This window comes from Castellaniella caeni NBRC 101664 (assembly GCF_001592225.1).
In the GTDB taxonomy this organism is placed as follows: Bacteria; Pseudomonadota; Gammaproteobacteria; order Burkholderiales; family Burkholderiaceae_B; genus Castellaniella; species Castellaniella caeni.
Map to the genome: position 1 here is coordinate 1 of NZ_BCWN01000008.1, position 57671 is coordinate 57671.

General features: G+C 66.6%; 45 protein-coding genes and 1 pseudogene. 24 read left to right on the top strand and 22 right to left on the bottom strand.

The window, feature by feature from the left end; all coding sequences use genetic code 11:
• The 4 genes from CCA01S_RS06730 to CCA01S_RS06745 all read left to right on the top strand — a co-directional run.
• The coding region (locus CCA01S_RS06730; protein WP_198149917.1) for a phospholipase effector Tle1 domain-containing protein at positions 1 to 2973 on the top strand (2973 nt) is incomplete at its 5' end.
• A 77-nt stretch (positions 2974 to 3050) separates the two neighbouring features.
• Complete coding sequence (argS, locus tag CCA01S_RS06735) at positions 3051 to 4733, top strand: arginine--tRNA ligase (RefSeq protein WP_066455941.1); 1683 nt, start codon at positions 3051 to 3053, stop codon at positions 4731 to 4733.
• Between the two features lie 3 nt (positions 4734 to 4736).
• Positions 4737 to 5450, top strand: coding sequence for an SPOR domain-containing protein (locus tag CCA01S_RS06740; protein WP_066455944.1), 714 nt, complete (start codon positions 4737 to 4739; stop codon positions 5448 to 5450).
• A gap of 63 nt (positions 5451 to 5513) precedes the next feature.
• The gene (locus CCA01S_RS06745; RefSeq protein ID WP_066455947.1) at positions 5514 to 6143 is read left to right on the top strand and encodes a thiol:disulfide interchange protein DsbA/DsbL; all 630 of its coding nucleotides are present in this window, start codon (positions 5514 to 5516) and stop codon (positions 6141 to 6143) included.
• Positions 6144 to 6173: 30 nt separating this feature from the next.
• Here CCA01S_RS06745 and CCA01S_RS06750 read toward each other — a convergent pair whose 3' ends face one another.
• Together CCA01S_RS06750 and CCA01S_RS06755 are read right to left on the bottom strand one after the other, a co-directional pair.
• A complete protein-coding gene (locus tag CCA01S_RS06750) occupies positions 6174 to 7391 on the bottom strand; it encodes a trans-sulfuration enzyme family protein (protein WP_066455950.1) in 1218 nt (405 codons plus the stop codon).
• Between the two features lie 12 nt (positions 7392 to 7403).
• Positions 7404 to 8480, bottom strand: coding sequence for an MBL fold metallo-hydrolase (locus CCA01S_RS06755; protein WP_066455952.1), 1077 nt, complete (start codon positions 8478 to 8480; stop codon positions 7404 to 7406).
• A gap of 108 nt (positions 8481 to 8588) precedes the next feature.
• Between CCA01S_RS06755 and CCA01S_RS06760 the strand changes: the two are divergent.
• From CCA01S_RS06760 to CCA01S_RS15995, 10 genes and pseudogenes are all read left to right on the top strand, one after another.
• Positions 8589 to 8957, top strand: a pseudogene (locus CCA01S_RS06760) (MerR family transcriptional regulator); the annotation flags it as partial.
• A 170-nt stretch (positions 8958 to 9127) separates the two neighbouring features.
• The gene (locus tag CCA01S_RS06765; RefSeq protein WP_066455954.1) at positions 9128 to 10306 is read left to right on the top strand and encodes an isovaleryl-CoA dehydrogenase; all 1179 of its coding nucleotides are present in this window, start codon (positions 9128 to 9130) and stop codon (positions 10304 to 10306) included.
• Positions 10307 to 10310: 4 nt separating this feature from the next.
• Positions 10311 to 12167: a bifunctional isocitrate dehydrogenase kinase/phosphatase gene (gene aceK / locus CCA01S_RS06770; RefSeq protein WP_066455960.1), complete on the top strand. Its 1857-nt coding sequence runs from the start codon at positions 10311 to 10313 to the stop codon at positions 12165 to 12167.
• Between the two features lie 15 nt (positions 12168 to 12182).
• Positions 12183 to 13364, top strand: a complete 1182-nt coding sequence (locus CCA01S_RS06775; protein WP_066455963.1) for an acetyl-CoA C-acyltransferase — start codon at positions 12183 to 12185, stop codon at positions 13362 to 13364.
• 133 nt (positions 13365 to 13497) lie between these two features.
• Positions 13498 to 15099 carry a carboxyl transferase domain-containing protein gene (locus tag CCA01S_RS06780; protein WP_066455965.1) on the top strand — a complete coding sequence of 534 codons (1602 nt, stop codon included), beginning with the start codon at positions 13498 to 13500 and terminating at the stop codon, positions 15097 to 15099.
• Between the two features lie 15 nt (positions 15100 to 15114).
• Entirely contained in the window at positions 15115 to 17208 is a 2094-nt protein-coding gene (locus tag CCA01S_RS06785; RefSeq protein WP_066455967.1) for an acetyl/propionyl/methylcrotonyl-CoA carboxylase subunit alpha, read from the top strand.
• A gap of 75 nt (positions 17209 to 17283) precedes the next feature.
• Positions 17284 to 17733, top strand: a complete 450-nt coding sequence (locus CCA01S_RS06790; RefSeq protein WP_066455968.1) for an Xre family toxin-antitoxin system antitoxin — start codon at positions 17284 to 17286, stop codon at positions 17731 to 17733.
• Positions 17730 to 18179 carry an RES family NAD+ phosphorylase gene (locus CCA01S_RS06795; RefSeq protein WP_066455969.1) on the top strand — a complete coding sequence of 150 codons (450 nt, stop codon included), beginning with the start codon at positions 17730 to 17732 and terminating at the stop codon, positions 18177 to 18179. Before CCA01S_RS06790 ends, CCA01S_RS06795 begins: the two co-directional genes overlap by 4 nt.
• 189 nt (positions 18180 to 18368) lie before the next feature.
• Positions 18369 to 18836: a Smg family protein gene (locus tag CCA01S_RS06800; RefSeq protein WP_066455972.1), complete on the top strand. Its 468-nt coding sequence runs from the start codon at positions 18369 to 18371 to the stop codon at positions 18834 to 18836.
• Positions 18837 to 18879: 43 nt separating this feature from the next.
• Positions 18880 to 19887 carry a glutamyl-Q tRNA(Asp) synthetase gene (locus CCA01S_RS15995; protein WP_232304995.1) on the top strand — a complete coding sequence of 336 codons (1008 nt, stop codon included), beginning with the start codon at positions 18880 to 18882 and terminating at the stop codon, positions 19885 to 19887.
• A gap of 5 nt (positions 19888 to 19892) precedes the next feature.
• On the opposite strand, the gene CCA01S_RS15625 is transcribed toward CCA01S_RS15995, so the two are convergent.
• On the bottom strand, positions 19893 to 22361 hold the full coding sequence (locus tag CCA01S_RS15625) for a GDYXXLXY domain-containing protein (RefSeq protein ID WP_066455974.1): 2469 nt from the start codon (positions 22359 to 22361) through the stop codon (positions 19893 to 19895).
• 64 nt (positions 22362 to 22425) lie between these two features.
• Between CCA01S_RS15625 and CCA01S_RS06815 the strand changes: the two genes are divergently transcribed.
• A complete protein-coding gene (locus CCA01S_RS06815) occupies positions 22426 to 25122 on the top strand; it encodes a DNA topoisomerase III (RefSeq protein WP_066455977.1) in 2697 nt (898 codons plus the stop codon).
• Positions 25123 to 25158: 36 nt separating this feature from the next.
• On the opposite strand, the gene CCA01S_RS06820 is transcribed toward CCA01S_RS06815, so the two are convergent.
• The 4 genes from CCA01S_RS06820 to ilvB form a co-directional block, all read right to left on the bottom strand.
• The gene (locus CCA01S_RS06820; protein ID WP_066455979.1) at positions 25159 to 26436 is read right to left on the bottom strand and encodes a TRAP transporter large permease; all 1278 of its coding nucleotides are present in this window, start codon (positions 26434 to 26436) and stop codon (positions 25159 to 25161) included.
• 15 nt (positions 26437 to 26451) lie between these two features.
• Positions 26452 to 26940: a TRAP transporter small permease gene (locus CCA01S_RS06825; protein WP_066455980.1), complete on the bottom strand. Its 489-nt coding sequence runs from the start codon at positions 26938 to 26940 to the stop codon at positions 26452 to 26454.
• Positions 26941 to 26944: 4 nt separating this feature from the next.
• Positions 26945 to 27925, bottom strand: a complete 981-nt coding sequence (locus CCA01S_RS06830) for a TRAP transporter substrate-binding protein (RefSeq protein WP_066455983.1) — start codon at positions 27923 to 27925, stop codon at positions 26945 to 26947.
• Positions 27926 to 27991: 66 nt separating this feature from the next.
• Complete coding sequence (gene ilvB, locus CCA01S_RS06835; RefSeq protein ID WP_084386570.1) at positions 27992 to 29803, bottom strand: biosynthetic-type acetolactate synthase large subunit; 1812 nt, start codon at positions 29801 to 29803, stop codon at positions 27992 to 27994.
• 323 nt (positions 29804 to 30126) lie between these two features.
• On the opposite strand from ilvB, the gene CCA01S_RS06840 reads away from it, so the two are divergent.
• The 6 genes from CCA01S_RS06840 (at position 30127) to CCA01S_RS06865 (ending at position 35862) form a co-directional block, all read left to right on the top strand.
• Positions 30127 to 30648 (top strand): TRAP transporter small permease, encoded by a 522-nt coding sequence (locus CCA01S_RS06840; protein ID WP_066455986.1) that lies wholly within the window; start codon positions 30127 to 30129, stop codon positions 30646 to 30648.
• Positions 30645 to 31943 (top strand): TRAP transporter large permease, encoded by a 1299-nt coding sequence (locus tag CCA01S_RS06845; protein ID WP_066455989.1) that lies wholly within the window; start codon positions 30645 to 30647, stop codon positions 31941 to 31943. Before CCA01S_RS06840 ends, CCA01S_RS06845 begins: the two co-directional genes overlap by 4 nt.
• Before the next feature lie 326 nt (positions 31944 to 32269).
• Positions 32270 to 33295, top strand: coding sequence for a DctP family TRAP transporter solute-binding subunit (locus tag CCA01S_RS06850; RefSeq protein WP_066455993.1), 1026 nt, complete (start codon positions 32270 to 32272; stop codon positions 33293 to 33295).
• Between the two features lie 225 nt (positions 33296 to 33520).
• Positions 33521 to 34273, top strand: a complete 753-nt coding sequence (locus CCA01S_RS06855; RefSeq protein WP_066455994.1) for a TSUP family transporter — start codon at positions 33521 to 33523, stop codon at positions 34271 to 34273.
• Positions 34274 to 34354: 81 nt separating this feature from the next.
• A complete protein-coding gene (locus CCA01S_RS06860) occupies positions 34355 to 35218 on the top strand; it encodes an aldo/keto reductase (RefSeq protein ID WP_066455996.1) in 864 nt (287 codons plus the stop codon).
• An 89-nt stretch (positions 35219 to 35307) separates the two neighbouring features.
• Positions 35308 to 35862 carry a YaeQ family protein gene (locus CCA01S_RS06865; RefSeq protein ID WP_066456001.1) on the top strand — a complete coding sequence of 185 codons (555 nt, stop codon included), beginning with the start codon at positions 35308 to 35310 and terminating at the stop codon, positions 35860 to 35862.
• Position 35863: 1 nt separating this feature from the next.
• Here the strand turns inward: CCA01S_RS06865 and CCA01S_RS06870 are convergent, their stop codons facing one another.
• From CCA01S_RS06870 to CCA01S_RS06915, 10 genes are all read right to left on the bottom strand, one after another.
• Positions 35864 to 37045 (bottom strand): porin, encoded by a 1182-nt coding sequence (locus tag CCA01S_RS06870; RefSeq protein ID WP_180984156.1) that lies wholly within the window; start codon positions 37043 to 37045, stop codon positions 35864 to 35866.
• A gap of 265 nt (positions 37046 to 37310) precedes the next feature.
• Positions 37311 to 38918, bottom strand: a complete 1608-nt coding sequence (locus tag CCA01S_RS06875) for a CocE/NonD family hydrolase (protein ID WP_084386572.1) — start codon at positions 38916 to 38918, stop codon at positions 37311 to 37313.
• Positions 38911 to 39822: an EamA family transporter gene (locus CCA01S_RS06880; RefSeq protein WP_084386573.1), complete on the bottom strand. Its 912-nt coding sequence runs from the start codon at positions 39820 to 39822 to the stop codon at positions 38911 to 38913. Before CCA01S_RS06880 ends, CCA01S_RS06875 begins: the two co-directional genes overlap by 8 nt.
• Before the next feature lie 77 nt (positions 39823 to 39899).
• Positions 39900 to 41675, bottom strand: a complete 1776-nt coding sequence (locus tag CCA01S_RS06885; RefSeq protein WP_198149918.1) for an ABC transporter ATP-binding protein — start codon at positions 41673 to 41675, stop codon at positions 39900 to 39902.
• A complete protein-coding gene (locus tag CCA01S_RS06890) occupies positions 41672 to 42544 on the bottom strand; it encodes an ABC transporter permease (RefSeq protein WP_066456013.1) in 873 nt (290 codons plus the stop codon). Before CCA01S_RS06890 ends, CCA01S_RS06885 begins: the two co-directional genes overlap by 4 nt.
• Positions 42541 to 43488 (bottom strand): ABC transporter permease, encoded by a 948-nt coding sequence (locus CCA01S_RS06895; protein WP_066456016.1) that lies wholly within the window; start codon positions 43486 to 43488, stop codon positions 42541 to 42543. The genes CCA01S_RS06890 and CCA01S_RS06895 overlap by 4 nt, the downstream gene beginning before the upstream one ends.
• Before the next feature lie 10 nt (positions 43489 to 43498).
• The gene (locus CCA01S_RS06900; RefSeq protein ID WP_084386574.1) at positions 43499 to 45085 is read right to left on the bottom strand and encodes an ABC transporter substrate-binding protein; all 1587 of its coding nucleotides are present in this window, start codon (positions 45083 to 45085) and stop codon (positions 43499 to 43501) included.
• Positions 45086 to 45217: 132 nt separating this feature from the next.
• The gene (locus CCA01S_RS16205; RefSeq protein ID WP_258005626.1) at positions 45218 to 45352 is read right to left on the bottom strand and encodes a hypothetical protein; all 135 of its coding nucleotides are present in this window, start codon (positions 45350 to 45352) and stop codon (positions 45218 to 45220) included.
• Between the two features lie 132 nt (positions 45353 to 45484).
• Positions 45485 to 47575, bottom strand: coding sequence for an acetate--CoA ligase family protein (locus CCA01S_RS06910; protein ID WP_066456024.1), 2091 nt, complete (start codon positions 47573 to 47575; stop codon positions 45485 to 45487).
• 16 nt (positions 47576 to 47591) lie between these two features.
• Positions 47592 to 48830: an acyl-CoA dehydrogenase family protein gene (locus tag CCA01S_RS06915; RefSeq protein WP_084386575.1), complete on the bottom strand. Its 1239-nt coding sequence runs from the start codon at positions 48828 to 48830 to the stop codon at positions 47592 to 47594.
• Positions 48831 to 49119: 289 nt separating this feature from the next.
• Here CCA01S_RS06915 and CCA01S_RS06920 point away from each other — a divergent pair, with 289 nt between their 5' ends.
• The 3 genes from CCA01S_RS06920 (at position 49120) to caiE (ending at position 51417) form a co-directional block, all read left to right on the top strand.
• Positions 49120 to 49905: an enoyl-CoA hydratase-related protein gene (locus CCA01S_RS06920; RefSeq protein ID WP_066456030.1), complete on the top strand. Its 786-nt coding sequence runs from the start codon at positions 49120 to 49122 to the stop codon at positions 49903 to 49905.
• Positions 49906 to 50000: 95 nt separating this feature from the next.
• Positions 50001 to 50783 (top strand): SDR family oxidoreductase, encoded by a 783-nt coding sequence (locus CCA01S_RS06925; protein ID WP_066456032.1) that lies wholly within the window; start codon positions 50001 to 50003, stop codon positions 50781 to 50783.
• 31 nt (positions 50784 to 50814) lie between these two features.
• Positions 50815 to 51417: a carnitine operon protein CaiE gene (caiE, locus tag CCA01S_RS06930; RefSeq protein ID WP_066456034.1), complete on the top strand. Its 603-nt coding sequence runs from the start codon at positions 50815 to 50817 to the stop codon at positions 51415 to 51417.
• Between the two features lie 3 nt (positions 51418 to 51420).
• Here caiE and CCA01S_RS06935 read toward each other — a convergent pair whose 3' ends face one another.
• The 5 genes from CCA01S_RS06935 to guaD all read right to left on the bottom strand — a co-directional run bounded on the left by CCA01S_RS06935 (position 51421) and on the right by guaD (position 57653).
• A complete protein-coding gene (locus CCA01S_RS06935; RefSeq protein ID WP_066456251.1) occupies positions 51421 to 52398 on the bottom strand; it encodes a GlxA family transcriptional regulator in 978 nt (325 codons plus the stop codon).
• 48 nt (positions 52399 to 52446) lie between these two features.
• Positions 52447 to 53931 carry an AMP nucleosidase gene (locus CCA01S_RS06940; protein WP_157076517.1) on the bottom strand — a complete coding sequence of 495 codons (1485 nt, stop codon included), beginning with the start codon at positions 53929 to 53931 and terminating at the stop codon, positions 52447 to 52449.
• Positions 53932 to 54307: 376 nt separating this feature from the next.
• Positions 54308 to 54970 carry an HNH endonuclease family protein gene (locus tag CCA01S_RS15240; RefSeq protein WP_084386576.1) on the bottom strand — a complete coding sequence of 221 codons (663 nt, stop codon included), beginning with the start codon at positions 54968 to 54970 and terminating at the stop codon, positions 54308 to 54310.
• Between the two features lie 9 nt (positions 54971 to 54979).
• Entirely contained in the window at positions 54980 to 56215 is a 1236-nt protein-coding gene (locus CCA01S_RS06950) for an AAA family ATPase (protein ID WP_066456048.1), read from the bottom strand.
• A 112-nt stretch (positions 56216 to 56327) separates the two neighbouring features.
• The gene (guaD, locus tag CCA01S_RS06955; protein ID WP_066456050.1) at positions 56328 to 57653 is read right to left on the bottom strand and encodes a guanine deaminase; all 1326 of its coding nucleotides are present in this window, start codon (positions 57651 to 57653) and stop codon (positions 56328 to 56330) included.
• Positions 57654 to 57671 lie beyond the last annotated feature (18 nt).

Sequence of the window (57671 nt, forward strand, 5' to 3'; positions counted from 1 at the left end):
TCGGGTTCGGGTTCGGGTTCGGGTTCGGGTTCGGGTTCGGGTTCGGGTTCGGGTTCGGGTTCGGGTTCGGGTTCGGGTTCGGGTTCGGGCACCGATGGTAGCCGGGTGCGCCGGGATGGCCGGGGCCGACTGACGGAGATCGAGGGCCTGCGCATCCGTCGGCACCCGGATGGCGGCATCGGACAGCTGGGCCAGGCGCGCGGCGGCTGGCCGGGGCTGCGGCTGGACTACGACCGCGCGGGGCGGCTGCGCACGCGCGGCAGCCAATTGACGGGCACGACTCTGGCGCGCCACGACCACGCGGGCAGGCCGCAGGCGCTGGACTACGCCAACGGCGACCGGCTGAGCATCCGCTACGACGCGCCGGGCCGACCTGTCGGGCTGCTGCATCAACGTCAGGGCCAGCCGGACGTGCCCATCACCCTGCAATGGCGGGGCCGCCAGGTCAGCCGCCTGACGCACCCGGCGCAGACCGAGTACCTGTTGCATGACGCCACGGGCCGCCTGCAATCCCACACGGTGCACCGGCCACACCCCGATGGCACCCTGCGCTACACGGAATCGTTCAGCTACGACGCGCACGATCGGCTGACGCGGCACCAGCTGCCCGAAGGCGGCTCGCTGCACTACCGCTGGTCGCCCGTGGGCCGTCTCACGGGTATCGTCTGGGAGACCGCAGCCGGGGCTCGCCAGACGGTCATCGACACGGTGCCCGGCCAGGCCGGCTACCGCTACGGCAACGGCTTGCACCTGCAAAGCGGCGCCGATGCGCTGGGACGCGCCGACCGGCTGGCGCTCTCCGCCGGGCAGCGCATCCTGTGGGGAGAACGGCGCCAGTACGACAGCCGACACCGCGCCACCCACCAGACGCTGCTCGACCCCGAAGGCGGAGTCCTGCTGCGGCGCATGGCCTACGATGCCCGGGATCGCCTGATCGGCGTACAGGAGACCCCAGCGCCGACCTTCGCCGCCACACAAGCGACCTGGCTGGCCTGGCACGACGACGGCAGCCTGATCGCCAGGCGCTCCGAACGTGCTGATGCGAAGCCAGTCAGCACCCAGGCCCCGGATGCCGGGCGATCCGGCGCGCAGCGGCCCGATGTCGGCCTGGCCCCGACGGACGCGGCGGAGGCCGGACTGCCCGCCATTCTCCGGGACACGGGCGGCCTGCCTGTCCGGGTGGGCGAGCGCACGCTGCGCTACAACGCCCAGCGGCGCCTGGCCGAGATACAAGAACAGGGACGGACGATCAGCCGCTACACCTACGACGCACGCGGCCAGCAAATCCGCCAATGGCATGCGGGACAGGAAATCGAGCGCTACTACCTGGACAATCGCCTGGTGGCGCGCTGGATCAGGCCGCCCGCAGCCTCACAGTCCGCGACATCACAGTCCGTGCCATCACAGTCCACGACCTTGCCGTCCGTGCCCTCGCTCTCGCAACAGCGTCCGACGCATCCACAGCCCTCGCATTCGCACTCGCACTCGCACTCGCGCCCAGGCTTCGGCGTCAGCCAGCGTTACATCTACGCGCAGGAGGTGCCGGTGGGCCTGCTGGAAACCGACACCCAGGGCCGCACGCAGCTGTACTTCATCCACGCCGACCTGCAAGGCGTCCCCGTACTGATGACCGACCAGGCCCAGCAGGTGCGCTGGCACGCCCTCCACGACATCCTGGGCCGCGCCACGGAGATCACCCTCACCTCCCCGCAGCCGCAGCCGACAATGCAGCCGACGACGACGCAGCCGCCGCCAGAGACACGGCCACGGGGGCCGCTGTCGCTGCCGCTGCGCTGGCCGGGTCAGGACGAAGACCCGACGACCGGCTGGCACGACAACGTTTTTCGTACTTATCTGCCCGCGCGCGGCCAGTACCTGGAACCCGATCCCCTGGGGCCCGTCCCCGGCCAGCAGGCGCTGGGCTATGCGCGCCAGCAGCCCTTGCGCCACATCGACCCGCTGGGTCTGATCCTGCTGGCCTTCGACGGCACCCGCTATGGCCGCGCCAACCAGAGCAACGTCTGGAAGCTGGCTCAGCGCTACGACGATGGCCCCAGCTTCTATCACGCCGGGCCGGGCAATAACCTGTATCTCGACTGGGACGCGGTGACGGCGGCCAGCAGCGGCCAGATCGTGCGCAACCAGTGGCAGTCGCTGCTCAATGCCCTGCAACGGGCGCAGGGTTCGGCCACGCCGGTGCCCATCGACATCCTGGGGTACTCGCGCGGCGCGGCCCTGGCGCGCGACTTCGCCAATCGCATCGCGCGCCAGACGCGCAATGGCTGGTTCTCGTACGACGACCCTCTGCGCGGCACCATCGGCCTGTGCGTCGATCTGCGTTTTCTGGGGCTGTTCGACACCGTGGCGCAATTCGGCCTGCTGGGCGCCGCCAACGCGGGCTACGACCTGTCGATTTCGGGCGCCTGGAGCTGGGTGGCGCACGCCGTCGCGCTGCACGAGTTTCGCAGCCTGTTTCCCCTGGTGTCGGCCACGCAAGGGGCGGGCGGCAACACGATCGAAGCCCCCTTCATCGGCGCCCACGCCGACATCGGCGGCGGCCTGCTGCTCGACGAGCACGGCCAACCCACGCCCGCTGGCGACCTGTCGGACGTGGCGCTGAACTGGATGCGCTGGCAGGCGCTGGCGGCCCTGGTTCCTATGCAGGCACTGGCACCAGAAGACCTGCAGGTGAGCCGTCCCTGGCTGCACGACGAGCGCATCCCGGCCCAGCGCCTGCTGGGCGGCGACCGCGAACTGCAAGACGCCGACACGCGGGCCCTGGGGCCCCAGGGCCAGGACGCCGCGCTGGGCGCTGCCCAGCGGGCGCTGTTCGAGACCTTCATCCAGCGCACCAGCGCCTGGCAAATACAGGCGGGCACGGTGGTGGGCGCGGTGAACATGACGGGCTACGACGCCTGGCTGGCGGCACAGCTGGGCATGCCCGGCCTTGCATCAACCCCACGATCGCCGTGAAATCGGGCTATCATTTCGGGATGTCTCATACCGGCCCGCCGATTCTTCCGCAGGGGGCCGTCACCCATCATTCAGTCATGCTACCAGAGCAACACACCCAGCTCATTACCCTTTTGCGCTCCGTCCTGGACACCCTGCTGCCGGGCAACACCCTGGACATCACGCTCGAACGCCCCAAAGTGGCCGCGCACGGCGACGTGGCCTGCAACATCGCCATGCAGGCCGCCCGCAGCGCCCGGCGCAACCCGCGCGAGCTGGCCCAGGCCATCGTCGAGGGCGTGCTGGCGCACCCGGATGCCGCCGCGCTCATCGCCAGCGCCGAAGTGGCCGGCCCCGGCTTCATCAATTTCCGCCTCTCGGCGGCGGCCCACCAGGCCGTGCTCGAGACCATCGCACGCCAGGGCGAACACTACGGCCACCGGCCCGCCAACGACGAACGCATTCTGGTCGAGTTCGTCTCGGCCAACCCCACGGGGCCGCTGCACGTGGGCCACGCCCGCCAGGCGGCGCTGGGCGACTCCATCTGCCGCCTGTTCGCCACGCAGGGCGCGCAGGTCACGCGCGAGTTCTACTACAACGACGCGGGCAACCAGATCAACAACCTGGCCATCAGCGTGCAGGCGCGCGCCCGGGGCATCGAACCCGACAGCGCCGATTTTCCCGCCGACGGCTACAAGGGCGACTACATCGTCGATATCGCCCGCGACTATCTGGCGCGCGCCACGGTGCAGGCCAGCGACGGCGAACCCATCCAGGCCAGCGGCGAGATCGACGATCTCGATGCCATCCGCCGCTTTGCCGTGGCCTACCTGCGCCGCGAGCAAGACCTCGACCTGCAAGCCTTCAACCTGCGCTTCGACAACTACTATCTCGAAAGCTCGCTCTACACCAGCGGGCGGGTCGAGCGCACGGTGCAGGCGCTCATCGATGCCGGGCACACCTATGAGCAGGACGGCGCCCTGTGGCTGCGCACCACCGAACTCGGCACGGGCGACGACAAAGACCGCGTGATGCGCAAGTCCGAAGGCGGCTACACCTACTTCGTGCCCGACGTGGCCTACCACGTCGCCAAGTGGGAACGCGGCTTTCATCACGCCATCAACATCCAGGGCACCGACCACCACGGCACGATCGCCCGGGTGCGCGCCGGCCTGCAAGGGCTGGGGCTGGGCATCCCCGCCGACTACCCGGCCTACGTGCTGCACAAGATGGTGCGCGTGATGCGCGACGGCGCCGAGGTCAAGATTTCCAAGCGCGCGGGCAGCTACGTCACGCTGCGCGACCTCATCGACTGGGTGGGGCGCGACGCGGTGCGCTTTTTCCTGGCCCAGCGCCGCGCCGATTCCGAATTCACCTTCGACATCGACCTCGCCCTGTCGCACAGCGAGGAAAACCCGGTGTACTACATCCAGTACGCCCACGCGCGCATCCACTCGCTGCTGCGCCAGCACGAAGGCACCGCCGCCACGCAGGCCGCCGACCCGGCGCTGCTCACGGCACCCAGCGAAATCACCCTGATGCAGCGCCTGGCCGAATACCCCAACGTGCTCACGCAGGCGGCCCGCGAACTCGCGCCGCACCAGCTGGCCTTCTGGCTGCGCGACTGCGCCGCCGACTTCCACGCCTGGTACAACGCCGAGCGCATCCTGGTGGACGACGCCGCGCTGATGGCGGCCCGCCTGCGCCTGGCCCGGGCCACGGCCCAGGTCATCGCCAACGGCCTGGGGCTGCTGGGCGTGCGCGCACCCGAGAAAATGTAAGACATGGCCACACGCAAGAAAAAGTCGTCCGGGGGCACCTGGTTTGGTCTGGCACTGGGCATGGTGCTGGGGGTGGCGGCCGCCGTGGCCGTGGCGCTTTTCGTCACCAAGGCGCCCATGCCCTTCAAGGACAAAGCCACCCGCACGCCGCCCGCCACCCTGCTGCCCGACCTGAAAAACGCACCCGACCCCAATATCGCGCTCTACGGCAAGGACGGCCCAGCGGGCACGCGCAACTTTGCGCAAGGGGGCAGCGCCAGCAATCCGCCCGCCCCGGCGCCCGAACCGGGGGCGGCCCCGGGCTCCGACTCGATCGGCCAGCTGATTGCCGGCTTGCAGCCCCCCGCGCCCCCGCCGCCGCTGGCGCCACTAAGCAAGGCGCCCAGCGTGGCTGCGCCCACGCCGACCAAGCCCGCGACGGCGGCTGGCAACACCAGGCCAACGACAGCCACGCCGACACCCGGCAGCAAGGCGGCGGCCAGCGCCAAGGCTACGTATTACCTGCAGACGGGGGCCTTCCGTTCCAAGGCCGAGGCGCAGACGATGCTCGCGCGCGTGGTGCTGCTGGGCCTGCCGGTGCGCATCGAAGCGGGTGAATCCAATGGCGGCCCGATCAACCGGGTGCGCGTGGGCCCCTTCAAGGGGCTGGATGAAATGAACCGCGCCCGTACGAAACTGGGCGACGAAAAGATCGACTCATCCATCGTGCGGCCCTGAAGCGATAGCGCAGGCCAGGCCCAATCTGGTTATAGTGTTTCGTGCACTTTTTGGAGCTTGATCATGATTGCTTTGATTTCCCGTTTCGCCTCGGGCCTGCTGCTGGGCCTGGCCGCGCTGGCCATGGCGCCCGCCCAGGCGGCTTCGTACACGACGCTCGACCCGGCGCAGCCCTCGGACACACCGGGCAAGGTCGAAGTGCTTGAATTCTTCTCTTACTCCTGCCCGCACTGCGCCAAGATCGAGCCGCTGGTCGAGAAATGGCTGAAGACGATTCCGTCCACGGTGGTGTTCAAGGGCGTGCCGGTGGCGTTCAACGCCAGCATGCGTGACCAGCAGAAGCTGTACTACACGCTTGAAGCGCTGGGCCGCCTCGACCTGCATGGGGCGGTGTTCAAGGCCATCCACGAAGAAGGCAAAGACCTGTTCAAGGCGGACGCCATCGCCGACTGGGTGGCGACGCAGGGGGTAGACCGCAAGGCCTTCATGGACGCATTCAATTCGTTTGGCGTGCAGACGAAGGTGGCGCGTGCCGACGAACTGACGCAAGCCTACAAGATCGACGGCACGCCGTCGTTTGCGGTCGGCGGCAAGTTCGTGACCTCACCGGCGCAGACGGGCACCTACCAAGGCGCCATCGACGAAACCGACACGCTGGTGAAGCAAATCTTGTCACAAGGGATCGCGCAGTAAGCGCCTGGGCCTGCGCCCAGGCCCACGCACTCAGGCGGCAAACGCCTGCCGCAGGTCGGCGATCAGATCCGCCGGGTCTTCCAGCCCGATATGCAGGCGCAACACCGTGCCGGTTTTCATGCGCTCGTCGGCCACCCGCGCCCAGTAGCTGTGCGACGCCAGGGCGGATGGCTCGACCTGCGTGACCAGGCTTTCGTAGCCGCCCCACGAATAACCAATACCGAACAGGCGCAGGCTGTCGATCACCTGGCGCACCTGCGGCTCGGTGAAATCCACCGCCACCGACAGCAGGCCGTTGGAGCCCGTGGCATCGCGCTGCCACAGCGCGTGGCCGTGATCGCCCGGCCAGGCGGGGAAAAACAGGTGCGACACCTGCGGCTGGCGCGCCAGCCACTGACACACCACCATCGCGTGCTCGGCGCAGGTGCGCATGCGCAGGCCCAGGGTGCGGGCGCCGCGAATGGCCAACCAGGCGTCGTCGGCGCTGACCGTGCTGCCCAGCGCGTAGTGGGTTTCGTGCAGCTTGTGCACCAGGGCGGCGTCTTGGGTGATGGCCGCGCCCAGCATCAGGTCGGAGTGACCACCGATGTACTTGGTGCCCGCCACCACGGAAATGTCGGCCCCCAGCGCCAGGGGCTGGTAGATGTAGCCCGAGCCCCAGGTGTTGTCGACGATGACCGTCAGGTTGTGCTGATGCGCCCACTGCGACAGCGCGGGCAGATCGAGCATTTCGAGCAGCAGTGAACCCGGGGATTCGAGATACAGCACGCGGGTTTCGGGGCGCAGGGCGGCTTGCAGGCGGTCGAGCGAAGGCGCCACGAAATCCATGCTGATGCCCATGCGCGAGAGGATCGTCTGGTGCAGATAGCGCACCGGGCCGTAGACGCAATCGACCACCAGCGCGTGTTCGCCCTGGCTCAGGCAGGCCATGAGGGCCATGCTGATGGCGGCCATGCCCGACGGCGCGAGAAACGCGCGCTGGCCGCCTTCGAGCTGACACAGCAGGTCTTCGAGCGCCGCGTGGGTCTGCAGGCCCACCCGGCCATAGGTGGGCGCGCGCTCGCCGCGCTGCTTGGCGGCCTGCGTGCGATCGAGCACATCCATCGAGGCGAAGCGCACCGTGCTGGTGCGCATCGAAGGCAGGGCCACCGGCCCGGCGCCGGTAATGGGATCGAGCGGCGCCTGGCCGATGTGCTGCAGCCGGGTGTCGATGCGGTCGGTGGCGTGTTCGGAAGAAGAAGAGGTCATGGCGATTGTGGTTCAGGATTGCTGGAAGCGGTACACCCCGTCGGCATCCACCGAACGGGTCAGGGCCCCCTGGAAGTATAGGGCGTGCAAATGGGCGATGGCTTCGCCCATGGCAAAGCCCAGCTGGTGCATGTCGAGCTTGCGATGAAACAGCACGGGCAGCAGGTCGAAGGCGCTGCGCGGCTGCACACAGGCGGCTTGAACCTCGGCCAGGCGTTGGGCGTGATGCGCCTGCTGCTGGGCAATGCGCTGGTGCAGCCCCTTGAAGGGTCGGCCATGCGACGGCAGCACCAGAGCGTCCTCGGGGAGCACGTCGTAGGCGGTGAGCGAATCGAGATACAGCGGCAGCGGATTGGCCTCGGGTTCGAGGTCGAACACGCTGACGTTGGTGGAAATGCGCGGCAGCACCATATCGCCGGAAATCAGCACGTCGAGCGTGGGACACCACAGCGAGACGTGCTCGGGCGCGTGGCCATAGCCCACGATGACGTGCCAGGCGCGGCCGCCGATCTGCACTTCCTGGCGATCCAGCAGGCGATGGAAGCGCGGCGGCACGTCGGGCACCAGGCGGGCGTAGTAGTCGTGGCGCTTGCTGATGAGCGCCTGAGCTTCGGGATCGACCAGGCCATGGCGGGCAAAATGGCGCGCCGCCGCGGCGCCCGCCGGGCCGCTGCCCTCGACGGCGGTATCGGCCACCGAGGCCCCGGCCCACAGCCGCGCCAGGGCAAAGTCGGCCATGGACATCCACAGCGGCGCCTGCCAGCGGGCGCACAGCCAGTGCGCCAGGCCGACGTGATCAGGGTGCATGTGGGTAACGATGACGCGCAGCACGGGCAGCCCGTCGAGCGCCTGCTCGAAGGCGGTTTCCCAGCACGCGCGCACCTCGGCGCGGTCGATGCCGCAATCGACGACTGTCCAGCCGTCGCGGCCGTCGATGTGGTCGCGCAGCAGCCATAGATTGATGTGATCGAGGGCAAAGGGCAGCGGCATGCGCAGCCAGCGCACGCCGTCGGCCAGCACTTGTGCCTGGCCCGGTTCGGGCAGCGTCGTGCCCCAGGGGTAGTCCAGTTCTTGTTCTTGCGGATTCATGCCACGTCTCCTTTATTCGTATTCCATATTATGTCAGAGTCTCATCTTTACGTTGACGTAAACTGCATGCATAATGAACGCTCACTTTGACTGCGAGGCGCACGCCACATGAGCCAAGCCACCTGGACGATCTCCGAACTGGCCCGAGAGTTCGACGTCACCCCGCGCACCATCCGTTTCTACGAAGACCAGGGCATCGTCAGCCCGACGCGCCAGGGGCGCAACCGCGTCTATGCCAGCCGCGACCGCACCCGCCTGAAGCTCGCCTTGCGCGGGCGGCGCCTGGGCCTGCAGCTGGCCGAAATCGTCACGCTCATCAACCTGTACGACCGCAGCCACGCCAGCACCACGGCCCAGCTGCAGCACTACGCCCAGGTGCTCGACGCCCACCGCCAGAAGCTTGAACAACAGCGCCTCGACATCGACGAAACCCTGAAAGAACTGCGCCGCCAGCAGGCCGATTGCGCGGCGCTGCTGCGCACGCGCCAGGACGCAGCGGCCAACGGGCCGCACGCGGCCACCGCCGCCCAGACACCCCCGACACAAGACCCGGCAACGGCCCAAACGGCCAGCCGCCGCGGCGCGTCCCGCGCCGCGAATCTCGAACTCACCCACCGATAACGCCGACGCCCGACAGGAGACACACCATGGATCTACCCGGCCTGAACTTTGAACTAGGCTCCGACCTCGACATGCTGCGCGACGCCGTGCGCGACTTCGCGCAGGCCGAGATCGCGCCGCGCGCCGCCGCCGCCGACCGCGACGACCAGTTCCCCATGGATCTCTGGCGCAAATTCGGCGAACTGGGCCTGCTGGGCGTGACGGTGGGCGAAGCCTACGGGGGTGCCAACCTGGGCTATCTGGCGCACATGATCGCCATGGAAGAAATCTCGCGCGCCAGCGCCTCGATCGCGCTGTCCTACGGCGCGCACTCCAACCTGTGCGTCAACCAGATCCACCGCAACGGCACCGAGGCGCAAAAGCGCAAATACCTGCCCGGGCTGATTTCCGGCGAACAGATCGGCGCCCTGGCCATGAGCGAACCCGGCGCGGGTTCGGACGTCGTCAGCATGCGCCTGCGCGCCGAGAAGCGCGGCGACCACTACGTGCTCAACGGCACCAAGATGTGGATCACCAACGGCCCGGACGCCGACACCCTGGTGGTCTACGCCAAGACCGATCCCGACGCCCGCCAGCGCGGCATCACGGCCTTCATCGTCGAAAAGGGCTTCGCCGGCTTCTCAGTGGCGCAAAAGCTCGACAAGCTGGGCATGCGCGGCTCGCACACGGGCGAACTGGTGTTCCAGGACTGCGCCGTGCCCGCCGAGAACATCCTGGGCGAGCTCAATGGCGGGGTCAAGGTGCTCATGAGCGGGCTCGACTACGAGCGCGCCGTGCTGGCCGCCGGCCCCCTGGGCATCATGCAGGCCGTCATGGATGTGGTCGTGCCCTACGTGCACGAGCGCAAGCAGTTCGGCCAGGCCATCGGCGAATTCCAGCTCATCCAGGGCAAGCTGGCCGACCTCTACACCACCCTGCAGGCCTGCCGCGCCTTCTGCTACACCGTGGGCAAGAACCTCGACCGCCTGGGCACGCAGCACGTGCGCCAGGTGCGCAAGGATTGCGCGGGCGTCATCCTGTACTGCGCCGAGAAAGCCACCTGGATGGCGGGCGAGGGCATCCAGATCCTGGGGGGCAACGGCTACATCAACGACAACCCCACCGGGCGCCTGTGGCGCGACGCCAAGCTCTATGAAATCGGCGCGGGCACCAGCGAAATCCGGCGCATGCTGATCGGCCGCGAGCTGTTCAACGAAACGGCCTGACGCCATGCGCAACGAAGGCGATCTGCAACGCATCGAACCAGTGGCGCCCCGGGGGCAGCCCCCCGAGGCCGTGGCGCGCATGATTCTCGCGGGCTTCAACCGCCACTATTCGCTCTTTCGCTACAGCGCACAGCGCGCCAAGGCGCTGTTCGAATCAGGCGACTGGCACGGCATCCAGCAGCTCTCGCGCGAGCGCATCGAATACTACGACACCCGGGTACGCGAATGCGCCATCATGCTGGGCCAGGCGCTGCGCGGCTCGACCCCCGGGCAGACGGCCGCCGACACGGCGCTGACGCCCGAGCAGCTCGAATTCTGGCAGGCGGCCAAGACCTGCTACATCGCCCTGCTGGCCAGCCATCTGCAGCCCGAGTGCGCCGAGACCTTCTTCAACTCGGTGTCCTGCCGCATCCTGCACCGCAATTATTTCAACAACGATTTCCTCTTCGTGCGCCCGGCCATCGCCACCGACTACATCGATGGCTCGCTCACCACCTACCGGTCGTACTACCCGCTCACCGAGGGGCTGCTGCCCTGCCTGGTGCGCCTGGTGGCCGACTTCGGCCTGGCCGCGCCATACCACGACTTGCCCGACGATGCCCGCCGCCTGGCGCACAAGGGCCTGCGCCACCTGCGCAACGTGCTGCCGCGCGGCCTGGGCAAGCGCCTGGCGGCCGACTGCCAGATCCAGGTGCTCAACACCCTGTTCTTTCGCAACAAGGGGGCGTACATCGTCGGGCGCCTGATCAACCAGACGGCCATCCACCCCTTTGCCATCGCGCTGCTGCACACGCCCTCGGGCCACATCCAGCTCGACGCGCTGCTGCACACCAGCGACGACCTGAGCACGCTGTTCAGCTTCACCCGGGCCTATTTTCTGGTGGACATGGAAGCACCGGCGGCCTACGTCGATTTCCTGTCGTCGCTGTTTCCGCGCAAGCCCAAGGCCGAGATCTACACCACGCTGGGGTTGCAAAAGCAGGGCAAGACGCTGTTCTACCGCGATTTCCTGCACCACCTGGGGCATTCGCGCGACGCCTTCGACCACGCGCCCGGCATCCAGGGCATGGTGATGACGGTCTTCACACTGCCTTCCTACCCCTACGTCTTCAAGCTCATCCGCGACCGCATCGCCAAAGACGGCATGGACGCCCCCACGGTGCGGCAGAAATACCAGCTGGTGAAAAAGCACGACCGGGTCGGGCGCATGGCCGACACCTGGGAATACTCGCTGGTGGCGCTGCCGCGCCAGCGTTTCTCGCCCCAGCTGCTCGACAGCCTGCGCCGCGAAGTCCCCAGCCTGATCGAAGAAACCGACGATCTCATCGTCTTCAAGCACGTCTACATCGAACGGCGCATGACGCCGCTCAACATCTTCCTGGCGAGCGCCTCGGATTCCGCGCTGGAAGCCGCCGTACGGCAATACGGCCAGGCCATCCGCGAACTGGCCGCCGCCAACATCTTCCCGGGCGACATGCTGTACAAGAATTTCGGCGTCACCCGCCTGGGGCGCGTGGTGTTCTATGACTACGACGAAATACAGCGCATGACGGAAATGCAATTTCGCCGCATCCCTCCGGCCCCCAACGAAGAGGCAGAAATGTCCGGAGAGCCTTGGTATCCCGTGGGCCCCAACGATGTCTTCCCGGAAGAATTCGCGCATTTCCTGCTGGGCGACGCACGCGTGCGGGCCGCCTTCCTGAAGCATCATGCCCCGCTTTTACAGGCACAATGGTGGCAGGACTGCCGCACCCGGGCTTCCCAGGGGCGGATCGAGGACATCTTCCCCTACGACCCCTCGCGGCGCCTGCATTTCCAAGCGGCGGCATCCAGCCCGGACGCCGTCAAGCACCCCCTTTAACACCAGGAGTTCACCATGTCCGATTCCATCGTCATCGTCTCCGCCGTCCGCACCCCCATGGGGGGGATGATGGGCAGCCTCTCCGGTCTGTCGGCCCACGAGCTGGGGTCGATCGCCATCCGCGCCGCCGTCGAGCGCGCGGGCATCCCGGGCGAGGCCGTATCCGAAGTCATCATGGGCAACGTGCTGCAGGCGGGCCAGGGCCAGGCCCCGGCGCGCCAGGCGGCCATCGGCGCCGGCCTGCCCAAGAGCGTGCCCGCCAGCACGCTGCACAAGGTCTGCGGCTCGGGCCTGAAGGCCGTCATGCTGGCCCACGACCTCATCAAGGCCGAATCCGCCGACGTGGTGGTGGCCGGCGGCCAGGAAAGCATGAGCAACGCCCCCTACCTGCTGCTGCGCGGCCGCCAGGGCTACCGCTACGGGCATTCCACCGTCTACGACCACATGGCGCTCGACGGCCTGGAAGACGCCTACCAGCGCGGCACCGCCATGGGCGTGTTCGCCGAAGACTGCGCCTCCAAGTATCACTTCAGCCGCGAAGAACAAGACGCCTTCTCGCTCGAATCACTGCGCCGCGCGCGCAAGGCCACCGAAGACGGCAGCTTCAAGTGGGAAATCGCGCCGGTCACGGTCAAGGGCCGCAAGGGCGATACCGTCATCGACACCGACGAAGGCCCCACCAAGGCCATGCCCGAAAAAATCCCCACCCTCAAGCCCGCCTTCAAGAAAGACGGCACCATCACCGCCGCCAACGCCTCGTCCATTTCCGACGGCGCCTCGGCCCTGGTGGTGATGCGCGAGTCCAAGGCCAAAGCGCTGGGCGTCAAGCCGCTGGCGCGCATCGTCGCCCACACGCAGCACGCGCAAGAACCCGAATGGTTCACCACCGCCCCGGTGGGCGCCATCCAGAAAATCTTCGCCAAGACCGGCTGGACGGCCAAGGACGTCGATCTCTACGAAATCAATGAAGCCTTCGCCGTGGTCACCATGGCGGCTGAAAAAGAACTCGGCATCCCGCACGAGCGCGTCAACATCCACGGCGGCGCCACCGCCCTGGGCCACCCCATCGGCGCATCGGGCGCCCGCCTGCTCACCACGCTGCTCGGCGCCCTGCGCCAGACCGGCGGCAAGCGCGGCATCGCCTCGCTGTGCATCGGCGGCGGCGAAGCCGTGGCGCTGGCCGTCGAGATGCTGTAAGCAAGCCCCCGAAGGGCGGCGCCACGAGCGCCGGCCTTCCACGTGCGGCGGGCCTGCGATACGCCAGGCCCGGCCACGCACCGCACTCTGGCCCTGGCGTCACAGGGCTCCCAACACCATTCCAGGAAACGACATGCCGGTCATCGAGTCTCGCGTCAACCCGCGTTCAGCAGAATTCCAGGACAACGCCCGCGCCATGCGTGCGCTCACCGACGACCTGCGGGCCCAGATCGCCCGCACGGCCCTGGGCGGCAGCGAAGCGGCGCGCGCCAGGCACCTGGCGCGCGGCAAGCTGCTGCCGCGCGAGCGCGTCGAGCGGCTGCTGGACCCCGGCACCCCGTTTCTGGAGCTTTCCCCCCTGGCCGCCCACGACGTCTACGACAATGCCTCGCCCGGCGCGGGCCTCATCACCGGCATCGGGCGCGTGAGCGGCACCGAATGCGTCATCGTCTGCAACGACGCCACCGTCAAGGGCGGCACCTATTACCCGCTGACGGTGAAAAAACACCTGCGCGCCCAAGAGGTCGCCCAGCAAAACCACCTGCCCTGCGTGTACCTGGTCGATTCCGGCGGGGCCAACCTGCCCAACCAGGACGAAGTCTTTCCCGACCGCGAACACTTCGGGCGCATCTTCTACAACCAGGCCGTGATGTCGTCCATGAACATCGCCCAGCTGGCCGTGGTGATGGGCTCGTGTACGGCGGGCGGCGCCTACGTGCCCGCCATGAGCGACGAATCCATCATCGTGCGTAACCAAGGCACCATTTTCCTGGGTGGCCCGCCGCTGGTGAAGGCGGCCACCGGCGAAGAGGTGTCCGCCGAAGACCTGGGCGGCGGCGACGTACACACCCGGCTCTCGGGCGTGGCCGACCACCTGGCCGAAGACGACACGCACGCCCTGCGCCTGGCGCGCGAGGCCGTCGCGCGCCTGCACCGCCCGCCCCTGCCCGACGCGGGCCCCTGGGACGAGCCCGTCTACGACCCCGCCGAACTCGACGGCATCATCCCGCAAGACACGCGCAAGCCCTACGACGTGCGCGAGGTCATCGCGCGCATCGTCGATGGCTCCAACTTCGAAGAGTTCAAGGCGCGCTTCGGCACGACGCTGGTCACCGGCTTTGCCACGATCTACGGCATGCCCGTGGGCATCATCGCCAACAACGGCATTCTGTTTTCCGAAGCGGCGCAAAAGGGCACGCACTTCATCGAGCTGTGCTGCCAGCGCAACATCCCCCTGGTCTTTCTGCAGAACATCAGCGGCTTCATGGTGGGCCGCAAATACGAAAACGAAGGCATCGCGCGCCACGGCGCCAAGATGGTCACGGCGGTTTCCACCGCCTCGGTGCCCAAATTCACCGTGCTCATCGGCGGTTCGTTTGGCGCGGGCAACTACGGCATGTGCGGGCGCGCCTTCGGCCCCCGGCTGCTGTTCCTGTGGCCCAACGCGCGCATCTCGGTGATGGGCGGCGAGCAGGCCGCCAGCGTGCTGGCCACGGTGCGCCGCGACAACATCGAACGCAAGGGCGGGCAGTGGTCGGCGGACGAGGAAGAAGCCTTCAAAGCCCCCATCCGCGCGCAGTACGAACACGAAGGCCACCCGTATTACGCCAGCGCCCGGCTGTGGGACGACGGCATCATCGCCCCCTCGGACACGCGCCGCGTGCTGGGCCTGGGGCTGGCCGCCGCCCGCCACGCCCCGGTCGAAGCCACGCGCTTTGGCGTGTTCCGCATGTAAGAGCCAGGAGACCTCATGTTCGACAAGATTCTGATCGCCAACCGTGGCGAGATTGCCTGCCGCATCGCGGCCACCGCCCGGCGCCTGGGCATCCGCACCGTCGCGGTGTATTCCGAAGCCGACGCCGGGGCACGCCACGTGCAGGCCTGCGACGAGGCCGTGTGCATCGGCGGGCCCGAGCCCAAGGCCAGCTATCTGCGCGCTGACGCCATCCTGCAGGCGGCGCAGCAGACAGGCGCCCAGGCCATCCACCCAGGCTATGGCTTTCTCTCTGAAAACGCCGAGTTTGCCGCAGCCTGCACCCAGGCCGGGCTGGCCTTTATCGGCCCCCCAGCCCAGGCGATCGCCTCGATGGGCAGCAAATCGGCGGCCAAGGCGCTGATGGCGACGGCCAATGTGCCGTTGGTCCCCGGCTACTACGGCGAGCGGCAAGAGCCCGAATTCCTGCAAGAGCAAGCGCGCGCCATCGGCTACCCCGTGCTCATCAAGGCCAGCGCCGGCGGCGGGGGCAAGGGCATGCGCATCGTCGAGACCGACGCCGCCTTTGCCGACGCCCTGGCCTCCTGCCAGCGCGAGGCCGCCAGCAGCTTCGGCAATCCGCTGGTGCTCGTCGAACGCTACCTGCAAAAGCCGCGCCACATCGAAATCCAGGTCTTTGCCGACACCCAGGGACAGTGCGTCTACCTGTTCGAGCGCGACTGCTCGGTGCAACGCCGCTTTCAAAAGGTGGTCGAAGAAGCCCCGGCCCCAGGCATGACGCCCGAGCGGCGCGCGGCCATGGGCGAGGCCGCCGTGGCCGCCGCCCAGGCCGTGGGCTATGTGGGCGCCGGCACGGTGGAATTCATCGCCGAACCCGATGGGCGCTTCTATTTCATGGAGATGAACACCCGCCTGCAGGTCGAACACCCCGTCACCGAGGCCATCACGGGCCAGGATCTGGTCGAATGGCAGCTGCGCGTGGCGGCGGGCGAGCCCCTGCCGCTGCGGCAAGACCAGCTGCACATCCACGGGCACGCCATCGAGGCGCGCATCTACGCTGAAAACCCCGACAAAGACTTTCTGCCCAGCATCGGCCACCTGGACGTGCTGCGCTGGCCCGCCCACGTCTCGTTCCAGACGGGCCCGGTGCGCGTGGACGGCGGCGTGCGCGAAGACGACACCATCACCCCGTATTACGACCCGATGATCGCCAAGCTCATCGTGCACGGCAAGGATCGCGAAGAGGCGCGCCAGCGCATGCGCCACGCCCTGGCCGCCGTGCGGGCGACCGGGCTGCACACCAACATCGCGTTCCTGGGCCGCCTGATGGGCGACCCGGATTTCGCTGCCGCGCGCCTGGATACCGGGCTGATCCCGCGCGAGCACGAGCGGCTGTCCCCGGCGGCCGCGGCGGCCCCGGATGACGCGCTGGCCCTGGCCTGCGCCGCGCTGCTGGGCCGACCCGGACAGCCGGCCTCTGGCCAGGTCATGCAATCCCAGACCGCTCAGTTCCCTGCTGCGCAACACCCAGCCGCCACACCCGCTGGCAGCCAGGCGCAGGCCCCGACCCTGGCTGCCAGCCCCTGGCTGGCCACCGACGGCTGGCGCGTGGGCGGCGTCTACGCGCGCACGCTGCCGCTGCAAGACACGCAAGGCGAGCGCCTGATCCACGCGCGCCGCACCGGCACCGACTGGTTCCTGGCCATCGACGGGGGCGAATTCCAGGCCTTTTCCTGGCAGGCGGATCACCGCCACCCCGGACAGCTGCGCGTGCGGCTGGGCGGCCACGAGGTGCGCGGCGAGGTCTACCAAAAGGCCTTGCGGCTGGACGTCTTTGCCGCGGGCCAGCGCACCACGCTCGCCTGGAACGACCCCATCGCCCTGGCCACCGGGCAGGCCGACGCGGCGGGCGGCGGGCTCACGGCGCCCATGCCGGGCAAGATCCTGTCGGTCGCCGTGGCGCCTGGCGACACGGTCAAGCAAGGCCAGCCGCTGGTGGTGATGGAAGCCATGAAAATGGAGCACACCATCGAAGCCCCCCACGACGGCGTTGTACAAGAAGTGTTCTACGCCGTGGGCGACCAGGTGCAGGAAGGCGTGACGCTGATCGGGCTGGAGGCGGCGGACTGAAGACTCGCCGCTCAATACCGGCGTTTGCCTGATAGAATAAGGGAAACGCCGGTTCCACACCGAGGGTCTTGCGCCATGTATGCCGAAGTACTACGTCCGCCCGCTTACGCTGCCTACCGCAGCCGCCTCAGCGCCTTGCTGGGCATCCCCGACGATGCCAGCGAAATCCAGATCCACGAGCGCATCGTCCAGGGCTTCCCCGCCGACCGGCTGATCGAACTCTGCGAGCAGGGCGACATGAGCCCCACCGAGCGCGACCAGATCATCCCCCTGCGCACGCTCAAGAACCGCCTCGAAAAAAGCCAGCCCCTCACCGTTGCCGAAAGCGACCGGCTTTTCCGGGCGGCCCACATCACGGCAATGGCCGAGACCATCTTTCGCAGCCGCGACAAGGCCAGGCGCTGGCTCAACAAGCCCAAGACGCGCTTCGACGGCCACAGCCCCGTGAGCATGCTGGCCAGCCTGCAAGGCACCCGCCAGGTAGAAGAAATGCTCATTCAGCTGGCCGAGGGGTACTCTTTTTGATCCTGTGGCGCATCAGCGCGTTTCCCGATCTCAGTGGGCGCGGTGGCCTGTTCGCCTCGGGCCGCTGGCATCGCGCAGGGCGCCCCATCGTCTACCTGACTGAAACCCCGGCCAGCGCCATGCTCGAAGTGCTGGTGCATCTGGAGATCGACCCCGAAGACGTGCCCGAACAACTGCGGCTGATGCGCATCCATATCCCCGACGCCCTCGTGACCAGCCAAGATGCCCTGTCCCTGCCCGACGACTGGCCAGAGCGCCAGGCCCTCACGCAGCAGATCGGGGACACCTGGCTGGAAGAAGGCGCCACCGCCCTCTTGCGCGTGCCCAGCGCCATCATGCCCCACACAGACAACTGGCTATTCAATCCAAGCCATCCGCTGTCCGGCCAGGCGACGCTGAGCATCGAAACCCTGCAGCTGGATCAGCGGCTGTTCAGGCGCCGGTAGAGGGGCTGCGGCACGAGCTGCCCATCACGGCCCCAGCGCCGCCGCGCGCAGCGCGAAATCAACCAGGCTGTCGAGGTGCCGGAATGGTTCGCCCAAATTCGTCAGTCGGGCGCTTTGAATTCGCAGGTTCGCCCGCAGACTTTCGGCAGGCCAAGTACACTAGGCAGAGACACCGCTTTACCAACTGCCATGTACGACATCCTGGTCTATCTGTTCGAAAACTATTACACGCCGCAGGCCTGCCCCAAGGCCGAGGTGCTGGCTAGCAAGCTGGCCGCCGTCGGGTTCGAAGACGAGGACATCGACGACGCCCTGAGCTGGCTGCGCGACCTGGCCAGCACGACCGAGCACTGCGTCACCTTGGGGGCGGTACACCCCCATGCGCACCAGGCCTCGCGGCTGTACACCGACGACGAATACCAGGCACTGGGCAGCGAGGCCATCGGCTTCATCATGTTTCTCGAAAGCTCGGGCAGCCTGCCCACGGCCTACCGCGAAATCCTCATCGAGGCCGCGCAGTCGGCCCGTCATTCGCCGCTGTCCATCGCCGAGATCAAGGTGCTGGCGCTGATGGTGCTCTGGAGCCAGCAAGCCGAGGTTGATCATCTGGTGTTCGAAGAACTGCTGGCCGACGATCAGAAACGGCCTTTCCACTGACCAGCGGCTCCTGGCTCAAGGCCCTCCGATACGCGATACTGGCGTGCCTTCCTTCCCCCCTTACGTAGGACGCTTCGCCCCCAGCCCCAGCGGGCCGCTGCACGCGGGTTCGCTGGTGGCGGCGCTGGCCAGCTATCTGGACGCGCGCGCCCAGCACGGGCACTGGCTGGTGCGCATCGAAGACATCGATGAACCACGCACGGTGCCGGGCGCCGACCGCATCATTTTGCGGCAGCTGCAGGCCCTGGGCCTGCACTGGGACGCCGCCCCCGTCTGGCAGACGCAGCGCCACGCGCTGTACGCGCAGGCGTTCGCCCGGCTGCGGGCGGCGAACCGCGTCTACGCCTGCCACTGCACGCGACGCGAACTGCCGCCCGGGCCTTACCCGGGCACGTGCCGCCCGACCATGGTGGGAGCCAGCGCCCACGCCGGGCGGCACGCCCCCGCGAGCCCCCCGAGCGACGAGGGCCCACTGTTCGCATCCGTAGTAGTGGATGATAAGCCGAACGACGGTGTGCCAAATACCGCTTTGCCACGCGATCCAGCCCAGTCAGGCAAGCCACCGCCGCAGACACCTCGCGCCCGCAAAGCAGCCTGGCGCTTTCTGGTGGAATCGGGCATCGAAACCTTTCGCGACCGCTGGCTGGGCACGCAAAGTCAGGACGTGGCCGCCGCCGTGGGCGACTTCATCATTCGTCGCGCCGACGGCTTGTGGGCCTACCAGCTGGTCGTGGTGGTGGACGACGCGCGGCAGGGCGTGACGGACATCGTGCGCGGCGCCGACCTGCTGGATTCCACCGCCCGGCAACAGCACCTGGCGCGCGCGCTGGGCCTGCGCTATCCACGCGTGATGCACGTGCCGCTGATCCTGGACGCCGCCGGGCGCAAGCTGTCCAAGCAGAACCACGCTCCGGCCCTCAACCTGGACGCGCCGCTGGAATGCCTGCAACAGGCCTGGCAGGCCCTGGGATTCGCGCGGCTGTCCGTCGCCACCCTCGACGCATTCTGGCCGCAGGCAACCGCCCAATGGGCGCGGCGCTTCGTGCCATAAAGCCCCTACAGCGGTTTTTGTCGCGCATCCAGCAGACCGGCCAGCAGGGCGCGGCCATCGGGCATGACACGCAGCACGCCATAACGGGCGGCGGCGTAGCGGGCGCCCTGGCCTTCGGGGAACAGCCAGCTGGAAGCGCCCCAGTCGGGACGGGCGCCGCGCCAGTGGAAGGCCAGGGCGTGGACATCGGGCGGCAGCGCGACGGGCGGCGCGGGCGACACGGCTTGCAGCTGCGCCACCCCCTGGGCATCGACCCGCAGCACGAGCCAGCCGCGGCCCGAGGCCTGCACGGCAGATTGCACCTGGGGATGACCCCGCAGCCAGCCGATGGCGGACTGGCGCACGGCATAATCCAGCGCCATGTAGTCGCCCTGCAGCAGCGAACGCGGATCCACCGGCGCCAGCGCCAGGATCACGGGCTGGCCTTGGGTCAGAATGGCCTGGTGGCGGTAAACCTGCGCCTGCGCCATGCCCAGCACCAGTACGCCGCCCAGCACGCAAACCAGGGCGCGCCAGGACTGGCGCGAGGCACTGGCGACCGCCTTCGCCTCGGAGGCAAGCGGCGCACCCCGATTGCGCCGCCACAGGATCAGCGCCACGCCCGCCAGCCAGGCGGCGGTGACGGCCAGCTGGGTGGCCTTGGCGACGAGGCTGACACCGTTGGCGGCATTCAGGTAATACGCCGCCAGGCCGCACACGCCCAGCGCCACCGACAGGCCCATCAAAGGACGATGCCGCGTCAGGCGCCCCAGCACAAGACCCGTCAAGGCCACCGACAGGGCGGGGATGTCGATCCAGCCCAGGCTGGCGGCGCAGAGGGCCAGCGGCAGCCCCAGGCGCAAAGACGCGGACGGCGCGGGGCGGCGCGTTGCCAGCCGGGCCCCCAGCAAGAGCCCAGGCAACAGGGCGCACAGCCACAGGGCCGCCAAGCCGTCCCAGGGGCCATCCCAGGCGGACACACCGGCCCACTGCTCGATGAGCCCCGCCAGAAGGGCGGCCACGGCCATCAATGCCCAAGCCAAGGGCCGCCAGGCGGCGCGGTGGTCGGCGCGCAGCGCCCAGACCCACAGGCCGACCCCCAGGGCCAGGCAAAACCAGAGGCGAACCGCCAGATGCGCCGTCCCGACCCCTTGCGCATCCGCCTGCCAGCCGAAGTCATGGACAAGCGGGCTGATGAGCCAAAGCGCCGCCAGCAGCGTCAACCACGCCGTCAGCAAGCGCACCACCGGCTGGCGCAGGCCAACATAAACACACAGCCCAAAGACCAGCACGACAGGCAGCCGCCACGCGGCATGGGCGTCCGCATCCATGAGCACCAGCGCCGCCACGGCGGCCAGCAGCACGCCCAGCACAGCAAGCACGGCGCCGACCTCGTGGCCCAGAGCGCTGGCCGTGCCGCGATCCAGCCACAGCGCGGGCACGACCAGCAAAACCGCCACGAGCAGGGCGTCGCCCGCCGACGTGAGATCGAAGCTGGCGGCCAGCCAAACCCCCAGCAACAGCACCACCGGGACGAGCACGCCGACGCGCAGCACGGTGAGATACCAGGGCACGGACGCCGCAGACAGACCATCCCGGGATGCCTGCCGCAGCCGCAGCACGTGCCGCACGGCCCACAAGCCCAGCAGCAACAGCAGCACGGCCAGGCCCAGCGCCGCGTCGATGGAGTCGAGCACGGGCAGGCTGGCCACCCCCAGCACGCCGATCCCCGCCAGCAGGGCCAGGGCCACCACGGCCGCGTCCCGGCGCCACCAGGCATAGGCGGCATACACGGCCAGCGTCGGCACCAGGCCGACCAGCAGCGGCGGCACGATACGCGACGCGGCGTCCAGACTGACCGCCTGCACCGCCGCGCCGAACGCCCAGCCCAGCAGCACCGCCGCCAGCACCCGCCGCACGATGCGCCAGCGATCCGGCAGCCAGGCCCGCAGCCCTTCCGCCGCGGCCAGCAGCGCGCCATTGAGCAGCACCAGCGCCGACGCGGCGGCCCCGGAGCCGCTCTCGGGCCACCGCCACCAGATGGACGCCGCCGCGGCGCCGGTGTACGCCCAGAGGGCCAGATTGAGCAACGCCACCCAGAGCAACACCAGCGGCACCGCGCGCCAGCAGGCCAGCCAGGGCACGACGAGCACGGCCCACACGGCGAACAATTGCCAGGCATCGGCCCCTGTTTGATATATTTGCCCTATCAGTGCCAGCAAGGCACCCGTTGCGACAGCAGCCAGGCTCGCCACCAGCGAGGCCCAGCGGCTGGCGCGCCAGGCCAGCCCCGCAGCCAGCAGCACCAGCACCGCCAAGACCCCCTGAACCAGCGCCAGACGGGCGTTTGCCCCCATCTGCGGCCAGTTCGCGGCCACCCAGGACAGCAGCGCCGTGCCGCCCAACAGGGCAGCCAGCCAGGCCAGCCCCTGGGCCAGTTCCTGGCGCCAAGGGGCCGGGCTGAGCGGTGGCGCCCCGGGTTCGGTGACTTGCATGCTAAGAGGCCCCCTCGTATGATCCGCGCTATTGTGGTCGCACAACGGCCACCCATGGAACCACATGACTAAAACTCTGATTATTGCTGAAAAGCCGTCGGTCGCTCTGGACATCTCCCGCGCCCTGGGGGGGTTTACCCGCGAAGGCGACTACTTTGAAAGCGAGCAGTTCGTGCTGTCCTCCAGCGTTGGGCACCTGCTCAGCCTCGTGGCGCCCAACGACCCGGTGCGCGGCAAGTGGAGTTTTGCGCAGCTGCCCGTCATCCCGCCCCAGTTCGAGCTGGGGCCCACCGACAAGCGCTCGGCCGAACGCCTGAAACTGCTGGTCAAGCTGCTCAAACGCAAAGACGTGGGCGCCGTCATCAACGCCTGCGACGCGGGGCGCGAGGGCGAGCTCATCTTCCGCTACATCGTGCAGTACGCGGGGGTGAAAAAACCCATCCAGCGCCTGTGGCTGCGCTCGATGACGCAGGCCGCCATCCGCGAGGCCTTCGCCAACCTGCGCGACGACGAAACCATGAAGCCGCTCGAAGCCGCCGCCCGCTCGCGCGCCGAAGCCGACTGGCTGGTGGGCATCAACGGCACGCGCGCCATGACCGCGTTCAACAGCAAGGACGGCGGCTTTTTCAAGACCCCGGTGGGCCGCGTGCAGACCCCCACCCTGGCCATCGTGATGGAGCGCGAAGACCGCATCCGTCAGTTCGTGCCGCGCGACTACTGGGAAGTCCACGCCACCTTCGTGGCCGCCGCCGGGCTGTACGAAGGCCGCTGGTTCGACCCGCAGTTCAAGAAAAACGAGCAAGACCCCGACGCCCGCGACTCGCGCCTGTGGTCGGCCAGCGCCGCGCAAAGCATCGTGGCGGCCTGTCGCGGCGAAACCGGCACGGTGACGGAAGAATCCAAGCCCACCACCCAGCTCTCGCCCGCACTGTTCGACCTGACCTCGCTGCAGCGCGAAGCCAACTCGCGCTTCGGTTTTTCGGCCAAGACCACGCTGTCGCTGGCGCAAACCCTGTACGAACGCCACAAGGCCCTGACCTACCCGCGTACCGATTCACGCTACCTGCCGCAAGACTACGTCAGCACCGTGCAGCAGACCATGCAGGTGCTCTCGCACAGCGAGTCGGGCGTCACGCGTTCTACCCAGCCCTTTGCCACCCAGGTGGTCGAGCATGGCTGGGTCAAGCCCAACCGGCGCATTTTCGACGACAAAAAGGTCTCCGACCACTTTGCCATCATCCCCACCCTGCAGGTGCCGCGCGAACTCTCCGATGCCGAGTTCAAGATCTACGAACTCATCACCCGACGCTTCCTGGCGGTGTTTTTCCCGGCAGCCGAGTTCCGCGTCACCACGCGCATCACCCAAGTCTCGGGCCATTCGTTCAAGACCGAAGGCAAGGTGCTGGTTGCGCCCGGCTGGCTGGCCATCTATGGCCGCGAAGCGCAAGGCGCCGAGGGTTCGCTGGTGGCGGTGGCCGACGGCGAACCCGTGCGCACCGAAGACATCGAAGCACGCGGGCTGGTCACCAAGCCGCCCGCCCGCTTCAACGAAGCCACGCTGCTGTCGGCCATGGAGGGCGCGGGCAAGCTGGTGGACGACGAGGCCCTGCGCGAAGCCATGTCCGAGCGCGGCCTGGGCACCCCGGCCACGCGCGCGGCCATCATCGAAGGCCTGATCAACGAAACCTATCTGCGCCGCGAAGGGCGCGACCTCATCCCCAGCGCCAAGGCGCGCCAGCTGATGACGCTGCTTGCGGGCCTGGGGGTCAACGAACTCACCTCGCCCGAACTGACCGGCGAATGGGAGCACCAGCTCAAGCTCATCGAACAACGCCAGCTGGATCGCGCGTCGTTCATGCGCGAAATCGCGCAGATGACGCAGATCATCGTCAAGCGCGCCAAAGAATACGAGCGCGACACGGTGCCCGGCGACTACGCCACTTTGCAGACGCCCTGCCCCAAGTGCGGCGCCGTGGTCAAGGAAAACTACCGCCGTTACGCCTGCACGAACTGCGATTTTTCCATCGGCAAGCACCCGGGCGGACGCACCTTCGAGGTGCCCGAGGTCGAAGAACTGCTGCAAAAGCGCGAAATCGGGCCGCTCACGGGCTTCATCAGCAAGATGGGGCGCCCCTTTGCCGCCGTGCTGCGCATCACCGACGAGTTCAAGCTTGAATTCGACTTTGGCCAGAAGGACGACGAAGACGCCGAAGCGGTCGATTTCTCGGGCCAGACGCCGCTGGGGGACTGCCCCAAGTGTGGCGGCAAGGTCTACGAGCACGGCATGAACTACCTCTGCGAGCATGCCACGGGCCCCAACAAAACCTGCGACTTCCGCAGCGGCAAGGTCATCCTGCAGCAGGAAATCCCCGCCGAGCAGATGACGCAGCTGCTGGCCACCGGCAAGACCAAGCTCTTCGACGGCTTCGTGTCCAGCCGCACCAACCGCAAGTTCAAGGCCTATCTGGTGCGCCAGAAAGACGGCAAGATCGGCTTCGAATTCGAGGCGCGGGCCCCCAAGCCTGGGGCCAAGGGCGCGGCGGCCAAGACGGGGGCGGCGGCCAAGACCACGGCAAGCACCGCAAAGGCGACGGGCGCAAGCGCCAAAGCCGGCACAGCCAAGGCTGCGGCCAGCGGGGCCGCGGGCAAGGCCACCGCCAAACCGGCGACGCGCGCCCCTGCGGCCCGCAAACCGGCGGTCAAGAAAGCCACGACCAGCAAAAAGGCCGTCACCCAAGAGGACGACGGCCCGGCATTCTGAGGCGCGGCCAAGCCAGCGGGGCGCCCCGCTGGCGCCTCATTGATAGACGAGATCGCGGAAATACAGCGACAAGCCTGGCCAGTAGGTGATGGCCATCAGACACAGCAGCACCACGCCCACGAAGGGCAGCAGTGGGCGGATGAGTTTTTCGATGGGCACCTTGGCCACCGTGCAGGCGGCAAACAGGTTCACGCCAAAGGGTGGCGTCACCATGCCCAGCGCCAGGTTGACCACCATCACCACGCCAAAATGGGCGGGATCGACCCCGAACTGCGTGGCCACGGGCAACAGCAGCGGCGCCAGCACCACGATGGAGGCCGAGGTTTCAATGAACATGCCGATGAAAAAGAGCGCCACGTTCACCCCCAGCAGGAAGGTGATTTCACTGCTGAACAAGTGCCCCAGCCACTCGCCCAGCATCATGGGCACCCCGGCGCGGTTGAGCAGGAAGCCGAACACCCCCGCATTGGCGATGATGAACATGATGATGGCGGTAGACACCACCGAACGGTGGAACGTGCGCCCCAACGTGGCGAACGACAGGCGCCGGTAGATGAAGATGCCCACGAACAGGGCATAGACCACGGCCACCGCCGAGGCCTCGGTGGGCGTAAAGATGCCGCCGTAGATGCCGCCCAGGATGATGACCGGCATGAGCAAGGCCCACCAGGCCTTCTTGAAGGACGTCCACACCGGCAGGCGGTTTTCACCGTCGTGCGTGCCCAGGCCGTTGCGCCGCGCATACAGCCAGACGTACAGCATGAGCGCCAGCACGATGAGCAGGCCCGGCCCGATGCCGGAAATGAACACCTCGCCCACCGAGGTGTCGGTGGACACCGCGTACAGAATCATGGGAATGGACGGCGGGATGATGACGCCCAGTTCGGCGGCGGACGCCTGCAAAGAAGCGGCAAAGGGCGCCGGGTAGCCGTGTTTGACCATGACGGGGATGAGGATGGCCCCCACGGCAAAGGTGGTGGCCACGCTGGAGCCCGCCACGGCGGCGAAGATCATGCAGGTGAGCACGCAGCTGCAGGCCAGGCCGCCTTGCACGCCGCCCACCACGCTTTTGGCGAATTCGACCATGCGCTCGGAGATGCCGCCTTCTTCCATGAGGTTGCCCGCCAGGATGAAGAAGGGCACGGCCACCAGCGGATATTTGTCGAGTGCGGCATACAGCTGCTGGGCGATGACGAGCCAGGTCATGTGCCCGTCGAAGCCCACCCCTACCATGGCGGCCAGCCCAATGGACACGGCGACCGGCACGGTGAGGCCGAAAAACAGCAGCATGGAGACGACCATCAGTTGCGACATGGTCAGGGGTTCCGGTCAGACGGTTTCAATGTGGAGGCGGCGCGGGCCTTCGGCCCAATAGGCCAGCGCGCCAAACAGCGCCAGCAAGGCCCCCGTGGGAATGGAGAGGTAGATCCAGGAGATGGACACCCCCAGGCTGGGCGTGCTTTGAAAGCGCACACGCCAGCTCATGTCGGCGCCGATCCAGACGAGAAAGCCCAGGAAGCCCACCACGATGAGCAGCACGAGGTGTTCGAGCAGCCGCGCCTTGCGCGGTGCCAGCAGGTTGTGCAGCAGATCGACGCCCAGCATGGCGCCCTGGCGAAAGGCCAGGGCCATGCCCAGCATGACGGCCCAGATGATGGCCGCGCGCGTCCACGCCTCGGACCAGGCCGAGGGGGAAGCCAGGATGAAGCGCGCCAGCACCTGATAGAAGCCCGCCGCCACGGCGGACCACATCAGGGCCTGCGCCACCCAGGACACCAGGCGGGAGAGGCTGCGATCGATGAGACCGAAGGCGCGCATGGATTTACTGCGTGTTGCGGATGGATTCGACCAGTTCTTTACCGAACTGCTTGTAGTACTGCGGGTAGACCGGCTCGACCGCCTTCACGAAGGCAGCGTGATCGACCGTATTGATCTGCATGCCATGGGCCTTGAGGGTTTCGAGGCCGTCTTTTTCGACCTGATCGACGTACTGGCGCATGCCCTGGGCTGCGGCCACGGCGGCAGCCTTGAACTTGGCCTTGTCGGCGTCGGACAGGCCGTCATACACGGAAGGTGACATGAGCACCAGCGCCGGCGCATACACGTGCGCGGTGAGCGACAGGTACTTTTGCAGCTGCCACATCTTCACCGAGACGATCACCGACAGGGGGTTTTCCTGGCCGTCGATGGTGCCCTGCTGCAAGGCGGTGGCGACTTCGGGCCAGGCCATGGGCGTGGCCAGCACGCCCAGCTGCCGGAAGGCGGCAATGTGGATGGGATTTTCGGTCGTGCGGATTTTCAGGCCCTTGATATCGGCGGGCTCTTTGACCGGGCGCACGTTGTTGGTGAGGTGGCGAAAGCCCTGCTCGCCCCAGGCGAGCGCGATCAGGCCACGCTTGGGAAACTCGGCCAGCATGTCCTGGCCGATCTTGCCGTCCATCACCTTGCGCGCCTGGGCCAGGTCGCGGAACAGGAAGGGGATGTCGAACACGCCGGTTTGCGGCACGAAGTTGAGCGTGGCCCCCGTGGACACGAGCGCCATGTCGATGGTGCCCAGCTGCAGGCCTTCGATGACTTCGCGTTCACCGCCCAGCTGGCTGTTGGGGAACTGCTGGATTTTGAAGTCGGGCGTGCTGGCTTCGAGCGTCTTGGCAAAGGCCGCGGCCCCGGCGCCGTAGTGCGAATTTTCGGACAGCGCATAGGCCATCTTGAGCGTGGTCTGGGCCAGCACCGGCGTGGCGGCGGTAAGCCCGGCCAGCGCGGCGGCGGCCAGCCAGCCCAGCAATTTCTTCCTCTGATACATGAATGTCTCCCTGAAACTAAACGAATAATAATGGAATCAATGGCTGCAAGGCGCCCGCGCGGCGGCTTATTCTTCGACGTACCAGGTGTCTTCGGACAGCATCACCTGCTGATGGCCATAGCCCGCCGGCATCATGGGAAAACAGTTTTGCAGCGGCACCACGGCCACGTCCAGAAAGTAGGGCCCGTCGTGCGCCAGGCAATCGGCCAGGGCCGCGTCGAGGTCGCGCGGGTGCTCGACGCGCGCCGCCCCCCAGCCGAAGGCCTTGGCCAGGGCGACGAAATCGGGGATGGACGCGTTGTAGCTGTGGCTGTAGCGCCCCTCGTGGATGAGTTCCTGCCACTGGCGCACCATGCCCATGTGGCCGTTGTTGCACAGCACCACCTTGACCGGCGCATGGTGCTGCATGGCGGTCGCCAGTTCCTGGATGTTCATGAGCACCGAGGCGTCACCGCTGATGCACACCACGGTCTTGTCGGCGTGCGCCACCTGGGCGCCAATGGCCGCGGGCAGGCCGTAGCCCATGGTGCCCGCCCCGCCCGAGGTCAGCCAGCGGTTGGGGTGGTCGCGCTGGATGTACTGCGCAGCCCACATCTGGTGCTGGCCCACGTCGGTGGCGACGATGGCGTCGCGCCCGGCGATCAGGCGGTTGACGCGCTGCATCAGGTCTTGCGGCAGGATGACCTCGTCAGAGGGTTCCACCTTGAGGCATTCTTTGGCCTGCCACACGCCGATGCGCTGCCACCATTCGTCGAGACGGCCCGCTTCGAGTGAATACTGGTTCAGTTCTTTGTGCAAGGCGCGCAGCAGCGGATAGCAGTCGCCCACCAGCGCCACGTCGGCGCGCACCACCTTGTTGATGGAAGCGGGGTCGATGTCCAGGTGGATTTTTTCGGCATGCGGGCAGAAGTCGGACAGGCGCCCGGTGATGCGGTCGTCGAAGCGCGCGCCCACGCAGATGATGAGGTCGGCGTGGTGCATGGCCAGGTTGGCCTGCAGGGTGCCGTGCATGCCCAGCATGCCGAGAAACTGCGCATCCGCCGCCGGGTAGGCGCCCAGGCCCATGAGCGTGAGGGTGCAGGGCGCCCCGCTGGCCTGCACCAGCGAGCGAAACGCGTGGCAGGCGTCCACCCCCGAGTTGATGAGGCCGCCCCCGCCATAGAACACCGGGCGGCGCGCCTTGGCGATGAGCGCGGCGGCACGCTTGATGGCCGCTTCGGTGGCGGGCGGCAGGGTTTCGACACCGCCCTCGGGGGGCTCGGCGGCAGGCGTGGCGTGCTCGGGCGGCACCAGGGCGATCTGCAGGTCTTTGGGGAAATCGAGCAGTACCGGCCCCGGACGCCCGGCCCGGGTGAGGCGCACGGCCTTGGCGGTGAGTTCAGCGATGTCTTCGACGCGGCGCACCTGGGCGTTCCATTTGGTGACCGGGCGCGAAATGCCCACGGCATCGCACTCTTGGAAGGCATCGGTGCCGATGGCGCCGGTGGCCACCTGGCCGCTGATGCACAGCACGGGGATGGAGTCGCACAGGGCGTCGAGCAGTCCGGTGGTGGTGTTGGACATGCCCGGGCCCGAGGTGACGAAGACCACGCCCGGTTTGCCGGTGGTGCGCGCGTAGCCTTCGGCGGCGTGCATGGCCGCCTGTTCGTGGCGCACCAGGATGTGGCGGATGCGCGGCTCGGCATACAGGGCGTCGTACAGCGGCAGCACGGCACCGCCGGGATAGCCGAAGACGGTGTCCACCCCCAGCGCAATCAGGGTATCGAGCAGAATCTGCGCGCCGTTGCGGCCAGCGGGATTGGCGGAGGAAGAAGCGGCGCGCAAAGGCGCGGGAGCGAGGGCATTCACGAGCGGAACCTGGGACGAAAGATTGAACATGGGCCGTGCCCCGCGAGGCGCCGCACAGGCGCGGCCTGCGGCACGGACAACGGCGGCACGGAAAAATTCATACATGAACGAATCAGTGTATCCCTTTTCCCAGGCAACCTTGCCAGCTGCCGCACGGCCTGTCACCGCACTGATCGCCGCTGTGCCCCCCGCCGCCCGGCCTGGGGCCACGGTGTCTGTCCAGGCCAATGCCCCTACACCGCCACGGGATATCCCCGGCTGGCAAAAGCATCATTGTGCTGTAGGATGGCGTTTCTGTTTGCAAATATTTTTCAACGACACCGGTTTTCCGTCTTTGATTGCCGCCTCTGTTCATGCCTGACGATCACGCACCCGACCCCGTCCCCCTGCTCGACCCACCCCCCGACCCCGCCCTGCGCGTGTCGCTGCGCTTTGAAGACTGGCTGACCGTCCTCAGCCTGGCGGCCCTTGCCTGCATCACGCTGGCCAACGTCATCGTGCGCTACCTCACCGCCGAATCCTTCGCCTGGACGGAAGAAATCTCCATCTTCCTGCTGGTGGTGCTCACCCTGGGGGCGGGCTCGTCGGCCTTCGTGCGGCGGCTGCACATCCGCATCGAAATGCTGGCCGACGGCGGCACGCGCGCGCGCCAGCGCCGCTTTGCCCTGATCTCAGACGGTGTCTGCCTGCTGTTTTTCGCCGGGCTCACGGTGCTGCTGGCGCGCATGGCGCTGGATGAATACAACTGGGGCGACACCTCGCCCGCCATCGGCATTCCCACCTGGTGGTATTCGATGTGGCTGCCCGTCCTCTCGGCGGTGATCACGCTGCGCCTGGGCGGCATGGTGGCGCGCTGCTGGAGGCAACGGCCATGATCCCCTCGCTGCTGTTTGGCCTGTTCGTCGTGCTCATGGTGGTGGGCGTGCCCGTGGGCGTAGCCCTGGGCGCGGCCGGCACGCTGGCCATTGCCCTGGCCAACCCCGATACCCACTGGTTCGGCCTCATGGCCGTGTCGCAAAGCTTCTACGCCGGACTGGCCAAGTATCCGCTTTTGGCCATCCCCATGTTCGTGCTGGTGGGCTCGATCTTCGACCGCTCGGGGGTGGCGGCCAAGCTGGTGCGCCTGGCGCAATCCATCACCGGCAACGGCCCCGGCATGCTGGCCGTGGTGGCCATCAGCGTGGCCATGTTCCTGGGCGGCATCTCGGGCTCGGGGCCGGCCTGCGCCGCCGCCGTGGGCGCCATCATGATCGGCGCCATGAACCGCGCGGGCTACCCGCGCGCCTATTCGGCCAGCGTGGTGGCCGCCGGGGCGGCCACCGACATTCTCATCCCGCCATCCATCGCCATGATCGTGTATTCGATCCTCGTGCCCGAGGCCTCGGTGCCCGCGCTGTTTGCCGCCGGCATGCTGCCGGGCATCCTGGCCGGCATCGGGCTCATCATCCCCGCGGTCTGGCTGGCCCGGCGCCACAACATGGGCGCCGAATCACGCAAAGAGCCGCGCCCGCCCTTCTGGCGCAGCCTGTTCGAGGCCATCCCCGGGCTGGCCGCGCCGGTCATCATCCTGGGCGGCATGCGTATGGGCTATTTCACGCCCACCGAGGCCGCCGTGGTGGCGGTGTTCTACGGGCTGTTCATCGGCATATTCGTGCACCGCACCATGCGCTGGCGCGACCTGTTCCCCATCTTTCGCGAAGCGGGCGAGCTCTCGGCGGTCATCATGCTGATCGTGACGCTGGCGGGCATTTTCGCCTGGTCGCTGTCCACGCTGTCCATCATCGACCCCATCACCCACGCCATCGTCAACGCGGGCCTGGGAGAATACGGGGTGATGACGTTGCTCATCCTGCTGCTGATCGTGGCGGGCATGTTTCTGGACGGCATCTCGATATTTCTCATTTTCGTGCCGCTCATCCAGCCGGTGGCCCTGGCCTTTCACTGGGACATGGTCTGGCTGGGGGTGGTGCTCACGCTCATGGTGGCGGTGGGGCAGTTCACGCCGCCGGTGGCGGTGAACCTGATGGTGTCGAGCAAGATCGCGCAGATCCCCATGGAAAGCACGGTGCCCTGGGTGCTGTGGCTGGTGGCCGGCATGCTGTGCACGCTGGTGCTGGTGGTGCTGTTTCCACAGATTGCGCTGTGGTTGCCGCATTATTTGGGGTATTGAGTTGTTGAAGGGTGTTCTTTAGGGATACCTCACCAGGAGGGAGTTCGGGGGGGTTCTTTAGGGATACCTCGCCAGGGTGCTCAGGGGCTTGGGGGCACAGGGTCGCATGTTTGCGGCTGCGCCGACGGTGTGGGGGTGGGCTCCAACAGTGCCCCCAAGCCCCTGAACACCCTGGCTGACGAGGTGCGGGGCACTGAAACTCCTTTTGCTTGGCTACTGAATGCTGGCTACTGAATGCTGGCTACTGAATGCTGGGTGCTGGGTGCCGGGCGTCAGCAGGAGCACGTTTTGATGATGATTAAAATTTTCACAGAGGAGACTGACCCATGTATTTGAAACGATATATCGGCGCGGCGGCGCTGGCTTTGACGGCGCTGGCGACGACGCTGCCCGCCCAGGCGGCCAATTACAAGTCCGAATACAAACTGTCGATCGTGGTCGGCACCAATTTCCCCTGGGGCCAGGGGGCGGTGATCTGGTCCGATCTGGTGCGCGAGCGCACCAACGGGCGCATCAACATCAAGGTGTACCCGGGCACGTCGCTGGTGCAGGGCGACCAGACGCGCGAATTCACGGCTATCCGCCAGGGGGTGATCGACATGGCGGTGGGTTCGACCATCAACTGGTCGCCGCAGGTGAAAGAGCTGAACCTGTTCTCGCTGCCCTTCCTGATGCCGGATTACCCGGCCATCGACGCGCTGACGCACGGCGAGGTGGGCAAGCAGCTGTTCGGCATCCTGGGCAAGAAAGGCGTGGTGCCGCTCGCCTGGGGTGAGAACGGCTACCGCCAGCTGTCGAACTCGGTGCGCGAGGTCAAGGCGCCCGAAGACATCAAGGGCATGAAGCTGCGCGTGGTGGGTTCGCCGCTGTACATCGATACGTTCACGGCACTGGGGGCCAACCCCACGCAGATGAGCTGGGCCGATGCGCAGCCGGCGCTGGCCAGCGGCGCGGTGGACGGGCAGGAAAATCCGCTGTCGATCTACGCCGGGGCCAAGCTGTATGACGTGGGGCAAAAGTACCTGAGCCTGTGGAATTACGTGGCCGATCCGCTGATTTTCGTGGTGAACAAGGACGTCTGGGCCTCGTGGTCGGCGGACGATCAGAAGATCGTGCGCGAAGCGGCCATCGAGGCCGGGCAGCGCGAGACGGTGATCGCGCGCAAGGGGGTGACGAACACGGACGATTCGCTGCTCAAGGAAATCGAGGGTCACGGGGTGACGGTGACGGTGCTGTCGCCGGATCAGATCGCGGCGTTCGCCAAGGTGACGCAGCCGGTGTTCGACAAGTGGGCCAAGCAGATCGGGCCCGATCTGGTGAAGCAAGCGCAGGCGGACATCGCCAAGCGGTAATTCGCCATCGGCACTGCGTTCAGTGCCTTCTTGGCTGAGCAGCGCCGCCAGGGCATTCTTGGCGGCGCTGTCGCCGGGGCAGGCCTGCCAAGCAGGCAAGCCGAGACACATCGCCTCCATCCGATTTGTGCCGCCCGGGGTTCGGCGGGCGACCCCGACTGGCATCGATGGTGAGGCGTACGCGCGTATGATGGCAGCCGGTTAGCGCTGCCTGATGCCCCACTCATGGAAATCACCTTTCAAGTTGTCGTTCTGCTGTTTTTCGTGGCCATCATTGCGGGCACGATCGATGCCATTGCGGGCGGCGGCGGGCTGATCACGATTCCCACGCTGCTGGCGGTGGGCCTGCCGCCAGGGCAGGCGATTGCGACCAACAAGGTGGGCGGGATTGCCGGATCGGCCGCGGCAACGCTGCACTTTTTGCGCATCCGGCAAATCAACCTGAAGCACAGCCGCTGGATGATGCTGGGCACGTTTCTGGGCTCGCTGGCAGGCGGCATCGCGCTCACGCGCATCGACAGCAGCCTGCTCAAGCAGGTGATTCCCATCCTGCTGATCGGTTTCGCGCTGTACTTTCTGCTGTCGCCCAAGGTGGGTGCCGAAGATCATAAAGAGCGCCTGACGATGGCGGTGTACGCGGCCACGCTGGCGCCGCTGCTGGGCTTTTACGACGGCTTCTTCGGGCCGGGCGTGGGCACGTTTCTGGCGATTTCGTGCGTGACGCTGCTGGGCATGAACCTGGTGAAGGCGACGGCGCACGCCAAGCTGCTGAACCTGTGCAGCAACTTGGCGGCGCTGATCTTTTTCGCGCTGCACGGCAACATCATCTGGGCCTACGGACTGCCCATGCTGGCAGGCCAGTGGGTGGGCGGCACGATCGGCGCGCGCCTGGTGGTCAAGCGCGGCCAGCAGCTCATCCGGGTGCTGATGGTGATCATGGCCATCGTGATTTCGGTGAAGATGCTGATGACGCCTTGACGTGACGATCACTCACCCAACCGGGCGAAGACCGGGCGCGTAGAATGAATTCGATTGGCGCGTATTCACAAGAGGCTCTCCATGACTCAAACACCCAACGCCGCGGCTTCCGGCACGTTTCTGATCGGCGGCGACATCCCTGTCCACCGGCTGGCCTATGGGGCCATGCGCATCACCGGCCCAGGCATCTGGGGCGACCCCAAAGACCGGCGGGCGGCGCTGGCCACCTTGCGGCGGCTGCCCGAGCTGGGGGTCAACTTCATCGACACCGCCGACAGCTATGGGCCGTTCGTCAGCGAAGACCTGATCCGCGAGGCCTTGCATCCCTATCCCGGCATGCTGGTCGCCACCAAGGGCGGGCTGCTGCGCCACGGGCCCGATAAATGGGTGCCGCTGGCCGACCCCGGTTACTTGCGCCAGTGTGTGCTGCTGAGCCTGCGTCGTCTGGGCGTCGAACGCATCGATCTCTGGCAGCTGCACCGGCTGGATCACGGCGACGCGCGCCAGGCGCAGCTGCAGGTGATCGCCGACATGCGCCAAGAAGGGCTCATCCGCCACGTGGGCCTGAGCGAAGTGCGCCCGGCGGACATCGAAGAGGCGCAACGGTATTTTCCGGTGGCCACGGTGCAAAACCAATACAACCTGGGCGAGCGCAAGAGCGAGGCGGTGCTGGATTACTGCACGCAGCACGGCATCGGCTTCATCCCCTGGTATCCGCTCAACGCGGGCAAGCTGGCGCATCCGGGCTCGGTTCTGGACACCATCGCGCAAGCCCACGGCGTGACGCCCAGCGCCATCGCATTGGCCTGGCTGCTGAAGCGCTCACCCGTGATGCTGCCGATTCCAGGCACCAGCAGTCCCGAGCACCTGGCGCAAAACGTGGCGGCAGCCCAGGTGCGGCTGTCCGATCACGAGTTCGAGACCCTGGGAAAGCAGGCGGTGTAGTTGCACACTGCCAAGCGCCCCGGCGAGCAGCCGAGCATTCGCGGTAGACTGCGGGCTTGCGGCCTGGGGCCGATTGTTCAGGATTCGCCATGGCCTTGCGCGCCACCATTTACAAAGCAGAAATCAACGTGGCCGACAATGACCGCGGCTATTACGGCAGCCATGCCGTCACGCTGGCGCGGCATCCGTCCGAGACGGACGAGCGCCTGATGGTGCGTCTGCTGGCCTATGCGCTCTGGGTCGAGGCCGACGAGCGGCTGGTGTTCACGCGCGGCCTGAGCGACACCGACGAGCCCGACCTCTGGAACCTGGATCTCACCGGCGCCGTACAGCAATGGGTGGAAGTGGGCCTGCCCGACGAACGCCGCCTGCTCAAGGCCTGCGGGCGCGCTACCCAGGTGGTCGTGCTGGCCTATGGCCGCGGGGTGGACATCTGGTGGGCGGGCGTGCGCGACAAGCTGACGCGCGCGCCCAACCTGCAGGTGTACGCCCTGGATGCCGAGGCGAGCAAGGCGCTGGCCAGTCTGGCCGAACGCTCGATGACCCTGAGCGTGAACATCACCGACCGCAACGCCTGGGTGTCCTGCGACCGTGGCGATGTCAGCCTGGACGTGCACTGCCTGCGCGAAGCCACGGTGCGCTGAATCAGAACATGTGCATCATGCCCAGCCCTGCCTCACGGCCATCCAGGCCATCCACATAGCCCAGGTTTTTGCCGTACGAGGCATAGACATAGGCGTACGTGCGCTTGGACAGCGGGTACTGGTAGTTGACGTGATACGTGTCGATGTTGCCGGCCAGATCGCCCCAGCCGCCGGCCGCCTGCGACGCGTCCAGGTTGGACGAAGAATGGTTCCACCCGGCATACAGCACGCCGCCGCCCACCGGGGTGCTGACCCCCAGGTGGAAATCGTTGGACTTGAAGTTCTCGTAGTTTTCGATGTTCAGCGCCCGCCCACTGATGGCGCCGACATAGTCATTGGTGTAATACCCCATGCCCAGCTTGCCGTGCTGGTCATGGCCATAGGCCAGCGCCAACTTCACGATTTCAAAATCGTAGGTCACGCCGATGTTCCAGTTGACGACCGCCGACTTGCTGAATGCCGTCGTGTTGAAGTCGCCCATCGTGACCTCGCCCCGGCTGGCGCGGTCGTAGCTCAGGCCGATCGCCAGGGGGCCCTGCTCGTACTTGAGGCCGGCGGACGTGAAATTGGAACGGTTGGCCTCATTGCCCTGATCGACCCCGGCGCTGCGTTCGATGGAGGTCTTGGGCGTGGCGTACATGACGATGGCCGTCAACCCCGCGAAATTGGGCGAGGTGTACTTGAACGAATTGTCGATCCGGGTGCCGGCGTTCTTGGCGGGGCCGCCAAAGGCCTGATCCATCGACCCCATGCCCAGCCCGGTGGTGCCGTCGCCGTTCTCGACGATGCCGACGTCCACGCCCGCGTTGTACTGACGGCCCATCGTGACGCTGCCCCAGTCATCGCTGGCCAACCCCACGAACGCCTGCCGGCTGAACTGGCGCGTGTCGTCGCTGAACCCCCCGCTGCCGATACTGAACCCCTGTTCGAGTGTGAACACCGCCCGCAGGCCGCCTCCCAGGTCTTCGGCCCCTTTCAGACCAAAGCGGTTGGCCGCCAGCGTGCCGCCCACCAGCCCGGACTGAGACACACGGACGTCGTTGTCATGCCGCTGCAGCCGATGCTCCAGATAGCCATAACCCGAATCGATGATGCCATACAAAGTGACCGACGTTTCGGCCTGCGCGGCACCAGCCACCAGCACACCCACCATCCATGCGCTCAGGCATAGTGTTTTTTTCATGATCAAATGCTCCTCCAAGGTTGATGACATTGCCAAACCACCTGTCGGCACAGCTTTGCATGACAGGCTTTACACACACCACTGAAACCACTGAACGGCACGGACTGCACTGCGCCCATGCTAAGGCGGGAGCCTGTTTCTGAATTGACTGATTCCGACATATAGATACGTATTTCCGACAGTCATAGCGGAAAATACCCAGTGATTACCCCAACTCAACCGACAATTGGCGCTAAATTACAAATAAATGTCGTATTTAGTCAAATCAACAAGGTGCTGAGCCTTGTGTCAGCGTCAGAACGCTGAGGCGCAAGTCCAGGGTCTGGCGACTGGCGGAAAACCGCGTGGCCAGCCACGGCCCCGACTCGTCATCGAACGGCAGGGCATACAAGGGAAAGCAGCTGGACGCAATATGCAAACGCAGGCAGTGGCCCGCAAGCTGCCGGTAGCCGATCTCGCCCAGGCAGACGTGGATCGGCCCGGACGCGGACAGCGTCCGGCGTGGCGCCTGCAGCAGAATGCGGCTGACCCCGTCGGGGCCGACGTCGCACAGGGTTACCACCACCTGGCACGCCCGCGCTGTGGAACGCAGCGCCAGCCTGACGCCCACGGGCCCCACCCAATCCACGGCGCACGCCAGTGGATCGGAGGTGAAACTGAGCACGTCCTCGCGCACCGTCAGGCTTTGCGCATCGCCGGGGTTCAAGAGGGGGCGCCACCAGTCGGTCTGCACGACTGGCACGGGGTGCCCGGGGTCGTGCGTCCAGTCCAGGCGCGTGAATGCACCCGCCGGACGCTCGCGCAGGGTATGTGCGCGGCCCACCGGCGCCGCAACCAGATACCAGCGCCGCGGGATGCAGGTGGCGGGCGGCCAGGTGGGCGCCCAACGCGGCCCTTGGCCCGTCAGCTCCCACGAAACTGGCGGCAAATGGGTGGACAGGCCTTCCAGATGCGCCCGCAGGAAATCGATCACGGGATCGAGCGTACGATCCAGCCAGCGGGCCTGCGCCTGGGGGTCGGCCAGATGATCGGCCTGCGGCCCGGCAAACGCGAAGAGGTCATCCATGTGGTCGCTTGCCGTGGCATACAGCACCTGCTGGTGTCCGACGCCAGCCGCCGTGCGCCACTGGCGCAGCTGTGCCACCGCGAACAGGTCGAACCAGCCCACCCAATGCAGGGTCGGGACGGCCCCCAGCACGCCGCGCAACGCGGCGGCCAGCGCCGTCCACGGCGGCCCGCCCTGGCGCAGCAGAAAGCTCTGCGCCCGGCTGCCGTGTATCAACTGCCGCCACGGCCGGGCGCCCCAGTCGATCGTCGCGTCCGCCGCATCCGGCGCGCCCCAGGTCGTACGCGCCCATTCGACCATGGGGCCCAGCCGCAGCACGCCCCCCTGGCAGGCGAAATCCCAAGGGACGCAACTGCTGACCCGGCTGACGAGCGCACGAACCGCCCAATGGCGGCTTGCCACGGCGGCCCAGGCCGTGAAGCCGTAATACGAGTTACCCCAGCAGGCTACCTTGCCATTGGCCCAGGGCTGCACAACCAGCCAGTCCAGCGTGTCATAGGCATCTTCGACTTCGTGCACGAATGGCGCAGCCTGGCCTTGCGACTGCCCCAGGCCGCGCACGTCCTGCACGACCACCGCAAACCCGGCGGCACACAGGCGCACGGCGACCTTCGGCACGGGCGACGCCGCCGCCTGGCGGCCATAGGGGGTACGGATCAAGACCGCCGCCACACGCCTGCGGGCGCGTGGCCGGTAGACGTCGGTCATGAGCACAATGCCGTCACGCATCCGCACCCCGAGCGACACGTCCGGCGCAGGCGCAACGGGCAGCCCCGTCGGCACTCGGCTCACCTCTGCCTCACTCATGGGCGCCCCACCGCACCAGGACGATGCCCGCCAACACCAACAGGCCGCCAAACTGCTGCAGGGGGCCGGGCGTCTCAGCCAACAGCAGCCAGGCCCAGAGCGCGGCAAACAGCACCTCGGACAGGCTGACGAATGAGGCAATGGTCGGGCCCAGCCGCTGCGCGGCGGCAACCCCGGTGAGGTAGGCCAGCGCGGCGGCAATGGCACCCAGTTCGGCCACCGCGCCCCACCAGGGAATGGCAGTACCCAGCAAGGTGACGTCGGCGCGCTCCCAGCGCACCTCGACCAGGCCGGTCGCGCCCGCCAGCGCCAGCGCCACGACACCGACGACCAGCCCGCTGGCGGCAAACGCCACGGGCGGCAGGCGGCGATCCACCTTGCCTGCGGCAATGACGAAATACGCCGCGACGCACAAGGCGGCAACGCAGCCCCACCCCACGCCGACCGGGTTGATCACGACGCCGCCGCCGATGATGCCCAGCACCAGGATCAGGCCAACCATGGCCACCCCCGCACCGCCGACCGTCAGGCGACCGGGCTTCTGTCCATACCGCAGCCAGGCCCAGCCCACCACCAGCACGACGCCGCAATATTCCAGCAGCAGGGCCACGGCCACCGACAGCTGCTGCACCGCCAGGTAATACGCCAGCTGACAGCCGACCACGGCCACGACGCCGAACAGCAGGATTTCCAGGGCGTGGCGGCGCAGCAGATACCAGCGGCCCCGCAACTCGCGCACGGCAAAGGGCAACAAGACGAGGGCGCCCACCGTGATGCGCCAGATGGCCGCAGCGGCGGGCGACCACCCGGCATTGAACAGGCCCTTGGCAAAGACCCCCGAGGTAGCAAACGATGCCGCCGACAGCACAGCCAGCCCCAGCCCGGCCCAATGGGCAACCTTCACGCAACGCCCTCCGCTTTTCCTCCGCCCCGGCCACGATCCACGACGCCGACCCTCCGCCCGGCCCGGGCGGAGAATTTCTAGGCTTCGAGCGCCTCGACCAGGTTGGGCGTGTTTTCGACCAGCGATTTGGTGTACGGGTGCGCTTTTTCGGAAAACGCCGCCTCGACCGTACTGAGTTCGACGATCCGCCCCCGCTGCAACACCGCGACGCGCTGCGCCACATTGCGCACCAGCGCGATATTGTGCGTGATGAACAGCAGGCTCAGCCCGCTTTCGCTTTGCAGGCGGCGCAAGAGTTCGACCAGGGCCGATTGCACGGACACGTCCAGAGCGGACGTGATTTCATCGCACACCAGAATTTCGGGATTCGTCATCAAGGCGCGGGCCACGGCCACCCGCTGGCGCTCGCCGCCGCTGAGCTGATCCGGATAGCGGCCCGCCATGTCGCCGCGCAAGGCGGCGCGCTCCAGGTTTTCCGCCACCAGCGCCTCGGTGTCGGCCACGTCGATGCGCAGCGCCTGCAAGGGCTGCAGCAGCAGCTCGCGCACGGTGCGCCGCGGGTTCAGCGATTCGTAGGGATCTTGAAAAATATATTGAATCCGGCTGCGCTGCTGGGCGCTGCGATCGAAGCTGCTGTGCGCCAGGGGCGCGCCCCGGTACAGCAGCTCGCCGTCAAATTGATGGTGCAGGCCCGCCACAATGCGCGACAGCGTCGTCTTGCCGCTGCCGGACTCCCCCAACAAGGCCAGGCATTCACCAGCGCGCAGCTGCAAATTGACGTCCTGCAAAATGACCTTCTTGCCATAGCGCCCCTGGATGCGGCGCAAGTCCAGCAACACGTCGTTGCCCTGGCTGACGACCGGCGCCGCGCCAGCGGCGCGCGGCGGCAGGGCCACCAGGGGATGCAGACAGCGGACGAAGCCGCGCTCGCCCGTCGGCACCAGTGGCGGCGCCTCTCGGTGGCAGGCCTCGGTGGCAATGGGGCAGCGTGGTGCGAACGCGCAGCCCGCCGGGCGCGACAGGGGCGAAGGGGCGTGCCCCTCGATGCCCAGCATCGGGCGGCGCGCGCGCAGGTCGGGCACGGCCTGCAGCAGCATGCGGGTATAGGGATGGCGCGGCCGGGTGAGTACGTCGCGCAAGGGGCCGAACTCCACGACCTGGCCGGAATACATGACGGCAATCGCATCGGCCAGGTCGGCCACCGTCGCCATGTCGTGGCTGATGTACACCCCGGCGCACTGATACGACCGGCAAAGCTCGCGCACCGTCTGCAAGACGGTGGCCTGCGTCGTCACGTCCAGCCCGGTGGTGGGCTCGTCCATCACGATGAGGCGCGGCCTGGGGATGAAGGCCATGGCGATGGCGATGCGCTGCTGCTGCCCGCCCGAGAGCTGGTGCGGATAGCGCTGGCGAAAGGCGTCGTCGTCGGGCAGTGCCACCTCGCGCATCACGTCGCGAATCCGCTGCGCCCCGGCGGCGGGCGAGACGTCGTGCGGCAGACACTCCAGCAGCTGCGTCTGCAGCGACAAGGCCGGGTTGAGCGACGCCGCGGGCGATTGCGGAATGTAGCTGACGACGTGGCCGCGCAACTGCTGCAGGCCGCGCTTGCGCGCCGCCACGATGTCCTGCCCCGCCACCAGGATGGAGCCGCCCGAGATGTACGTGCCCGACTTGCAATAATTCAGCAGCGACAGGGCCAGCGTCGTCTTGCCCGAGCCGGATTCCCCGACCACGCCCAGGATTTCGCCCGGGCGCACTTGAAGGCTGACGTCGCGCACGATATCGGCCTCGGAGGGCCGACCCGTGATGCGCAGGTCGCGCACGTCCAGTGTGACATCGCTTGTCATGTTCATGATTCCACTCCCCGCCCGATCCCGGCGGATGCCCGGGCAACACCGTCCGTGATGAGATTCGTGCCGACCGTCAGAATGGCGATCGCCAGCACCGGCAGCAAGACCGGCCAGATCTGCGCGGTCACGCCCACCCGGTTCTCGTTGATCATCAGGCCCCAGTCGGCCATGGGCGGCTGGATGCCCAGGCCCAGGAAGTTCAGCCCGGCAATGATGCCGATGGAATAGGTCAGCCGCAGGCCGAACTCGACGGCCAGCGTGCCCGTCGTATTCGGCAGGATTTCCGTCAGCAGGATTTTCCAGCGCGGCATGCCGATGGCTTCGGCACTCTTGACGAAGTCGCGCTCGACGACCGTCAGGGCCGCACCGCGGACGATACGCGCCACCCGTGGCAGGTGGGTCAGGCCGACCAGCAAGACCAGCAGCCACATCCGCGGGCCCAGGATGCTGAGAAACAGCAAGGCCAGCACGATGGAGGGAAAGGCCAGGACGATGTCGCCCGCGCGCATGATGATTTCATCCGGCCAGCCCCGCCGGTAGGCGGCATGCACGCCCAGAGCCGCTCCCAGTCCGACGCCGAGAAACGTGGCCAACAGCGACAGGGTCAGCAGCAGGTGGCCGCCATCGAGAAAGCGGCTGAAAACGTCGCGCCCCAGGTTGTCCGTGCCGAACAAGGTGCCGACGGCCTCGGGGTCGAAGGGAATGCCGACGAACTCCGTGGATGAGTACGGCGTGACAAACGGCCCGATGGCCACCACGGCCAGCACCAGCAGCACCATGCACAGGCCGATCTGCGTGCGGCGCTGGCACAGCGCCTGTGAGAGCAGTCCGCAGCGGCGGACGGCACGACTTTGTTGAGTGAGCGTCGTCATTTTCCAGCCGTCCTTACTTTCGGGTTTGCGAGCAGGCCGATCACGTCAGCCAGCAAGTTGACGCCGACCGTGATGGCCGCAATGATCAGAGTCAGGAATTGAATGACCGGCAGATCCCGGTTTGCCACGGCATCCACCAGGGCATTGCCGATGCCGGGGTAGCGGAACAGAAACTCGACCACGACGGCACCACCCATCATGTAGGCCAGCTGCAGCGCCACCACCTGCACCACCGGCCCCAGCGCATTGGGCAGGCCGTGGCGCAGCAGCACGGTGCGCTCGCGCACCCCCTTGAGCCGCGCCTGCTGCACGTACTGGCTCTCCAGCACTTCCAGCATGGTGGCGCGCATCGAGCGCACGATGTACGGCCCCACCGACAGCGCCAGTGTGATGGCCGGCAGCACCAGCTGCGAAGGCTGCGACCAGGCCGGCCCGGTGCCCACATAGACGGCGGGCAGCCAATTGAGCACGCCCGTTGCGAAGACGATCACCAGGATCATGCCGACGACGAATTCAGGCACGGCGGCAAACACCAGCGTGAAGAAGGCCACTGCGTGATCGGCCACGCGGTCGCGCTGCAGCGCGCTCCAGGCCCCCAGCAACAGAGCGATCGGGGTGCCGATGATGGCCGCGGCCAGCATCAGCACGACCGAGTTGCGAAACAGGGGGCCGATGACATCGACGACTGCCCGGCCATTGGCGAGCGAATTGCCGAAGTCGAGCGTGACGACCCCGTGCAGCCAGGACAGGTACTGCATCAGGGCCGGCTGATCCAGATGCAGCTGGGTACGCAGCGCGGCCAGGCGCTCTGGCGTTGCCTGGCGGCCCAGGATGGCCTGCGCCGCGTCGCCGGGCAGGGTCTGCGTCGCCAGGAAGATGATGGCCGAAATGATCAGCAGCACCAGCACGCCGATGAGCAGCCGCCGAATGATGAGCACAGTCATGCGACGCCCCTCACTGAGCCAGCCACACTTGACGCAGGCGGAAGCTGGTCAGGCCGATGCCGCTCTTGTCGGGCTGCAGGCCGTGCACCTTCTTGTTGTAGGCATCCAGCGCGTTGGGAAAACCCCAGATGATGAAGCTGCCCCGCTCGTGCTCGATCTTCTGCGCCTGCTGGATCAACTGGCAGCGTTTTTCGGCATCCGCCGTCTGCATGGCCTCGCCGACGAGGGACACCCATTCGGGGTCGTTCCAGTGCGTTTCGTTGTACGGCGCGTCGGGCAGGGAGCTTTGCTGAATCTGGTTGATGTAGCCGTGCGTGTAGTAGAAATCCTGGGCGAACGTCCACTTCAGGTATTGGTCGCCATAGAACACGCCCGGATCGACCCGGTTGACGTGCACCGTCACACCCGCCGCCTTGGCCTGCTGGGCAAACACCTGCGCCGCCTCGACGAAGCCCGCCCCCACCGGCGAGGTCACCAGTTCGACCTCCAGGTTTTCCTTGCCCGCTTCCTTCAGCAGCTGCTTGGCCTTGGCGATGTCCTGCGTGCGCTGTGGGATATCCTTGGCAAAGCACGCGTCATAGCGCGAAAACAGGTCGTTGCCGATGTCGCCGCGCCCCGCCAGCACCTGGGCCACCATCTGCTTGCGGTTGACGATCAGCCGGAACGCCTGGCGCACGCGCGGATCCGTGAACGGTTCTTTGTCCACGCGCATGGTGAAGGGCACAAAGCCCGCTGTATGGCTCTCCAGCACACGCATCTGCGGGTTGGCCTGCACGATGCGCACCTGCCCCAGCGGCACGGCCTCGATGGCATCGACCTGGTTGCTCAGCAAGGCGTTGACACGCGCCGTATCGTCCTGGAAGTCCACGATGGTGACGCTGTCGAGATAGGGCTGGCCCGCGCGCCAGTAGTGGGGGTTGCGCACGAAGGTACTTTGCTGCCCCGGCACGAAGCTCTTGAGCATATAGGGGCCGGAGCTGACAGGTTTGGCCGGATCGTAGTCGGCGGGCACGATGCCGAAGAAATAGTTGGACACCATCTCTTCAAAATCGACGACAGGCTTGGAAAAATGGAATTCCAGCGTGTGGTCATCCACCTTGACGAAGGCGTCGCGCTGCAGATAGCGCAGCGGCACCGTCCCCGTGGTGGGGTGCTGCGGGTCGCTCATGCGCAGGAAGCTGGCGATCACGTCATCCAGGGTGATGGGCCGCCCGTCGCTGAACTGGATCCCCTCGCGCAGCGTGACCGTCCAGACCGTGGCATCCGCATTGGCGGTAACCGAGCTTGCCAAGGACGGCTGCACATGCTGATCCGGATCCATCTCCAGCAGCCGGTCGAACAATTGCAGCACCCGCGCCTCGTCGGGGTGCGTGATGGGGCGATGCGCATCGAGCGTATCCTTTTCCGACCCGCCGGCCACGCCCACGGTCAGCGAGCCGCCGCGCACGGGCTGCGCGGCGGCCGCCTCTGGTGCCGCGGCCTGTGCGCCCACCGGCGCCACGGCCAGCAGCGTCGCGGCCAACAAGCCCGGCAACGCGCCACGCAGGCTGCGCCCCGGGAAAAAAGAAAGTGCCTGCTTCAATTTCAATATGGACATGCTTGTCTCCTGGTGACCGGCTGCCCGCCTGGTGGCTGCTTTGCCGTTGCGTCACTTATTGATTGTTCTGCTGCTTTGGGCCCGCTTGACGCCTGCACGCGCCAGGCGGGTGGGGAACGACAATACGACGGTTCAGGGCGCGGCCACGATGCGCGGCCCGGCCCGGCGCCCTTGCGCCATCGGTGAGGCCGCCCGCGTCATGCGTAGGGCCGCGGTTCTCAAGGCGGCGGGGTCGATGCCCTGGGCGTTGCGCGAGGAGCTGCTCATGATGGATGTCTCCAAAGAAGTCTGACTTCTTGTTTTTGATTTCTTGTTCTTGTGGTTTTGCGAGGATGATGACTGCGCGCGCTGCGCCAGGGCAAGTGCGCGCAGGTACTGATTGGATGTCGGTCAAGTCTCCTATTGCAGGCGCAGCAAGGCATCTACCGCCACGACGCCCTTGCCGCGCGGGCGCACGATGAGCGGGTTGATGTCCAGCTCGGCGACGTCGTCCCAGTGGGCCAGGGCAAAATCGGCCACCGCCATGACGGCATCGACCACGGCATCCAGGTCGCCCACCGGGCGATTGCGAAACCCCTTGAACAGCAGGATGCCCTTGAGCGAATCCAGCGCCTGGCGCACCATGGCCGGGGTCGTCGGCAACAGGACGGTGGCGCTGTCGTTGAGCAGATTGACCAGGATGCCGCCGGTGCCGATCACCAGCGCCGGGCCGCACAGGGGGTCGCGCTTGATGCCGATGATGAGCTCGCCCACCCCGTCCTGAATCATCGGTTCGATGAGGAAGCGATCGGCCCGGATGCCCGCCTGTTGCAGCTTGCCGACCATGTCGGCGGCGGCACCCTGCACGCTGGCGACGTCGCCCAGGTTCAGGGCCACGGCGCCCAGCTCGGTCTTGTGGGCCAGATTGTCGCCCACGGCCTTGAGCACGACCGGAAACCCCACCTGCGCCGCCACCTCGCCCACCTGGGCCGTCTCGGCCACGCGGCTGCCGGGGTTGGGCAGGCCAAAGCGCCCCAGCAACTGCTTGGAATCCCATTCGTTGAGCATGCGGATGTCGCCATCCAGCACCCGCGCGGCGCGCAGCTGCAGAAGATCGGGCGTCTGCATGGCGAGCACTTCACGGCGGCGCCGCGCATGGCGCACGAACCCGGCCAGCGCGGAGACGCCATCGCTCATGCCCTGCAGCGGCGCGATGCCCGCCCGCGCGAGGCGCGCCCGGGCGTCCTCGGGCAGCAGCTCGCTGAAGTTGCTGATGACGGCCACGGTCTTGTGCTGACCGGCGCGGGCGGCGATCAAGGCATCCACCGCCACCTGCCACTCGCGGTCGTCGCCCGTCGGCCCACGCGGAAAATCGAGCACCATGAGCACGATGTCGAAGTCGGCGCGCATCATGGTGGCAAATACGGCCTCGCTGGCCTGCGCCTGCCCCCAGACCGAGGTGTTGTAGTCCAACGGATTGGAGCGCGTGGCAAAGGGCGGCAGCCAGGCGTCCAGCGCCGCCACGTGGTCAGCGCTCAGCGCGGGCAGATCGAGCGCATGCTGGGCCAGGCAATCGGCCAGCATGGCGCTGTCGCCGCCCGAGCAGGTGAGCACGCCCACCCGCGAGCCGGCGGGCTGCTCGCACAGGGCCGCCAGCTTCAGGGCTTCGACCATTTCGCTCAGGGAATGCACGCGGATGATGCCCAGGCGGTCGAACAGCGCCTGGTACATGTCGTCCTGCCCCGCCAGCGAGCTGGTGTGGCTCAGGGTGAGCTGCGTGCCGACTTCGGACACGCCGGCCTTGAGCACCACCAGGGCGATACCCTTACGCAGGGCCGCCAGCGCGGCCCGGCTGAAGGCCTCGACGTCGCGCAGGCCCTCGATGTAGAAACCGATGGCACGCACACGCCCGTCTTCGACCAGCGGCTCGATGTAGTCGCCTACTTCGAGCACGGCCTGGTTACCCACGCTGATGACGTGTGTGATGGGCAGCGAACGGTCGTGCATGGTGAGGTTGAGGGACACGTTGCCGCTCTGGCTGATGATGGCCACCCCCTGATCGACCCGCCCGCCCGCCAGCCGGTCGGGCCACAGGGCCGCGCCGTCGGCGAAGTTGAGCACGCCGTAGCAGTTGGGCCCAACCAGCGCCATGTCGCCAGCGGCCCGCACCAGCTCGTCTTGCAGCGCCTTGCCCTGCACGCCGGTCTCGGCGAAACCGGCGGCATAGCACACCGCCCCGCCGCAGCCCTGTTCGCGCAGGGCCCGCACCACGGGCACGGCGGCCGCCGCGTTGACGGCCACGAACGCGGCATCCGGCACACCCGGCAGGGCGTCGATCGAGGGATAGCACTTGATTCCGGCGATCTCGTCGTACTTGGGGTTGACCACCCAGACCTCGCCGGCAAAGCCGATGTCGCGGGTGTTGCGGATCGGCAGCTCCAGGTTGGAACCGCCCACCATCACGATGCTGCGGGGTGCCAGCAAGCGGCGCAGGTTTTCTGCCTTGTTCATGGGGCCCTCATCACCGTCAGTTTGCAACGCCTGCCAGCGCGGTGGCCACGGGCCCCGCGGCCTGCACCTGGGCCGCGGACGCACCGCCCTGCCAGCCGGTATAGACGTCCAGCCCGCGCTTCTTGATCTGCCCGCTGATCACCACGCGCTGGATTTCGGAGGTGCCTTCCCAGATGCGATCCACGCGGGTGTCGCGCCACAGGCGTTCGACGGGCTGCTCGCGCATGTAGCCGCGCCCGCCCAGAATCTGCACGGCGCGGTCGCACACGCGGCCCACCATCTCGGAACAATGCAGCTTGAGCGCCGAGGCGTGCGCGTGGTTGCGCTTGCGATCCGTGCTCTGGTCGATTTCCCAGCTCAGGCGGTACAGCAGCGACTTGGCGGCCATGATTTCCACCGCCATGTCGGCCAGCATGAACTCGATGGCCTGAAAATCACGGATGGGCTGGCCGAACTGGATGCGTTCGGCGGCGTACTTGTTGGCTTCTTCGGTGGCGCGGATGGCCCCGCCCACGCAGCGGGCGGCGATGCCCAGGCGCGCCTCGACGAACCAGTCCTTGGTCATCTGGTAGCCTTCGCCGATCTTGCCCAGCATCTTGTCCTCGCCCACCACGACGTCCTTGAAGGTGAACTCGGGGTGCTTGAAGGCGAAGTGGTGCGTATACAGGGGCGTACGCTTGACCTCGACGCCTGGCAGGTTCTTGTCCACGAAGAACACCGCCGACTTGTCGGGGTCGCCATCCACATGGGCGTGCACCAGGATGTAGTCGGCCACGTCGCCCACGGTGACGAACCATTTCTCGCCATTGATGCGCCAGCCGCCCGCCACCTTGTCGGCGCGCGTCGCGCACTGCGCCGGGTCGGAACCCGCATTGGCCTCGGTGATGGCATAGGCGTCGCGGCGCTTGCCCTGGCACGTGGGGATCAGGTACTGCGCCTTTTGCTCGGGCGTGGCAAAGCGCATGGGATAGGAGGGATACCAGAGCGCATCCCAGATGGCGCCCGTGGCCCGGCCCAGCTGTTCATTGAGCAGGGTCTGCTCGAAGATGGTGAAGCCCTGGCCGCCGTCTTCCTTGCTGTGGTTGGGCGCGTTAAAGCCCCAATCGAGCACGGCCTGGGTGATCTTCTTGTGCGTGGCGGGGCTGATGCCGTCGTTTTCCTCGCATTCCATTTCGTGCGGAAACAGCACCTGCTCGGTAAACGCCTGGGCTTTGGCCTGCAATTCCTGGTGGGCCTTCGAGAGGGTGAAATCCATGATCGAACTCCTTCGATGATAGGGAGAGGGGGGTGTCGCGCCATGGGCCGACGGGTTGCAACCATGCTAAGTCGGAAGCGTGTTTTTCAATTGACTGTTTCCGACATCAGCAGACTGATTCTCGACAAACCAGCAAAATCAGGCTTAGTAATAACCCTTATCTTTCAAGCACATGGCGCTTGGATATAAATGCACGTCGGAATTGGTCAATAAAAACCATCGCCCGCCTGCTACCGTACGCAGCATGAGCGCCACGCCGCTTTCCGCCCACGTTCCAGAAGGGTCTCCCATGAATGATGAAGTCCATATCCGCCACGACGAGGGCATCTGCTGGATCACCCTCGATCGCCCCAAGGCCAACGCCATCAACTGCGCCGCCAGCCGCGCGCTGTATGAGGCGCTGCGGGCCTACGAGGCCGACCCCGCCCTGCGCGTCGCCATCCTCACGGGCGCCGGAGAGCGCTTTTTCAGCGCCGGCTGGGATCTGAAAGCGGCGGCCCAGGGCGAGGCGGTGGACGCCGATCACGGCCCCGGCGGCTTTGGCGGTATCACCGAATACTTCAGCCGCACCAAGCCCGTGATCGCCGCAGTCAATGGCCTGGCGGTCGGCGGCGGCTTCGAGGTGGCGCTCGCCTGCGACCTGATCGTCTGCGCCGAACACGCACAGTTTTTCCTGCCCGAGACGACCATTGGCATCGTGCCGGACTCCGGCGGCGTTTTTCGCCTAAGCCGCCGTCTGCCCCGCGCCCTGGCGCTGGACATGATCCTGACGGGGCGGCGCATGGCCGCCGACGAGGCCTTGCGCTGGGGGCTGGTCAACCAGGTCGTGGCCGGGCCCGAGCTGCCCGCCGCCGCGCGTGCGCTGGCGCAAGGCCTGCTGCGCAGCGCCCCGCTGGCGCAGCGCGCCGCCTTGCAGCTGCTGTCGGCCACCGAGGCGATGAACCTGTCCGAGGCCTTTCACCACCAACGCCACGGCACGCTGCCCGTCTACCGCCAGATGCTGCGTTCGCAAGACGCGCAAGAAGGCATCGCCGCCTTCTCTGAAGGCCGCGAGCCGGTCTGGGCGGGGATTTGAGCCACGCGCCCCCGGCGCGTCCAGGCTTTGCCCTTCGGCGCACGGGGCAAGCGAATCCCCTCACCCGCAGAACCCGCCCTAAAAGGATTCTCATCATGCAAAAGATTTTCGATTCCCGGCTCTTCGACGGCCAGACCGCCCTGGTGACGGGCGGGGGCAGCGGCATCGGCCTGGCCATCGCCCGGCAGCTGGGCGCGCTGGGCGCCCGCGTGATCATCGCGGCACGCGACGCCGAGCGCCTCGAAGAAGCCGCGCGCCAGCTGCGCGACGACGGGCTGGACGTGCGCGCCGATGCCGTCAACATCCGCGACATGGACTCGGTCAGCGCCCTGTTCGAGCGCCTGGAGCAGGCCGGGGACGCCATCGACGTGCTGGTGAACAACGCGGGCGGGCAGTTCGCCGCCCCGGCGCTGGACATCAGCCCCAACGGCTTTCGATCCGTCGTCGATCTCAACCTGCAGGGCACGTTTCAGATGAGCCAGCGCTATGCCCGGCACTGCCGCGACCACCAGCACGGCGGCAGCATCCTGAACATCGTGCTCTGCCAGGAGCAGGGCATCCCCGGCATGGCCCACGCGGCGGCCGCCCGCGCCGGCGTGGTGAACCTGACCAAGACCCTGGCCTGGGAATGGGCGCCCCTGGGCATCCGCGTCAACGCCGTGGCACCCGGCACCATCCGCACTTCGGGGCTGGACAAATACGACCCAGCCCAGCTCGCGCAAGGCGTCGAAAAGCTGCCCATCGCCCGCATGGGCACCCCCGAAGAGGTGGCCTGCAGCGTGGCCTATCTGTGCTCGCCCGCCGCGAGCTTCATCACCGGCATCTGCCTGGCGCAGGACGGCGGCGAGCACCTGACGGGCGCCTCGCCGCAGTGCTGAAGGCGGCACCCCCACTTTTCTGGAGCATCCCATGCCCTGCTACCGTTTTGAAGGCCTGACCCCCGTCATCCACCCGACGGCCTACGTGCACCCGACCGCCGTGCTGATTGGCGACGTCATCGTCGGCCCCGGAGTCTACGTGGCCCCACTGGCCAGCCTGCGCGGCGACTATGGCCGCCTGATTCTGGAAGAAGGCGCCAATCTGCAGGATCACTGCATGATGCACGGCTACTGCGAAATGGACACCATCGTGCACGCCCACGGCCACATCGGCCACGGCGCGATCCTGCACGGCTGCGTCGTCGGGCGCAATGCGCTGGTGGGCATGAACAGCGTCATCATGGATGGCGCCGTGATCGGCGAAGACAGCATCGTGGCGGCCATGAGCTTCGTGCGCGCCGGTTTTCAGGGCGAACCGCGCCAGCTGCTGATGGGCTCGCCAGCGCGCGTGAAGCGCGCAGTGACGGACGAAGAACTGCACTGGAAAGGCCTGAACACCCAGGAATACCAGGCCCTGGCGCGCCGCTGCCAGACAAGCCTGCAGCCCTGCGAACCGCTGACCGAGCCCGAGGCAGGCCGGCCCCGGCTGCAGGGGGTCACCCAGGTGCAGCCCAGCGCCGCCCAGACGCGATAGCGCTCAAGACACGCGCGCGGCCCCTGGTCGCTCGGCGCTGGGGGCGCAGCCATAGTGCTTGCGATAGGCCCGGGAAAAATGGGCGACCGCCGCAAAACCGCAAGCCAGCGCCACTTCGGCCACGCTCAGGCGCGACTCTTGCAGCAAGGCCCGCGCACGCTCGAGGCGCAATTGCAGGTAGTAGGCGGCGGGCGTGTGCCGCAGGTGCTGGCGAAACAGGCGCTCGAGCTGGCGCAGCGACACGTTCGCCGCGCGCGCCAGGGCCTCCTGGCTGAGGGGCTCGTCCAGGTGGTTTTCCATCTGTTCAAGCACCTGCAACAGGCGCGGATGATAGACGCCCAGCCGCGCGGCAAGATCGATGCGCTGCGTGTCCGACTTCTGGCGGATGCCGCTCTTGATGAACTGCTCGCAGACGCTGATGGCCAGTTCGTGCCCGAACCCCACCTGAATCACGTGCAACATCAGGTCGAGGGCCGCCGTACCGCCCGCGCAGGTAATCAGGTTGCGGTCGATCTCGAACAGTTCGTTGCTCACGTCCAGCGCGGGAAACTGCTCACGAAACGCGGGGATGGCTTCCCAGTGCAAGGTGATGCGGTGGTTCTTGATGAGGCCGGCGGCCTGCAGCAGATAGCAACCGGTATCCACGGCCCCCAGCAGCGGCCCCTGGCGGGCGATTTTCTGCAGCCAGGCAATCAGCGCCGGGTCAAGATAGCGTTCGGGATGAAAGCTGGAGCACACGAACAGGTTCACCGGCGCGGGCTCGTCCGCGATGGCGATGCACGGCTGCAGCGTCAGCTGGTTGCTGGCCTGCACGGGCGCGCCATCCCCGCTCAGCAGGCGCCAGCGGAAGCATTCGCGGCGCGCCATGCGATTGGCCACACGCATGGGCTCGATGGCCGACAGCAGCGCCACCATGCTGAACTCGGGGATCAGCAGGAAGGAGACGGTGATGACCCCATCGGGCGCAGGCCGCAACGCCATGGCATCTTGCACAGAACACCTCTCTCAGTCTTGGCCCGCCGCGGGCGGCTATTTGAATGCGGTCTCGATGAAGCTGCGCAGCTTGCGCGAGTGCAGGCGTTCGCTGGGCATGTTGCGTAGGCGTTCGAGCGCGCGGATGCCGATGTGCAGGTGCTGGTTGACCTGCGTGCGGTAGAAGGCGCTGGCCATGCCGGGCAGCTTCAGCTCGCCATGCAGGGGCTTGTCGGACACGCACAACAGCGTGCCATAAGGCACGCGGAAACGAAAGCCGTTGGCGGCAATCGTGGCGGATTCCATGTCCAGCGCGATCGCCCGCGATTGCGACAGCCGCTGCACGGGTTCTTGCTGGTCACGGAGTTCCCAGTTGCGGTTGTCGATGGTGGCCACGGTGCCGGTGCGCATGATTTTTTTGAGTTCCCAGCCCGACAGGCCGGCGACTTCGGCCACGGCGTCTTCGAGCGCCACCTGCACTTCGGCCAGCGGCGGCACAGGCACCCACAGCGGCAGATCGTCGTCCAGCACGTGATCTTGGCGCACGTAGCCGTGGGCCAGCACGTAGTCGCCCAGGCGCTGGGTGGTGCGCAGGCCCGCGCAGTGCCCCAGCATCAGCCACGCCGAGGGCCGCAGCACGGCCACGTGGTCGGTGATGGTCTTGGCGTTGGACGGCCCCACACCGATATTGATGAGGGTGATGCCCGTGTGGCCTTCGCGCTTGAGGTGGTAGGTGGGCATCTGCGGCGTGAAGGCCATGCGCGGGGCCTTTTGCGCGGCACTTTGCGCCGTGACCACGTGGTTGCCCGGCTCGACCAGCTCGGTGTAGCCACCCGCGCCCGCCGCCAGCGTGCTGCGCGCCCATTTGACGAACTCGTCCACGTAGAACTGGTAGTTAGTGAACAGCACGAAGTCCTGGAAATGCACCGGCGAGGTGCCGGTGTAGTGCTGCAGGCGCTGCAGCGAGTAATCGATGCGCGGCCCGGTAAAGGGCGCCAGGGGCCGCGGCTGGTTGGCGCGCCCGCGCCAGGTGCCGTTGACGATGGCGTCGTCGGTGACGGCGAGGTCGGGCACGTCGAAGTGGTCGCGCAGGGTGTGGCCGGGCACTTCGGAGTATTCGCCCTGTGCGTACTCGCCCTCGGGAAACGCGAAGTGCAGCGGAATCGGCAGGTCGGACTCGCCGATCTCGATGGGCACGCGGTGGTTGCGCAGCAAAAGGCGCACCTGCTCGCGCAGATAGTCGCGAAACAGCGCCGGGCGCGTGACGGTGGTCATGTAGACGCCCGGCTCGACCAAGTGGCCGTACGACAGGCGGCTATCGACGTCCGGATAGGTATTGATGCGGATGCGGATGGCCGGATAGCAGGCGCGCACCCGCTGTCCTACTTCGAGCGCGCCCTGGCTGTACTGATGAAAGGCGTCGCGAATGAAGGCGGTATTGCGCTGATACAGCGCGATCAACTGCTCGACCGCCGCATCGGCGTCGTCGTAGCTGGCAAACGGCACCAGGGGTGGCAGGCGCGTCGGACGCGCGGTATCCATGTACTTTTCCATCGCCTGATTATGGCAGGGATGCCATCGGTTCACCACACACCGGACGGCAAAAGAAAAGGGTGGGTCATGCGATGATCGCAAGGCGTCCAGCATGGTCAGGGCAAAGAGCCGTTTTGCGAGCGATTTGGCACAGGTACTGCGGCGTATCGGCAAAGGGAAAACAGGAGAGCGCTTAGATACCCTATTTTCTGATATCAGCTACTGGGAGAAGTAACTCACCGAACACGCCGCCGACATCTTCGCGCACGGCCCACGACATTGGACACCCTGCTTGAAGGCTGGCGCACGCCAACCCGACAATTGGACATTCACATGGCCTTGCGGCTCTGGCAGCTGGATAGCGAGGCAGACGCCTCGTGCCAGCTCACCAGATATCCCCAGGATTTAGTCGCCCCTGACGATGGAGTTCGTAGGCGACAAAAGGGGACTCTCTTTTCAAGGCTTTCAACGAATAGTCCCTGTCCCAATAGCATTCAGCATCTTGGGCTCGTTGATGCCTGAAGTCATTGAGTCCAAGCCGGGCAATCGTCCCACGGACTCTCAGTTCAGCATCTGTGTTCACGACTGCACGACCAGGGATCACCTGGAACCCGACAAGCTCGAGAGCAAAATACTCATTACCGATTTCAAACGGATCAAGCACCGTGCTGAGGTTGTTTTTTCTGGCGTTCAACCGGCTGCAGCACAGCCGATAATTTGACCACTCGTATGCCGCACGCCAATTTCTTGATTTTGGGGCGAAATGATCTGCAGATCGGGCCCCCGTGACAGGATGAATCCGAAAACAGGAATAAGCGCACACCTCATGGTAGGCTGACATCAGGTCATCCAGCGCCTCAGTCCAGTAAGAAGGCAAGCTCTCAGGCGGAATATCCGCTTCAGTACAAGCAATCTGCTGGTAAGGCTTACCCGACATCCTGGGATATGGGGGCGGCTTGCCAACCATCTCCGCAATAGCCCGCAACCCAGGCTGGCGCACCTTCTGGTCAAACGTCTTGGGCTCTGGGGCTAGCAGGACAGGCAACATGTCTGGATATCAATCTATTTTGACCTGAGCATCTCGAAATTCTGCCCATCGCACCCAGAACCGATCGGTATCGCCCAACACTGCTCGAAGCCGCTGATCAACACACGCAATCGCCGCATGGCTTGGAGAGGGGGAACGCAACAGCTCTAGCGCTTTCTGAATGGCCTCTTCGGCCTCGACAGAACCGCGTGGTTCTTTCAAGTCAAAAGCAGGGCTCGTCAGCCAGTTATCGATTTCGCCTCGTCGATAGTACTCGCGCTTGCGCAACACCACCTGATGTTGCTCTAGATCCAGATCAAACCAGGCATCGCAAGCTGCACGAAAAACAGGTTCGACCGAGGCCAGTACCAAGGGAGAATGCGTCACTGCGATCAACTGCGTTTTCGTATCATGAGCACCCGTCAGTGCATCCATCACCTTCAAGAGTGCAGGTACCACACGACGCTGCCACTGCGGATGCAAGTGACTCTCGATTTCATCGACCAAGAAAACAATTTCGTGCGTAGGTGGTTCACCGCGCAACTTGGCTGCCTCTACATGGCGATGCCAAGCCCAAGTCAGCAGATAGGCCAAAGCAATGATCCGACGGATGCCAGACGATGCATGAATGAGCGGGACATCCTCACCATAGGGCATGCGTAGCGTAGGGGTGGGCCCCTTATCCTTAATGGTGACTTCACGAGGTTGGCCGGGCACGATGCGCTCTTCTCCCGAAGGGGACAAGGCACCCAACACCTGAGTCAGCACTTTGAATCGAGAGTCCCCCCCCGCCTGCCACAACAGCCAGTCTTCAAAGACCCCCTTGCAATATTCATTTCCGATCCAGACTTCATCAGGTGAGAAAAGAAAGGCATTGGGACGATCTGGCGCATCCTCAGTCCAATAATTGCGCTTCGGATCCCAGACCGAAAACCCACCATCCACTTGAGCATAAAGAATCAGGCCGGGAATGGGAGGGCGGCTGGCCTTTACAGTCCATCGAACGCGATCAGCTTCGTATCGACTGGTGAAGTTGTACGAGGGCTTGGTCTTCTTGGTGTATTTATAAGCGATCTCAGCCTCAGCTCCTGGCTGGGGAACCACCATCTCGCGGGCCCAGGTGCGTGTCAGTGCCCACCAGGCCACATCCAGCAGAAAGCTCTTTCCAAGGCCGTTATCCCCCGTGATCAGATTCAGGCGCTTGGCAAGATCCATCTCCATGACAGGGGCAGGCCCCACATTCTTAAGATGAATAGATTCGAGCATTGACGTCCCCTTCCAATCCCTACCCCATGGCCGTCAGGTTCAATACCCCTACGACAAGAGATCACGCAACCCGCATGAGTCTTGAAGTATATTCGATGCCCCCGCGACACCCTCACGCCCGCCGATGCACTTCCCGCCCGGCCGCATACGTGGCGGCCACGGCCCGGTCGTCGCCCAGCATCGCGAAGGCAAAGAGCAGCTCTTCGAGCGATTCGGTGCGTGCGGTGCGACGGGCCAATAGGGGGGTGGCTGTGGGGTTCAATACGATGAAATCCGCCTCGGCGCCGGCCTCCAGCGTGCCGATCTGGCCGGTGAGCCCCAGGTGCTTGGCGGCGCCTTGGGTCGCCTGCCAGAACATGCGCCGCGCCGTCAGGTGGTGGCCCGACAGGCGCGCCACCTTGTGCGCCTCGTTCATCGTCTGCAGCATCGAAAACGACGAGCCGCCGCCCACGTCCGTCGCCAGGGTGACGGGCGTGCCGAAGTCCTGCGCGGCGGCATGGTCGAACAGGCCGCTGCCCAGAAACTGGTTGGAGGTCGGGCAGTGGGCCGCGACCGCCCCGGAATCGCGCAGGCGGCGGCGGTCGTCATCGTCCAGCCAGACGCAGTGCCCGTAGACGGCACGCGGGCGCAGCAGGCCATAGCGGTCGTAAATGTCCAGATAGCTGCGGTGGCCGGGGAAGAGGTCCATCACCCACTTCACCTCGTCGCGGTTTTCCGCCACGTGCGACTGGATGAAGACGTCGGGATAGGCCTGCGCCAGTTCGCGGCAACGGCCCAGCTGCTCGGGCGTGGAGGTGGGCGCAAAGCGCGGCGTCAGGGCATACAGCTGGCGCCCCGTGCCGTGCCAGCGCCGCAGCAGCATCTCGCTGTCGCGCGCGCCGGACTCGGCGGTGTCGCGCAGGTAGTCCGGGCAGTTGCGATCCATCATCACCTTGCCCGCGATCATGCGCAGGTTGCGTGCATGGCTTTCCTCGAAGAAGGCCTGGGCCGACCCGGGGTGCACGGTGCAGTAGACCATCGCGGTCGTCGTGCCGCAGCGCATCAGTTCATCCAGGAAGAATTGCGCCACGTCCTGCGCATAGGCCGGGTCTTCAAAGCGCCGCTCGGTGGGAAACGTATAGGTTTCCAGCCAGGGCAGCAGGCCCGGCGCGGGCGAGGCGATCATGTCGGTCTGCGGGTAGTGGATGTGCGTGTCGATGAAGCCCGGGGTGATGAGGTGCCCGCGCCAGTCGTGTACCGCCGTGCCCGTCGGCAGCTGGCCGATCAGCTGGTCGTAACCGCCGCAGTGGGTGATGTGGCCGTCGCGCACCACCAGCAGGCCGTCGCGCACCCATTCACAGGCTTCGTCCTCGGCCTTGGGGGTATCACGAAAATACAGCAGCTGCGCGCGATAGGCCTGTGCTTCGGACACAGCCTGGGCGTTGGTCGGTGAGGTCATGAATGTCTCCTTGGTGTC

Coding starts and splice junctions, on each gene's coding strand:
- CCA01S_RS06815 (WP_066455977.1), top strand. CDS start 22,426: ATGACTAAAACTCTGATTATTGCTGAAAAGCCGTCGGTCGCTCTGGAC.
- CCA01S_RS06765 (WP_066455954.1), top strand. CDS start 9,128: ATGGATCTACCCGGCCTGAACTTTGAACTAGGCTCCGACCTCGACATG.
- CCA01S_RS06860 (WP_066455996.1), top strand. CDS start 34,355: ATGACTCAAACACCCAACGCCGCGGCTTCCGGCACGTTTCTGATCGGC.
- CCA01S_RS06840 (WP_066455986.1), top strand. CDS start 30,127: ATGCCTGACGATCACGCACCCGACCCCGTCCCCCTGCTCGACCCACCC.
- CCA01S_RS06830 (WP_066455983.1), bottom strand. CDS start 27,925: ATGTATCAGAGGAAGAAATTGCTGGGCTGGCTGGCCGCCGCCGCGCTG.
- CCA01S_RS06790 (WP_066455968.1), top strand. CDS start 17,284: ATGTATGCCGAAGTACTACGTCCGCCCGCTTACGCTGCCTACCGCAGC.
- CCA01S_RS06925 (WP_066456032.1), top strand. CDS start 50,001: ATGCAAAAGATTTTCGATTCCCGGCTCTTCGACGGCCAGACCGCCCTG.
- CCA01S_RS06870 (WP_180984156.1), bottom strand. CDS start 37,045: ATGAAAAAAACACTATGCCTGAGCGCATGGATGGTGGGTGTGCTGGTG.
- CCA01S_RS15625 (WP_066455974.1), bottom strand. CDS start 22,361: ATGCAAGTCACCGAACCCGGGGCGCCACCGCTCAGCCCGGCCCCTTGG.
- CCA01S_RS06745 (WP_066455947.1), top strand. CDS start 5,514: ATGATTGCTTTGATTTCCCGTTTCGCCTCGGGCCTGCTGCTGGGCCTG.
- aceK (WP_066455960.1), top strand. CDS start 10,311: ATGCGCAACGAAGGCGATCTGCAACGCATCGAACCAGTGGCGCCCCGG.
- CCA01S_RS06915 (WP_084386575.1), bottom strand. CDS start 48,830: ATGGATTTCACCCTCTCGAAGGCCCACCAGGAATTGCAGGCCAAAGCC.
- CCA01S_RS06895 (WP_066456016.1), bottom strand. CDS start 43,488: ATGACTGTGCTCATCATTCGGCGGCTGCTCATCGGCGTGCTGGTGCTG.
- CCA01S_RS06855 (WP_066455994.1), top strand. CDS start 33,521: ATGGAAATCACCTTTCAAGTTGTCGTTCTGCTGTTTTTCGTGGCCATC.
- CCA01S_RS16205 (WP_258005626.1), bottom strand. CDS start 45,352: ATGAGCAGCTCCTCGCGCAACGCCCAGGGCATCGACCCCGCCGCCTTG.
- CCA01S_RS06900 (WP_084386574.1), bottom strand. CDS start 45,085: ATGTCCATATTGAAATTGAAGCAGGCACTTTCTTTTTTCCCGGGGCGC.
- CCA01S_RS06890 (WP_066456013.1), bottom strand. CDS start 42,544: ATGACGACGCTCACTCAACAAAGTCGTGCCGTCCGCCGCTGCGGACTG.
- CCA01S_RS06775 (WP_066455963.1), top strand. CDS start 12,183: ATGTCCGATTCCATCGTCATCGTCTCCGCCGTCCGCACCCCCATGGGG.
- CCA01S_RS06935 (WP_066456251.1), bottom strand. CDS start 52,398: ATGGCGTTGCGGCCTGCGCCCGATGGGGTCATCACCGTCTCCTTCCTG.
- ilvB (WP_084386570.1), bottom strand. CDS start 29,803: ATGTTCAATCTTTCGTCCCAGGTTCCGCTCGTGAATGCCCTCGCTCCC.
- CCA01S_RS06885 (WP_198149918.1), bottom strand. CDS start 41,675: ATGAACATGACAAGCGATGTCACACTGGACGTGCGCGACCTGCGCATC.
- CCA01S_RS06740 (WP_066455944.1), top strand. CDS start 4,737: ATGGCCACACGCAAGAAAAAGTCGTCCGGGGGCACCTGGTTTGGTCTG.
- caiE (WP_066456034.1), top strand. CDS start 50,815: ATGCCCTGCTACCGTTTTGAAGGCCTGACCCCCGTCATCCACCCGACG.
- CCA01S_RS06950 (WP_066456048.1), bottom strand. CDS start 56,215: ATGCTCGAATCTATTCATCTTAAGAATGTGGGGCCTGCCCCTGTCATG.
- CCA01S_RS06820 (WP_066455979.1), bottom strand. CDS start 26,436: ATGTCGCAACTGATGGTCGTCTCCATGCTGCTGTTTTTCGGCCTCACC.
- argS (WP_066455941.1), top strand. CDS start 3,051: ATGCTACCAGAGCAACACACCCAGCTCATTACCCTTTTGCGCTCCGTC.
- CCA01S_RS06845 (WP_066455989.1), top strand. CDS start 30,645: ATGATCCCCTCGCTGCTGTTTGGCCTGTTCGTCGTGCTCATGGTGGTG.
- CCA01S_RS06780 (WP_066455965.1), top strand. CDS start 13,498: ATGCCGGTCATCGAGTCTCGCGTCAACCCGCGTTCAGCAGAATTCCAG.
- CCA01S_RS06785 (WP_066455967.1), top strand. CDS start 15,115: ATGTTCGACAAGATTCTGATCGCCAACCGTGGCGAGATTGCCTGCCGC.
- CCA01S_RS06920 (WP_066456030.1), top strand. CDS start 49,120: ATGAATGATGAAGTCCATATCCGCCACGACGAGGGCATCTGCTGGATC.
- CCA01S_RS06910 (WP_066456024.1), bottom strand. CDS start 47,575: ATGAACAAGGCAGAAAACCTGCGCCGCTTGCTGGCACCCCGCAGCATC.
- CCA01S_RS15240 (WP_084386576.1), bottom strand. CDS start 54,970: ATGTTGCCTGTCCTGCTAGCCCCAGAGCCCAAGACGTTTGACCAGAAG.
- CCA01S_RS06875 (WP_084386572.1), bottom strand. CDS start 38,918: ATGAGTGAGGCAGAGGTGAGCCGAGTGCCGACGGGGCTGCCCGTTGCG.
- CCA01S_RS06825 (WP_066455980.1), bottom strand. CDS start 26,940: ATGCGCGCCTTCGGTCTCATCGATCGCAGCCTCTCCCGCCTGGTGTCC.
- guaD (WP_066456050.1), bottom strand. CDS start 57,653: ATGACCTCACCGACCAACGCCCAGGCTGTGTCCGAAGCACAGGCCTAT.
- CCA01S_RS06755 (WP_066455952.1), bottom strand. CDS start 8,480: ATGAATCCGCAAGAACAAGAACTGGACTACCCCTGGGGCACGACGCTG.
- CCA01S_RS06750 (WP_066455950.1), bottom strand. CDS start 7,391: ATGACCTCTTCTTCTTCCGAACACGCCACCGACCGCATCGACACCCGG.
- CCA01S_RS06800 (WP_066455972.1), top strand. CDS start 18,369: ATGTACGACATCCTGGTCTATCTGTTCGAAAACTATTACACGCCGCAG.
- CCA01S_RS06940 (WP_157076517.1), bottom strand. CDS start 53,931: ATGGATACCGCGCGTCCGACGCGCCTGCCACCCCTGGTGCCGTTTGCC.
- CCA01S_RS06865 (WP_066456001.1), top strand. CDS start 35,308: ATGGCCTTGCGCGCCACCATTTACAAAGCAGAAATCAACGTGGCCGAC.
- CCA01S_RS06850 (WP_066455993.1), top strand. CDS start 32,270: ATGTATTTGAAACGATATATCGGCGCGGCGGCGCTGGCTTTGACGGCG.